56 protein-coding genes (1 of these 56 only partly in view) are annotated in these 55,617 nt (G+C 73.3%); 23 read left to right on the top strand and 33 right to left on the bottom strand.

All coding sequences use genetic code 11. The annotated features are described in order from the left end of the window. The 4 genes from ACIQVT_RS32320 to ACIQVT_RS32305 all read left to right on the top strand — a co-directional run. Positions 1-484, top strand: the 3' portion of a protein-coding gene (locus ACIQVT_RS32320; RefSeq protein WP_403762371.1) for an urease accessory protein UreF. The gene continues 191 nt to the left of window position 1, outside the view; the window shows 484 of its 675 coding nt (coding positions 192-675); its start codon lies off the left edge, out of view; the stop codon is at positions 482-484. Positions 485-573: 89 nt separating this feature from the next. After that, on the top strand, positions 574-1,251 hold the full coding sequence (gene ureG, locus ACIQVT_RS32315) for an urease accessory protein UreG (protein WP_403762368.1): 678 nt from the start codon (positions 574-576) through the stop codon (positions 1,249-1,251). Continuing rightward, positions 1,239-2,009, top strand: coding sequence for an urease accessory protein UreD (locus ACIQVT_RS32310; protein WP_403762365.1), 771 nt, complete (start codon positions 1,239-1,241; stop codon positions 2,007-2,009). The genes ureG and ACIQVT_RS32310 overlap by 13 nt, the downstream gene beginning before the upstream one ends. Before the next feature lie 138 nt (positions 2,010-2,147). Then, positions 2,148-3,743, top strand: a complete 1,596-nt coding sequence (locus tag ACIQVT_RS32305; protein ID WP_403762362.1) for an alpha/beta hydrolase — start codon at positions 2,148-2,150, stop codon at positions 3,741-3,743. Between the two features lie 85 nt (positions 3,744-3,828). Here the strand turns inward: ACIQVT_RS32305 and ACIQVT_RS32300 are convergent, their stop codons facing one another. After that, positions 3,829-4,548: a lysophospholipid acyltransferase family protein gene (locus ACIQVT_RS32300; protein ID WP_403762359.1), complete on the bottom strand. Its 720-nt coding sequence runs from the start codon at positions 4,546-4,548 to the stop codon at positions 3,829-3,831. Between the two features lie 543 nt (positions 4,549-5,091). Here ACIQVT_RS32300 and ACIQVT_RS32295 point away from each other — a divergent pair. The 5 genes from ACIQVT_RS32295 to ACIQVT_RS32275 all read left to right on the top strand — a co-directional run bounded on the left by ACIQVT_RS32295 (position 5,092) and on the right by ACIQVT_RS32275 (position 8,561). Then, entirely contained in the window at positions 5,092-5,229 is a 138-nt protein-coding gene (locus tag ACIQVT_RS32295) for a hypothetical protein (RefSeq protein WP_403762356.1), read from the top strand. Beyond that, positions 5,226-5,384 carry a hypothetical protein gene (locus ACIQVT_RS32290; RefSeq protein WP_403762353.1) on the top strand — a complete coding sequence of 53 codons (159 nt, stop codon included), beginning with the start codon at positions 5,226-5,228 and terminating at the stop codon, positions 5,382-5,384. The genes ACIQVT_RS32295 and ACIQVT_RS32290 overlap by 4 nt, the downstream gene beginning before the upstream one ends. A gap of 73 nt (positions 5,385-5,457) precedes the next feature. Continuing rightward, positions 5,458-6,465: a magnesium and cobalt transport protein CorA gene (locus ACIQVT_RS32285; protein WP_403762350.1), complete on the top strand. Its 1,008-nt coding sequence runs from the start codon at positions 5,458-5,460 to the stop codon at positions 6,463-6,465. 59 nt (positions 6,466-6,524) lie between these two features. Then, positions 6,525-7,175, top strand: coding sequence for a hypothetical protein (locus ACIQVT_RS32280; RefSeq protein ID WP_403762347.1), 651 nt, complete (start codon positions 6,525-6,527; stop codon positions 7,173-7,175). 546 nt (positions 7,176-7,721) lie between these two features. After that, on the top strand, positions 7,722-8,561 hold the full coding sequence (locus ACIQVT_RS32275; RefSeq protein WP_403762344.1) for an SDR family oxidoreductase: 840 nt from the start codon (positions 7,722-7,724) through the stop codon (positions 8,559-8,561). A gap of 47 nt (positions 8,562-8,608) precedes the next feature. Here the strand turns inward: ACIQVT_RS32275 and ACIQVT_RS32270 are convergent, their stop codons facing one another. Continuing rightward, a complete protein-coding gene (locus ACIQVT_RS32270) occupies positions 8,609-9,202 on the bottom strand; it encodes a gluconokinase (protein WP_403762706.1) in 594 nt (197 codons plus the stop codon). Positions 9,203-9,414: 212 nt separating this feature from the next. On the opposite strand from ACIQVT_RS32270, the gene ACIQVT_RS32265 reads away from it, so the two are divergent. After that, entirely contained in the window at positions 9,415-9,750 is a 336-nt protein-coding gene (locus ACIQVT_RS32265) for a hypothetical protein (protein ID WP_403762341.1), read from the top strand. A 16-nt stretch (positions 9,751-9,766) separates the two neighbouring features. Here ACIQVT_RS32265 and ACIQVT_RS32260 read toward each other — a convergent pair whose 3' ends face one another. The 6 genes from ACIQVT_RS32260 to ACIQVT_RS32235 all read right to left on the bottom strand — a co-directional run bounded on the left by ACIQVT_RS32260 (position 9,767) and on the right by ACIQVT_RS32235 (position 14,951). Then, positions 9,767-10,735 (bottom strand): CorA family divalent cation transporter, encoded by a 969-nt coding sequence (locus ACIQVT_RS32260; RefSeq protein ID WP_403762703.1) that lies wholly within the window; start codon positions 10,733-10,735, stop codon positions 9,767-9,769. Between the two features lie 172 nt (positions 10,736-10,907). Then, positions 10,908-11,501, bottom strand: a complete 594-nt coding sequence (locus ACIQVT_RS32255; RefSeq protein ID WP_403762338.1) for a TetR/AcrR family transcriptional regulator — start codon at positions 11,499-11,501, stop codon at positions 10,908-10,910. A 117-nt stretch (positions 11,502-11,618) separates the two neighbouring features. Beyond that, positions 11,619-12,401 (bottom strand): ABC transporter permease, encoded by a 783-nt coding sequence (locus ACIQVT_RS32250; RefSeq protein ID WP_403762335.1) that lies wholly within the window; start codon positions 12,399-12,401, stop codon positions 11,619-11,621. Beyond that, a complete protein-coding gene (locus tag ACIQVT_RS32245) occupies positions 12,398-13,402 on the bottom strand; it encodes an ATP-binding cassette domain-containing protein (RefSeq protein ID WP_403762700.1) in 1,005 nt (334 codons plus the stop codon). The genes ACIQVT_RS32250 and ACIQVT_RS32245 overlap by 4 nt, the downstream gene beginning before the upstream one ends. A gap of 94 nt (positions 13,403-13,496) precedes the next feature. After that, positions 13,497-14,342, bottom strand: coding sequence for a DUF4097 family beta strand repeat-containing protein (locus ACIQVT_RS32240; protein WP_403762332.1), 846 nt, complete (start codon positions 14,340-14,342; stop codon positions 13,497-13,499). 87 nt (positions 14,343-14,429) lie between these two features. Continuing rightward, on the bottom strand, positions 14,430-14,951 hold the full coding sequence (locus ACIQVT_RS32235) for a toxin-antitoxin system HicB family antitoxin (protein WP_403762329.1): 522 nt from the start codon (positions 14,949-14,951) through the stop codon (positions 14,430-14,432). A 616-nt stretch (positions 14,952-15,567) separates the two neighbouring features. Here ACIQVT_RS32235 and ACIQVT_RS32230 point away from each other — a divergent pair. Then, complete coding sequence (locus ACIQVT_RS32230) at positions 15,568-15,912, top strand: MerR family transcriptional regulator (protein ID WP_403762326.1); 345 nt, start codon at positions 15,568-15,570, stop codon at positions 15,910-15,912. A gap of 48 nt (positions 15,913-15,960) precedes the next feature. Here ACIQVT_RS32230 and ACIQVT_RS32225 read toward each other — a convergent pair whose 3' ends face one another. Continuing rightward, entirely contained in the window at positions 15,961-17,667 is a 1,707-nt protein-coding gene (locus ACIQVT_RS32225; protein ID WP_403762323.1) for a SpoIIE family protein phosphatase, read from the bottom strand. A gap of 536 nt (positions 17,668-18,203) precedes the next feature. Here ACIQVT_RS32225 and ACIQVT_RS32220 point away from each other — a divergent pair. Both ACIQVT_RS32220 and ACIQVT_RS32215 read left to right on the top strand, forming a co-directional pair. After that, a complete protein-coding gene (locus ACIQVT_RS32220) occupies positions 18,204-18,614 on the top strand; it encodes a DUF6153 family protein (RefSeq protein WP_403762320.1) in 411 nt (136 codons plus the stop codon). 90 nt (positions 18,615-18,704) lie between these two features. Beyond that, the gene (locus ACIQVT_RS32215) at positions 18,705-19,376 is read left to right on the top strand and encodes a DUF305 domain-containing protein (RefSeq protein ID WP_403762317.1); all 672 of its coding nucleotides are present in this window, start codon (positions 18,705-18,707) and stop codon (positions 19,374-19,376) included. Positions 19,377-19,433: 57 nt separating this feature from the next. On the opposite strand, the gene rocD is transcribed toward ACIQVT_RS32215, so the two are convergent. The 8 genes from rocD to ACIQVT_RS32175 all read right to left on the bottom strand — a co-directional run bounded on the left by rocD (position 19,434) and on the right by ACIQVT_RS32175 (position 26,734). After that, complete coding sequence (gene rocD, locus ACIQVT_RS32210) at positions 19,434-20,651, bottom strand: ornithine--oxo-acid transaminase (protein WP_403762314.1); 1,218 nt, start codon at positions 20,649-20,651, stop codon at positions 19,434-19,436. Further along, positions 20,651-21,460 (bottom strand): dimethylargininase, encoded by an 810-nt coding sequence (ddaH, locus tag ACIQVT_RS32205; RefSeq protein WP_403762311.1) that lies wholly within the window; start codon positions 21,458-21,460, stop codon positions 20,651-20,653. Before ddaH ends, rocD begins: the two co-directional genes overlap by 1 nt. A 152-nt stretch (positions 21,461-21,612) precedes the next feature. Then, the gene (locus ACIQVT_RS32200) at positions 21,613-22,098 is read right to left on the bottom strand and encodes an Lrp/AsnC family transcriptional regulator (RefSeq protein WP_403762308.1); all 486 of its coding nucleotides are present in this window, start codon (positions 22,096-22,098) and stop codon (positions 21,613-21,615) included. 37 nt (positions 22,099-22,135) lie between these two features. Beyond that, on the bottom strand, positions 22,136-22,303 hold the full coding sequence (locus tag ACIQVT_RS32195; RefSeq protein WP_403762305.1) for a hypothetical protein: 168 nt from the start codon (positions 22,301-22,303) through the stop codon (positions 22,136-22,138). A 79-nt stretch (positions 22,304-22,382) separates the two neighbouring features. Further along, the gene (locus ACIQVT_RS32190) at positions 22,383-23,333 is read right to left on the bottom strand and encodes a cytochrome c oxidase assembly protein (protein ID WP_403762302.1); all 951 of its coding nucleotides are present in this window, start codon (positions 23,331-23,333) and stop codon (positions 22,383-22,385) included. A 111-nt stretch (positions 23,334-23,444) separates the two neighbouring features. Beyond that, positions 23,445-24,470, bottom strand: coding sequence for a 6-phosphofructokinase (locus ACIQVT_RS32185; RefSeq protein WP_403762299.1), 1,026 nt, complete (start codon positions 24,468-24,470; stop codon positions 23,445-23,447). Between the two features lie 276 nt (positions 24,471-24,746). Continuing rightward, the gene (locus ACIQVT_RS32180) at positions 24,747-25,475 is read right to left on the bottom strand and encodes a type 1 glutamine amidotransferase (RefSeq protein ID WP_121789991.1); all 729 of its coding nucleotides are present in this window, start codon (positions 25,473-25,475) and stop codon (positions 24,747-24,749) included. Positions 25,476-25,495: 20 nt separating this feature from the next. After that, entirely contained in the window at positions 25,496-26,734 is a 1,239-nt protein-coding gene (locus ACIQVT_RS32175) for a MurT ligase domain-containing protein (protein ID WP_403762295.1), read from the bottom strand. 153 nt (positions 26,735-26,887) lie between these two features. Between ACIQVT_RS32175 and def the strand changes: the two genes are divergently transcribed. Further along, a complete protein-coding gene (def, locus tag ACIQVT_RS32170; protein ID WP_403762292.1) occupies positions 26,888-27,427 on the top strand; it encodes a peptide deformylase in 540 nt (179 codons plus the stop codon). Between the two features lie 25 nt (positions 27,428-27,452). On the opposite strand, the gene ACIQVT_RS32165 is transcribed toward def, so the two are convergent. Then, positions 27,453-28,073 (bottom strand): TetR family transcriptional regulator, encoded by a 621-nt coding sequence (locus ACIQVT_RS32165; RefSeq protein WP_403762289.1) that lies wholly within the window; start codon positions 28,071-28,073, stop codon positions 27,453-27,455. 169 nt (positions 28,074-28,242) lie between these two features. Between ACIQVT_RS32165 and ACIQVT_RS32160 the strand changes: the two genes are divergently transcribed. Further along, entirely contained in the window at positions 28,243-29,472 is a 1,230-nt protein-coding gene (locus tag ACIQVT_RS32160) for an acyl-CoA dehydrogenase family protein (RefSeq protein ID WP_403762286.1), read from the top strand. A 67-nt stretch (positions 29,473-29,539) separates the two neighbouring features. On the opposite strand, the gene ACIQVT_RS32155 is transcribed toward ACIQVT_RS32160, so the two are convergent. The 7 genes from ACIQVT_RS32155 to ACIQVT_RS32125 form a co-directional block, all read right to left on the bottom strand. Continuing rightward, positions 29,540-30,061 carry a cupin domain-containing protein gene (locus ACIQVT_RS32155; RefSeq protein WP_403762283.1) on the bottom strand — a complete coding sequence of 174 codons (522 nt, stop codon included), beginning with the start codon at positions 30,059-30,061 and terminating at the stop codon, positions 29,540-29,542. A gap of 7 nt (positions 30,062-30,068) precedes the next feature. Beyond that, the gene (locus ACIQVT_RS32150; RefSeq protein ID WP_403762280.1) at positions 30,069-31,283 is read right to left on the bottom strand and encodes a cytochrome P450; all 1,215 of its coding nucleotides are present in this window, start codon (positions 31,281-31,283) and stop codon (positions 30,069-30,071) included. Beyond that, on the bottom strand, positions 31,280-32,344 hold the full coding sequence (locus ACIQVT_RS32145; RefSeq protein WP_403762277.1) for a type III polyketide synthase: 1,065 nt from the start codon (positions 32,342-32,344) through the stop codon (positions 31,280-31,282). Before ACIQVT_RS32145 ends, ACIQVT_RS32150 begins: the two co-directional genes overlap by 4 nt. 235 nt (positions 32,345-32,579) lie before the next feature. After that, positions 32,580-32,813 (bottom strand): DUF6213 family protein, encoded by a 234-nt coding sequence (locus ACIQVT_RS32140; protein WP_403762274.1) that lies wholly within the window; start codon positions 32,811-32,813, stop codon positions 32,580-32,582. A 26-nt stretch (positions 32,814-32,839) separates the two neighbouring features. Beyond that, complete coding sequence (locus ACIQVT_RS32135; protein WP_403762271.1) at positions 32,840-34,225, bottom strand: NADP-dependent succinic semialdehyde dehydrogenase; 1,386 nt, start codon at positions 34,223-34,225, stop codon at positions 32,840-32,842. Between the two features lie 75 nt (positions 34,226-34,300). Beyond that, positions 34,301-34,774, bottom strand: a complete 474-nt coding sequence (locus ACIQVT_RS32130) for an NUDIX domain-containing protein (RefSeq protein ID WP_403762268.1) — start codon at positions 34,772-34,774, stop codon at positions 34,301-34,303. Next, positions 34,771-36,309 (bottom strand): ATP-dependent DNA ligase, encoded by a 1,539-nt coding sequence (locus ACIQVT_RS32125; protein ID WP_403762265.1) that lies wholly within the window; start codon positions 36,307-36,309, stop codon positions 34,771-34,773. The genes ACIQVT_RS32130 and ACIQVT_RS32125 overlap by 4 nt, the downstream gene beginning before the upstream one ends. Before the next feature lie 150 nt (positions 36,310-36,459). Here ACIQVT_RS32125 and ACIQVT_RS32120 point away from each other — a divergent pair, with 150 nt between their 5' ends. From ACIQVT_RS32120 to ACIQVT_RS32100, 5 genes are all read left to right on the top strand, one after another. Further along, on the top strand, positions 36,460-37,032 hold the full coding sequence (locus ACIQVT_RS32120; RefSeq protein ID WP_403762262.1) for a helix-turn-helix domain-containing protein: 573 nt from the start codon (positions 36,460-36,462) through the stop codon (positions 37,030-37,032). Positions 37,033-37,118: 86 nt separating this feature from the next. Then, positions 37,119-38,090: an NADPH:quinone oxidoreductase family protein gene (locus ACIQVT_RS32115; RefSeq protein WP_403762259.1), complete on the top strand. Its 972-nt coding sequence runs from the start codon at positions 37,119-37,121 to the stop codon at positions 38,088-38,090. Continuing rightward, positions 38,087-39,268: an acyl-CoA dehydrogenase family protein gene (locus ACIQVT_RS32110; protein WP_403762256.1), complete on the top strand. Its 1,182-nt coding sequence runs from the start codon at positions 38,087-38,089 to the stop codon at positions 39,266-39,268. The genes ACIQVT_RS32115 and ACIQVT_RS32110 overlap by 4 nt, the downstream gene beginning before the upstream one ends. After that, positions 39,265-40,347 (top strand): acyl-CoA dehydrogenase family protein, encoded by a 1,083-nt coding sequence (locus ACIQVT_RS32105; RefSeq protein ID WP_403762253.1) that lies wholly within the window; start codon positions 39,265-39,267, stop codon positions 40,345-40,347. Before ACIQVT_RS32110 ends, ACIQVT_RS32105 begins: the two co-directional genes overlap by 4 nt. Positions 40,348-40,478: 131 nt before the next feature. After that, the gene (locus ACIQVT_RS32100; protein ID WP_121790007.1) at positions 40,479-40,673 is read left to right on the top strand and encodes a hypothetical protein; all 195 of its coding nucleotides are present in this window, start codon (positions 40,479-40,481) and stop codon (positions 40,671-40,673) included. Between the two features lie 2 nt (positions 40,674-40,675). Here ACIQVT_RS32100 and ACIQVT_RS32095 read toward each other — a convergent pair whose 3' ends face one another. The 3 genes from ACIQVT_RS32095 to ACIQVT_RS32085 all read right to left on the bottom strand — a co-directional run bounded on the left by ACIQVT_RS32095 (position 40,676) and on the right by ACIQVT_RS32085 (position 42,802). Next, positions 40,676-41,848, bottom strand: coding sequence for a phosphodiester glycosidase family protein (locus ACIQVT_RS32095; RefSeq protein WP_403762697.1), 1,173 nt, complete (start codon positions 41,846-41,848; stop codon positions 40,676-40,678). Between the two features lie 143 nt (positions 41,849-41,991). Then, positions 41,992-42,354: a DUF779 domain-containing protein gene (locus tag ACIQVT_RS32090; protein ID WP_403762249.1), complete on the bottom strand. Its 363-nt coding sequence runs from the start codon at positions 42,352-42,354 to the stop codon at positions 41,992-41,994. Positions 42,355-42,454: 100 nt separating this feature from the next. Beyond that, positions 42,455-42,802, bottom strand: coding sequence for a VOC family protein (locus tag ACIQVT_RS32085; protein WP_403762246.1), 348 nt, complete (start codon positions 42,800-42,802; stop codon positions 42,455-42,457). A gap of 74 nt (positions 42,803-42,876) precedes the next feature. Between ACIQVT_RS32085 and ACIQVT_RS32080 the strand changes: the two genes are divergently transcribed. Beyond that, entirely contained in the window at positions 42,877-43,383 is a 507-nt protein-coding gene (locus ACIQVT_RS32080) for a hypothetical protein (protein ID WP_403762243.1), read from the top strand. Between the two features lie 18 nt (positions 43,384-43,401). Here ACIQVT_RS32080 and ACIQVT_RS32075 read toward each other — a convergent pair whose 3' ends face one another. Continuing rightward, positions 43,402-44,067, bottom strand: coding sequence for a DedA family protein (locus tag ACIQVT_RS32075; protein ID WP_403762240.1), 666 nt, complete (start codon positions 44,065-44,067; stop codon positions 43,402-43,404). Between the two features lie 395 nt (positions 44,068-44,462). On the opposite strand from ACIQVT_RS32075, the gene ACIQVT_RS32070 reads away from it, so the two are divergent. Then, on the top strand, positions 44,463-44,984 hold the full coding sequence (locus tag ACIQVT_RS32070; protein WP_403762238.1) for a hypothetical protein: 522 nt from the start codon (positions 44,463-44,465) through the stop codon (positions 44,982-44,984). Positions 44,985-45,076: 92 nt separating this feature from the next. Then, positions 45,077-46,972: a long-chain fatty acid--CoA ligase gene (locus ACIQVT_RS32065; protein ID WP_403762234.1), complete on the top strand. Its 1,896-nt coding sequence runs from the start codon at positions 45,077-45,079 to the stop codon at positions 46,970-46,972. Positions 46,973-47,035: 63 nt separating this feature from the next. Here ACIQVT_RS32065 and ACIQVT_RS32060 read toward each other — a convergent pair whose 3' ends face one another. The 4 genes from ACIQVT_RS32060 to ACIQVT_RS32045 form a co-directional block, all read right to left on the bottom strand. After that, a complete protein-coding gene (locus tag ACIQVT_RS32060) occupies positions 47,036-47,470 on the bottom strand; it encodes a hypothetical protein (protein WP_403762231.1) in 435 nt (144 codons plus the stop codon). Then, positions 47,467-48,537, bottom strand: a complete 1,071-nt coding sequence (locus tag ACIQVT_RS32055) for a flavin-containing monooxygenase (protein WP_403762228.1) — start codon at positions 48,535-48,537, stop codon at positions 47,467-47,469. The genes ACIQVT_RS32060 and ACIQVT_RS32055 overlap by 4 nt, the downstream gene beginning before the upstream one ends. Further along, entirely contained in the window at positions 48,534-50,084 is a 1,551-nt protein-coding gene (locus ACIQVT_RS32050) for an MFS transporter (RefSeq protein ID WP_403762225.1), read from the bottom strand. Before ACIQVT_RS32050 ends, ACIQVT_RS32055 begins: the two co-directional genes overlap by 4 nt. A 119-nt stretch (positions 50,085-50,203) precedes the next feature. Further along, the coding region (locus tag ACIQVT_RS32045) for an amino acid adenylation domain-containing protein (protein WP_403762222.1) at positions 50,204-55,617 on the bottom strand (5,414 nt) is incomplete at its 5' end.

The raw sequence follows: 55,617 nt of genomic DNA, 5'->3' as shown, positions 1-55,617 counted from the left end.
CGGCGCGGAGCCCGCCGAGTTGGACGCCGCGGCGGACGCCCGCACCCCGTCGCCCGCGCTGCGGGCAGCCGCCCGCCGGCTCGGGCGCCAGCTGCTGCGGGCCACCCGGGCGAGCTGGCCGTCCGATGAACTCGACGCACTGGCACGGCGGTTCCCGAAGGGAGCGCACCAGCCGGTGGTCCTCGGCGTCGCCGCGCGGGCGGCCGGCCTCGGCCCGGACGACGCGGCGTACTGCGCGGCGTACGAGAGCGTGAGCGGGCCGGCGACCGCCACCGTACGTCTGCTCAGCCTCGACCCGTTCGACGCGACCGGAGTACTGGCCCGGCTGGCGCCGGAGCTGGACGGCGTCGCCGCCCGAGCCGTGGCGGCGGCCCGGCGGGTGGCCGACGACGGCGTCGACGCCCTGCCGGCCGCGTCCGGGCCCCTGCTGGAGGTCGGCGCCGAATGGCACGCGACCTGGCCGGTACGCCTGTTCGCGTCCTGAGGCCTCCCGGCCCGCCCCGCCCTTCTTCGTTCCGCCGCCCCGTACCGGGCGGGCCCGGCGGACGCCCCCACGTCCCACAGGAGCCGCACATGCACCTCGACCACACCCACGACGGCCCGGCCGCCCTCAGCGCCGACGCCCACCGCCCCGACGGGAGCCGTCGCGCCCTGCGCATCGGACTCGGCGGTCCCGTCGGGTCGGGCAAGACCGCCACCGTCGCCGCGCTCTGCCGGGTACTGCGCGACGAACTGTCCCTCGCTGTCGTCACCAACGACATCTACACCCGCGAGGACGCCGAGTTTCTGCTCCGGGAGGCGGTGCTGCCGCCCGAGCGGATCACCGCCGTGGAGACGGGCGCCTGCCCGCACACCGCGATCCGCGACGACATCTCCGCCAACCTGGAGGCCGTGGAGGACCTGGAGGAAGCCGTCGGTCCGCTGGACCTGATCCTCGTCGAGTCCGGCGGCGACAATCTCACCGCGACCTTCTCCAAGGGGCTGGTGGACGCCCAGGTCTTCGTCATCGACGTGGCCGGCGGTGACGACATCCCGCGCAAGGGCGGCCCCGGTGTCACCACCGCCGACCTCCTCGTCGTCAACAAGACCGACCTCGCCCCGTACGTCGGCTCCGACCTCGCGCGGATGGCCGCCGACGCCGAGGCGCAGCGGGCCGGACTGCCGGTCGTGTTCCAGTCGTTGCGCGGCGGGTCCGGTGTCGCCGACGTGGCGGCCTGGGTCCGCGAGCGGCTCGGCGCGTGGACGGCGTGACCCTCGCCGGCGTCCGGGCGAGCGCCCGGGTCGTCGCCCGCGCCGACGGCCGCGGCGGTACCGTCCTGCCCGTCCTGGACGGCGAGGGCCCGCTGGCGCCGCGCCGCACCCGGGCGGCCGGAGCCGGGGCGCGGGTCATGGTCGTCGGCGCGATGAGCGGTCCGCTCGGCGGCGACCGCTTCACGCTGGCCGCGCGGGTGGAGGAGGGCGCCCGGCTGCACGTCGGATCGTCCGCCGCCACCATCGCCCTGCCCGGCCAGACCGGGGCCGAGGCCCGCTACGACGTACGGCTCGACGTGGCCGACGGCGGCGAACTGCACTGGCTGCCCGAGCAGTTGATCTCGGCAGACGGTAGCGACCTGCGCGTGACCACCCGGGCCGAGGTCGGCGCCGGTGCCCGGCTCGTGCTGCGCGAGGAGCAGGTGCTCGGGCGGGCCGGGGAGCGGCCCGGGCGGCTCACGAGCCGGCTGACGGTGCGGGTCGCGGGCCGTACGGTGCTGGACCAGGAGCTGTCCTGCGGTCCCGGGGCGCCGGGCGGCTGGGACGGCCCGGCCGTGCTCGCCGGACACCGGGCGGTGGGGCAACTCGTGCTGGTGCGTCCCGAGTTCGCCGAACAGCCGCCGGCCGCGCGGATGCTGGGGGAGTGCGCCGCGCTGGTGCCGCTCGCCGGGCCCGCGCTGCTCGTCAGCGCGGTCGCCCCGGACGCCCTGCTGCTGCGCCGGCTGCTCGACGCGGAGCTGGACCGGCTCGGCCGGTGAACTGGGCTCCGCTCAGCGAGACTTGATCATCCGGTTATCGGATTGGTAAAGATGGGCGACAAAGCCTGTTCCCAGCGGCCTCACAACCGAGAGGATCCCCGCCTGACCACTCGCAGCGAGGTACGGGGAGGGGCCCCCTTGAGGGAGAACAGACCGAAGAGCCGCCTGTTGGCGTTCGGTTCCGCCGGAGTACTCGTCACCGCCACCCTGATCGCCGGGGCGGTGTCGGCGCCCACCGCCGGCGCCGTCGGCCGGCCCGGCCCGGACCGGGAGGCCAAGGGCGCGGCCACCGCCGCCGCCCGCGCCGCCAGGGCCGGCATCGACTGGCAGGACTGCCCGGCCGACTGGGGGCTGGCCAAGCCCATCCAGTGCGGCTGGGTCAGCGTGCCGCTCGACTACGCCCACCCCTACGGCAAGCAGATCAAGCTCGCCGTGGACCGCATGGGCAACACCGGCACCCCGCAGCAGCGCCAGGGCGCCCTGGTCTACAACCCGGGCGGCCCCGGTGGTTCCGGCCTGCGCTTCCCGACCCGGATCACCAACAAGAATCCCGTCTGGGCGAACGTCGCCAAGGCCTACGACTTCGTCGGCTTCGACCCGCGCGGCGTCGGCCACTCGACGCCCATCTCCTGCGTGGACCCGCAGGAGTTCGTCAAGGCGCCCAAGGCCGACCCGGTGCCGGACAGCGAGGCCGACAAGTCCGCGCAGCGCAAGCTGGCCCGTGAGTACGCGGAGGGCTGCGGCGAGCGCAGCGGCGCGATGCTCCCGCACATGACCACGCCCAACACCGCGCGCGACCTGGACGTCATCCGTGCCGCGCTGGGCGAGAAGAAGATCAACTACCTGGGCGTCTCCTACGGCACGTACCTCGGCGCCGTCTACGGCACCCTCTTCCCGGACCACCTGCGCCGGATGGTCGTGGACAGCGTGGTCGACCCGTCCCGCGAGAACATCTGGTACGAGGCCAACCTGAACCAGGACGTCGCCTTCGAGGGACGCTGGAAGGACTGGGAGGACTGGGTCGCCGCGAACGACGCAGCCTTCCACCTCGGCACCACCCGCGCCGCCGTCCAGGACAAGTGGCTGAAGCTGCGCGCCACCGCGAAGAAGAGCCCCCTCGGCGGACTCGTCGGCCCGGCCGAACTGATCTCCTTCTTCCAGAGCGCGCCGTACTACGACTCCTCCTGGGTGCCGGTCGCCACGGCGTTCAGCAAGTACGTCGCCGGTGACACCCAGGCGCTGGTCGACGCCGCCGCCCCGGACCTGTCGGACACCGCGGGCAACATCGCCTCGGAGAACTCCAACGCCGTCTACACGGCCGTCGAGTGCGCCGACGCCAAGTGGCCCACCAGCTGGCACACCTGGGACCGGGACAACACCCGGCTCAACAAGGACTACCCGTTCATGACCTGGGCGAACGCCTGGATGAACCTGCCGTGCGCCACCTGGCCGGCCAAGCAGCACCACCCGCTGGAGGTGCGCACCCACCGGGGTCTGCCGGGAGTCCTGATCGTGCAGTCGACCCGGGACGCGGCCACCCCCTACCAGGGTGCCGTCGAGCTGCACCACCGCTTCAAGGGCTCCCGCCTGATCACCGAGCGGGACGCGGGCTCCCACGGTGTGACCGGCCTGGTCAACCCGTGCATCAACCAGCGCGTCGACGCCTACCTGATCGACGGCACGCTGGACGCCTCGGACGTGACCTGCGCCCCGCACGCCACGCCCAAGCCGTAACCGCACCGGCACGGTGACGAGGGGCGGCCGGACCTCCGGCCGCCCCTCCGTCGCGTCCGGGGTGCGCCTGGTGCCGGGGACCTGCTCAGCGCCGTCCGCGGGGCCCGCGCTCCCGTCGCCTGCCGGCGGCGGCCTTCCGCTCCTTGACGACGGCCGCGTACTCGTCGACGTACTCCTGCCCGGACAGTTCCAGGACCGCGGACATGATCTCGTCGGTGACCGCCCGCAGCACCGCCTTCTGGTCCTCCATGCCGGCGAACCGGGAGAAGTCCAGGGGCCGGCCGAAGCGGATGGTGACCGGACGGATCCGGGGAACCACCCGGCCGGGCGGCTGCGCCTCGAAGGTGCCGATCATCGCGCAGGGCACGACCGGCACACCGGCCCTGAGCGCCATCACGGCCACGCCCACCTTGCCCTTGTAGAGCCGGCCGTCGTGCGACCGGGTGCCCTCCGGGTAGACACCGAGCAACTCACCCCTGCCGAGCACCCCCAGCCCCTCGCGGATCGCCGCCCGGCCCGCCTCCTTGCCGGAACGGTCCACCGGGATCTGCCCGGCGCCGCGGAAGAAGGAGGCGGTGAGCCGGCCCTTCACGCCGGGCCCCGCGAAGTACTCCGCCTTGGCGAGGAACGTGATGCGGCGCTTCAGGACCGCCGGCATGAGGAAGTGGTCCGCGAAGGACAGGTGGTTGCCGGCGACGATCGCCGCCCCCGACGCGGGCACGTGTTCGAGGCCCTCGATCCGCGGCCGGAAGACCAGTCTGAGCCAGGGCCCCAGCAGCACGTACTTGAGCAGGTTGTAGAACACGGCTCGCTCCTCACTCTGCCGGCTCCCCGTCGAACCGGCGTCTCCCCGGGGCGACCCCGGGGGCCACGGACATGAGCTGATGTGCGTCTGCCGTCATCTGTAGCCAGGTTCGGGCGGTCTCATGCTGGTCGTGCGCCGGGCCGCCGGTGCGGGGCCGGTCCGTACGCCGTATGTCCTCGGCAGTAAGGAAGCGCCAGCGATGCTCGCCCAAGGACGAAGTCCCCAGCCGGCTCCCAAGCGCGCTGACCCGTTGCCGCTGCCCGGGAGACCCTCCTGGCAGCCCTGGAGGCCCTGCCCGACGCCGTGTCCGGTGCCGTGCGCGACGCCGCCTCCGGCCATGTCACCGACATGCGCCTGGAGTACATGAACGAACAGGCGAGGTCGGTCCAGCCGGATCCGGCGCGGCACTCGGCACGCGGTGCAGCCGGCTGTGGCCGCAGATGATCGACAACGGCACCTTCGAGGCCTGCCTGCGGGTACTGGAGGGCGGCGCCGCCGAGCACGGGGTGTTCACCTGGACCGACGTGACCACCTACCGGCCGGGTGTGGGGCGACGCCACCACCGGCTACCTGGCCGCCTGGGCGGCCGTCGCCGCCGTGGTGGCCACCGGACTGCTGCACCTGCTGCTGGTCACCGTCGCGCGTCCCAGCGCCTATTCACCTGGATCGCCTCCCTGGTGACCGTGGCGATGATGCTGCTGCCCTTCACCACCGACCTGGACACGGCCTCCCAACTGGCCAGTGCCGCCGTCTTCCTAGTCATCGGCGCCACCGTCACCGGCCTGCTGTCCGCCACCGCCGCCAGTGTCGCCCCCACCCGGGCCTACGACGGCTGACCGCACGCCCATCACTGCGCCCTCCCGCACTGCCGGGGGCATGGAACGCGCCGGCTGAAGCATCCGGATGGGCATGGAGTGCGTGATCCATCAGCAGCAGACGGGTGAGTGCCGGCAGGCCGACTGCCGACGGGCGGACGCGTGCGAGACCGTCCTGGACCGGCTGGCGGGCCTGGGACCGGACGAGTTCGCGTGGATCCGCGTGGACGAGCCGGGCCCGGACGAGCTGCGACGGCTGGGCGAGCACCTCGGGCTGCATCCGCTGGCCGTGGAGGACGCGGTCCAGGCCCACCAGCGGCCGAAGCAGGAACGTTACGGCGAGGTGCTCGCGGTCGCGGTGAAGACACTGTGGTTCGTCGAGGAGACGGCCGACGTGGAGACCGGAGAAGTGATGATCTTCCTCGGACCGTTCGCGCTGACCGTACGGCACGGCAGCGACGACCCCACGGCCCGCGCCGCGCTGAGGCTCGCGCAGCAGCCGGACATGGCAGGTCTCGGCCCGGTCGCCGTCCTGCACGCGGTGACCGACGTGATCGTCGACGCCTACGCCGAGGCGGCCGCCCAAGTACGCCGGGATCTGACCGAGTTGGAGCGGTGCGTCTTCTCCACCGCACGGGACGACCTCACCGAACGGATCTACTCGCTCAAGCGCGAGGTCGTGGAGTTCCGCGACGCCGTCCAGCCGCTCGTCCCCGTCATGCGGCCCTTCCCGACCCGGGACGACTGGCCGCCGCGGATCCTGCCGTACTTCCGTGACGTCACCGACCACCTCACCCGCACCGACACCGAGGTCCGCGCCCTGGACGACCTGCTCGCCTCCGTCCTCGACGCCCACCTGGCGAAGGTGTCCACCTGGCAGAACGACGACATGCGCCGCATCAGCGCGTGGGCGGCCATCGCCACCGTCCCGACCGTGATCGCCGGCATCTACGGCATGAACTTCTCCCACATGCCCGAACCGGACTGGCGTTGGGGCTACCCGTGCGCGCTCACCGTGATGGCCCTGGGGGCCGGCCTGCTGTACCGGGCCTTCCGCCGCAACGGCTGGCTGCGACGGCGCGCGGCAGCCCCGTCCCCGTGACCGGGCCGGGTGCTCGAAGCCCGTCCCCGGCGCCGGCCGGCCGTTGATACGGTCCCGGCATGGCTGAAGCAGGGCGATCACCGAGCGGACCGGTCACCGCGTCCGACGTCGAGCACGCCGTCCGCCTGGCGCTGACCGCGCTGCGCGGGGTGGACGGAGGGGACTGGGGAGCCAGGGCCGGTTCCCTGGAGTGGGACTGCTGGGAGACCGTCGAGCACCTCGCCGACGACCTGTTCTCCTACGCCGTCCAACTGGGCCCGGCGCAGCCGCCGTCGCAGGGTGAGGTCCCGCTGGAGTGGCGCAGGAAGCGGCCGGGCGGCCCGGCCAACGCCTTCTTCGCGGACCGCGGGGCCGGACCGGCGGGGCTGCTGCTCGTGCTGGAGGCCGCCGGAGCCCTGCTGACCGCGATCGTCCGCACCACACCGCCCACGGTCCGGGCGCACCACGTCTTCGGCGCGGCCGACCCCGAGGGCTTCGCCGCCATGGGGGTCGTCGAGACGCTGGTGCACACCCACGACGTCACCGCGGGCCTGGGCGTCGACTTCACCCCGCCCGCCGACCTGTGCGACCGCGTGCTGGCCCGCCTCTTCCCGGACGCCCCGGCCGACACCGACCGGTGGACCACCCTCCTGTGGGCCACCGGTCGCGCCGAACTCCCCGGCCGGCCACGCCGCACCGAGTGGCGCTGGTACGGAACACCCCGCCGGTAGCGCGGGCCGTGCCGCCGACCGCCCGCGCGTCGCCGCTCGTGTCGCGGAGGCCTTCCGGGGCCGGTCGGGGTCGGGGAGACAGTGGGCAACAGGGCACCGGGTCACGGTGGTGCCGGCCCCGATGGTGGGCGGTAGTCGCCGGAGCCCGCCCCGGACACACCGTGTCCCCGGCCGCCCCCGCGGAGGCACGGGCCCGCCCCGGCAGCCGGAACCGGCGTCCCGGTGATGCTCGGCGGCGAGCTGTACGGCGGTGTCCCGGCGGCCACCGGGACGCCTGAGGAGGCCGGCGAGCTGCCGCTCGACCTGGTGCGCGACGGTACCGTCGGCCACGGTGTCCTCCTGTACGCGCTGCCCGCCCGGGCGGTGACCGGCGTCCCGGTTCCCGTGCGCGTCGGACCCTCTTTCCGGGCGGGCGAAGCTCCTGCGCCGAGCAGCGCAACGCGCTCCGCCCCGGTGTGCGGCCGCCCCGCCCCGGTGCTTGTCTGACGGGGGAATCCCCGGGCCGCGGCCCGGGCGGCCGGGCGAGCAGTGGAGGAGCGGGACATCGTGAGTTCCACCGAGGGAGCAGGGCGGGGCGTGGTCCCCGCGCATCTGCTGAAGGGACAGAAGGCGCTGGTCACCGGCGCGAACTCCGGGATCGGCAGGGCGACGGCCGTCGCCCTGGGCAGGGCCGGGGCCGACGTCGTGGTGAACTACGTGGCCGGCCGCGAGGACGCGGATCAGGTGGTCGAGGAGATCACCGCCCTCGGCGTGCGGGCCATCGCCCATGAGGCGGACGTCTCCGACGAGGACCAGGTCGTCGCCATGATGGACCGCATGGTGCGGGAGTTCGGCACGATCGACATCCTCGTCGCCAACGCCGGGATGCAGCGGGACGCCCCGTTCGTCGAGATGACCCTGGCCCAGTGGCAGAAGGTCCTCGACGTCAACCTCACCGGCCAGTTCCTCTGCGCGCGGGAGGCGACCAAGGAGTTCCTGCGGCGCGGGGTCGTCCCCGAGGTGTCGCGTGCGGCCGGGAAGATCATCTGCATGAGTTCGGTGCACCAGCTCATCCCGTGGAGCGGCCACGTCAACTACGCGTCGTCCAAGGGCGGCATCCAGATGATGATGGCGACCCTGGCCCAGGAACTCGCCCCGAAGAAGATCCGTGTCAACGCGGTCGCCCCGGGCGCCATCAAGACGCCGATCAACCGCGGCGCCTGGGAGACGGCCGAGGCGCGGGAGGAACTCATGCGGCTGATCCCCTACGACCGTATCGGTGAACCCGACGACATCGCCAACGCCGTCGTGGGCCTCGCTTCCGACCTGATGGACTACGTCGTCGGCACCACGCTCTACGTCGACGGCGGCATGACCCTCTTCCCCGGCTTCGCCACCGGCGGCTGATCCGGGCACCGGGTCCGGTGGCCGGGGCGACCGGGCGGTCGCCGGTCTCACCCCGGTCCCTCCCGCGCGCGGAACGGACCGGGGCCGGTGCCGTCGTCGTGGCCGTCGAGCGCGGCCGCACCGTCCTCGCGGTCCGGTCCGGACACGGCCCGCAGCGCGGCGGCCAGAACCTGTTCGGGACCACCGGACGCGTCCACGGTGACGCCCGGTTCGTCGCAGCGCAGCGGCTCCAGCGCCTCGTACTGCGAGTCCAGCAGCCCCGCCGGCATGAAGTGGTCCGTGCGGCGCGTCACGCGCTCCACGGCCACCGCGCGGTCGAGGGCCAGGTACACGAACCACACGTCCGCTCCCGTGCGCCGCAACCGATCGCGGTAGGCGCGTCGGAGCGCGGAACACGAGACGACTCCGCCGCGATCGCGCGCCGCGCCACTGATCCACTCCGCGACCGATGCCAGCCAGGCCGCCCGGTCGGCGTCGTCCAGCGGGAGCCCGGACGCCATCTTGACGCGGTTGGCCGCGGAGTGCAGGTCGTCGCCCTCCAGGAACGGCACCCCCAAGCGGTTCGCGAGCCGGGCGGCGACGGTGGACTTGCCGGATCCGGCCACGCCCATCACGACCACCACGCGCGGGCCACCGACCACTGCGGCCAACGGGCCTCCCCGGGGTACGGACGGAAAGGGCGGCACACGTCCACTATCGCCCCGCACCGCGCGCCGCGCCGCCCGTGCGGACGAGGGCGCGCCCTGGGGCCGCCCGGCCCCGTACGGACGTGCTCGCCGAGCGGTGCCGGAGTCTCGGACGGACACTGTCCGTACGACGTCCCGGCAGCTCCCCGCCCGTCACAGGAGGCCCGATGCCCGCGTCACGGTCCATGGCCGCGCTCGGCGGCATAGCCCTGCTCGGCATCGCGCTCACCGCCTGCCAGGAACAGTCATCCGGTCAGATCGTGATGCGCAACGGCGCACGGCACGTGGAGACCGTCTCGAACGTGTCCGTCCACGGGTGCCACCGGATCCGCGAAGGCGTGACCCACGTCGACAACTACACCCAGGACAGCCTGCTCATGTACGTCACGCCCGACTGCACCGTGCCGCCGGGCGGGCAGAGCATCTACCTGGACGGGGTGTCGTCGGACATCGCCGTCCGGTCCAACGGTCCCTGGCGCAGCTTCTCGTTCGCGTCCGACTGACGCCGGCGGCTGCGGCTCACCGGTTCCCCAGGCCGTCGTCGCCGTGCAGCATCCGCCAGATACGGGTGCGGTGCAGCACGTACAGCGCCGCGAAGAGGACACCGACCTGCAACGCGACGGCGAGCAGCCAGAACACGGCCCGGCTCTCCATCTCGTCCGTCAGGTAGCTGAAGTTCATGCCGAAGTAGCCGGTCAGGAACGTCAGCGGCAGGAAGATCGTCGACACGATGGCCAGTCGGTTGATCACGCCGTTCTGCTCACCCGACACGAGCGAGGAGTAGCTGGCGAAGGCGCGGCGGGTGGCCTCCTGGAGGGACTGGATGTCGGCGAGCACGAGCCGCCCGGAGTGCTGGAACTCCCTGGCGAGCCGCTGTCGTTCCTCCGGGAAGCCCCGGTGCAGCATCCGGCGCGTGAACAGCTCGTCCGTCGCCTGGAGGTAGGGCAGGAGGAAGCGGTGCAGCAGCGCGGCACGCCGCCGTAACCGGGCCAGGCGGTAGATCTGCTCGGACTGCCGTCGCTCGAACATCTCGTCCTCCAGGTCCTCGACCACCAGCAGGTCGGCCACCGCGGCCCGGCGGAACGTGTCCAGTGCCTCCTGGAGCAGCAGGAACAGCGCGGCCACGGTGTCGAAGGGGTTCTCCTGCCCCAGCCGTGCGATGAGGTTGGCCAGCGGCTCGGCCGGCCCCCGGTGGAGCGTGACCAGATGCCGCTCCGTCACCAGCGCGTGCACGTGGACCACCCGGTCGCCCTCGACGACGGGCACGACGAAACCGGCGCGGTCGCTGAGGAAATCGGCCCGCACCGGTTCGCCCACCCTGCCGAACCAGGGCGGAGTCTCGGCCGCCAGGCCCAGGGCGGCGACGACGGGGTGGCCCCCGGCGGCCGGATCGTCGGGCAGCTCGATGTCGACCAGCAGGGAATCGGCCGCGGCGAGTCGCTCACGTGCCTGCGCCAGGCCCGTGCGAGTGACGATCCCTTCGGGCATCGACACCACCGATACGATCATCTGCCCTCGCTGTCGTCACAGGTCCGCGCTTGTCATGGTGCGTGACCTGCGCCGCCACCGCCCGCGGACACACGCGGCGGCACCGCCGGGTGCCTCGAACGGCTGAGCGCCGCCGGGAGCCGGCGAGCGTGCCGTCGCACCGTACTCGTGGTCACCGGTCGTCCCGCTCGCGGTAACCGGTCCCGACGAGCGCGCGCAGCCGGGCCAGCGACTCCTCGTCGGCGGCGCCGGTGCCCCTGACCCAGGCGACCGAGACGGCCGCGAGGAACAGGTCGTACCCCTCGACCGAAGGGCGTACGTGCCCCGCCAGCCGGGCCGCGCGCACGTACGCGTCGGTGGTGGTGACGAGGGTGTCGCAGGGCAGGGTGAGCGGGTTGTCCGGCTGCTGCGCCCTGGCCGCGGCCATGAGGGGCTCGGGCAGTCCGCTGAAGGCGCTGAAGTAGTCCTCCAGTGCCCGCAGCCACTGTTCGAGCGCCTCGGCGGCGTCCTCCAGCCGGGCGATGTCCGCCTGGCGGGCCACCAGTTCCTCGGAGCGGGTCTGGAGCACGGCCGCCAGCAGGGCCTCCCGGTTGGGGAAGTGCCGGTACAGCGTGCCCGGGCCGACGCCCGCCTCCTTGGCCACCGCCTCCAGCGAGGCCCCGACGCCGTGTGCCAGGAAGTGGCGCTGGGCGGCCTCCAGGAGGGCGGCACGGTTGCGCCGGACGTCCGCGCGGGGTTTGCGTCCCTGCTGTCCGTCGGCGCCCATACCTTCTCCCACCTCGTGCGATCCTGGATCGTTCAGTGAACCGGAGGCTGTCTCCGCGACAACCCGAGAGTAAAGCGGGGAGGCGGCCTCCGGTCAACCGGGCGGGACACGGCGCGCTCAGCGCTTGGTGGTGCCGTTGAACAGCGAGCGCGACCAGACGTAGCCGAGCAGGGCGATGCCGGCGCACCAGCCGAGCGAGATCCAGCCGTCGGCACCGATCTGCGAGCCGGAGAGCAGGCCGCGCAGCGTCTCGGTCATCAGGGTGAAGGGCTGGTACGCGGCGAACCAGCGCAGGCCCGGTGACATCGAGTCGGCCGGCACGAACGCGGAGCCGAGGAACGGCAGGAACTGGACGAGCAGGGGCTTGTTGCTCGCCGACTCCACCGTCTTGGAGGCCAGGCCGAACGCCGCCGCGAGCCAGGTCACCGCGAACGCGATGGCCGCGAGGAGGCCGGTGGCGGCGAGCCACTCCAGCGGGCTCGCGTCCGACCGGAATCCGAGGGCGAGTGCCACCGCGACGACCAGGACGATGCTCACCATCGTCTGGATGACACTGCCGATGACGTGCCCCGTCATGAACGACGAACGGCTGATGTTCATGGTGCGGAACCGGTTGATGATGCCCTCGGTCATGTCGGAGCAGACCGCGATCGAGGTGGACATCGCCCCGGCCGCCACCCCCATGATCACGATGCCGGGCGTCAGGTACTCCAGGTAGGCGTCCCGACCGCCCCCCATGCCGGCCCCGATCGAGTCCCCGAAGGCGTACACGAACAGCAGCAGCATGAGGATCGGGAGCATGGACGCCCCGAGCGAGACGGCCGGATAGCGCAGCGCGTGCCTGAGGTTGCGCCGCAGCATCGTCATCGAGTCGTGCACGGCGTAGGTGAGGGCGCTCATCGCAGGGTCTCCTTGGGGTGCGGCGGGGTGGTCGTGGTGGTCGCGGTGGCGCCGTCGCCGGTCAGGGCGAGGAAGACGTCGTCGAGGTCGGGGGTGTGCACGGAGAGGTCGGCGGCCCGGATGCCGGCGGCGTCGAGCCGGTCGAGCAGGGCGCGCAGCGCGTCCAGGCCACCGTCGCCCGCCACGCGCAGGGCGAGGTTGTCGGCGTCGCGGGCCGCCCCGGGGAAGGCGGTGACCGCGCGCTCGTACTCGGCCGGGTCGGTGAACCGCAGCCGTACGTGGCTGCCGGGGATCCGGGCCTTGAGTTCGTCGGCGGTGCCCTCCGCGACGATCCGGCCGCCGTCGAGCACGGCGATCCGGTCGGCCAGCTGGTCGGCCTCCTCCAGGTACTGGGTGGTGAGGAAGACGGTGGTGCCGCCGGCGACCAGGGAACGGACCGTGTCCCACATGGTGCGGCGGCTGCGCGGGTCGAGCCCGGTCGTGGGCTCGTCCAGGAAGATCACCCGGGGGTCGCCGACCAGCGTCATGGCTAGGTCGAGCCGGCGCCGCATACCGCCGGAGAAGGTCGCGGCCCGTTTGCGCGCGACGTCGGCGATGTCGAACCGCCGGAGCAACTCCGCCGCACGGGAGCGTCCTTCACGCTTGCCGAGGCGCAGCAGGTCGGCCATGAGGATCAGGTTCTCCTCGGCGGTGAGCAGGTCGTCGAGAGCGGCGAACTGTCCGGTGACGCCGATCGCGGTCCGCACCCCGTCCGGTGACGCGGTGACGTCATGGCCGGCGACCTGGGCCCGGCCGCCGTCGGCCGCGACGAGCGTGGACAGGATCTGCACGGTGGTGGTCTTGCCGGCGCCGTTCGGCCCGAGCAGGGCGAACACGGACCCGGCCGGGATGTGCAGGTCTATGCCGTCGAGCACGGTCCGATCGCCGTACGACTTGCGCAGACCGACCGCGGAGACGGCCGGGGGCGACTGCAGACCGTCGCCCCGCCTGGGCGTGAGCATGACAGATGAAGGCATGGAGCTCTCCCGTTCGGAGGCTGGGGTGGTGTGGTGGGGGAATGGGCGGGCGTGCGGGGTCCGGGGGCCCGGAAGGGGCTCAGGCGCGGGCGCGGCGCACGTCGATGTTGCCGTAGCGGGTCCGGGCGCGGACCTCGACGGTGTCCTCGGCACCGCCCGGGGCGTCGGAGGCGGTGAGCGTGTTGCGCACCTGCCCGTGACCGGAGCTGACGTCGAGCCAGGCGGCGGTGCCCTCGCGGACCCCGACCTCGATGGCGCCGTAGGACGTCTCCAGCTGGACGGTGCCGCGGGCGACCTCGACGACACGCAGCGTGCCGTGGGCGGTGGTGGCGGTGACCGAGCCCTCGGCGCGCGCGATGTCGATGTCACCGTTGGCGCCGCTCACCCGCAGATCGCCCGTGACGGTGCCGACGGTCGTGGTGCCGTGCGAGTTCTTCAGGACGGCGGGACCGGCGACCGTGCCGACGCGCAGGCTGCCCGAGCTGGTGGCGATCTCCGCCGCCCCGTCGATCCGGTCGACGGTGATCGAGCCGTGGGAGGCGGTCAGGTGGAGCGGCCCGGTCGCGTCCAGGCGGACGTCACCGGACGACGACTTCACGCGGACCTCGCCGAGCCGGCCCTCGCCGAGCACCTGCACCCAGGAGCCGGACATGTCGACGTGCGAGCCCGTGGGCAGGTCGACCGTCACGTCGACGGTGCCGGCGCGCCCGACGAGACTGCGGTGCCTGGGCGTCCTGACCGTCAGGACACCGCTCGCGTAGGTGACCTCGGTCTGCGCCGCCGCCCGCACGTCCTGGTCCCGCTTCGGGTCGCGGGGCAGCACCTCGACGACGGTGTCGGGGCGGTCGCCCGCGGCGAACCTGATGGACCCCGCGTACACGTAGGCGGTGGCGGAAACCGGCTCGGGTGTCTCGAAAGAAGGCATGGCTGTTCCGTCCTCATGGGTCTTGGGATCGTCTTCGCAGGTGGGACGTGGTGTGGGTGAAGTCGTGCGGAGGGGGTGGGGGTGCGGTCAGCGCACCCAGCCCGTGAAGCTCTGTCCGACGGTGTGGGCCCGCTCCGTCGGCCGCGGCCGCGCGCCGCCGTCGACCGCGGCCGACACGGCCCGGACCAGCCACGCGTTGACCGACAGGCCCTCCCGGTTCGCGGCCTCCTCGGCGCGCGCCTTCAGCTGGGCCGGCAGCCGCAGGTTGACGCGTGCGGTGCCGCCCTCGTCGGTCTCGCCGGACGCCTGCGCCCTGGGCGGTTCGACCGGCGCGGCGGCCGCCTCCACGGCGGCGCCGGCGTCGGCGGGCGGCGGCGTCACCACGAAGTCGGGGTCCAGGCCGCGCAGCCGGACGTCGACCGAGCCGGGGGCGAGGTCGCGGGTGACCTCGTCCATCGCGGCGGAGAGCACGTGGAGCATGGTCAGGCGGGTCGCCGACTCCAGGGGGGCGGTGAGCCGCTCGGCCAGTTCGCGGGCTTCCGTACCGCCGGCCTCGGCGGCCACCGCGAGTTCCCGGCGCAGGGCTTCGACATACGGGGTGAGGTCCATAGCGCCATCATGGCACCAGAATGGCACCACCGGCAAGCTCGTTTGGCGTCCCATTCTCAAGCGGGCCCGCAATTGCGGGGGAGAGGGAGTGGTGGCACCGGGTGGTGCCAGGTGATGCCACGTGGTGCCAGTCGAGGATGTGGGTGGCTGTCGGCCGTAGGTGTGACAGACCTGTGAATGTGTGACGTGGAGAAAATCTGTCGCGGCGACAGTAGACATTGCCCTGTGGCTGGGCTACTGTTTTCCACGTAGCCAAGAAGTCCACGTGGGCGCGGCAGAGACGAACTGCCGCGCGTACAGGTCGAGCGGGACGTGGCCCGGGAGGTCGCGAGCACTACCCGCGGGACCGATCAGTACGGAACAGGTGACAGAAGTAAAGGAGCAGACGCCATCAGGATCGCCCGGGCGAGGAAGAGTCCGCCCGGGTACCGCAGGCCCCGGATTGGAAGGTGGTCCCCGGTCACGCATCCGCGATCCCCGCAGTTCCGCCCTCCCAGGCGGAGCCTGTGGACCAAGGAGGCCGGCGAAGTCAGCCGGTAGATGGTGTTGAAAGCTCGGGGCCCGGGTGCCGCAAGGCACCCGGGCCCCCCGATGCGTCTCCGGGAAGAAGAGGTCTATGCCCCCTCGCAGTACCCGCGCCGTCGACAGCCTCGACGACGACGACTACCCCGCCTACACGATGGGCCGGGCCGCCGAGATGCTCGGCACCACGCCCGCCTTCCTCCGCGCACTGGGCGAACACCGCCTGATCACCCCCCTGCGCTCCGAGGGCGGCCACCGCCGCTACTCCCGCTACCAGCTGCGCGTCGCCGCCCGCGCGCGCGAACTCGTCGACCAGGGCACCCCCATCGAGGCCGCCTGCCGCATCGTCATCCTCGAGGACCAGCTCGAAGAGGCCCAGCGCATCAACGAGCAGCTGCGCGCACGGAGCGGCGCCACGCAGTCGAGGGCCTCGGCCTGACCCGACCCCCACGTGATCCCCCGGTGCCGCCGTTCCGCGCGGCACCGGTCACAGGGGTATCCGCACGGCCAGGAGGGCGACGTCGTCCAGGCCGGGCGGATGGACTCGGCGCAGCAACTCGTCGGTGAAGGACTCCAGGGAACGGTGGGCGAGGGCGGCGGCCTGCTGGCGCAGCGTGTCCAGGCCGTCGTCCAGGGTTTGCCCGCGCGCCTCGACCAGACCGTCCGTGTACAGCAGCAGGGTCGACCCGGGCGGCAGCGTGACCGCGGCGTCGGGGCGCGTGGCGCCGACCCCGGTGCCCAGCAGCAGCCCGTGGCCGTCGGTGAGATAGGACGCCAGGCCGTCACGGGTGACGAGCAGGGGTGGCGGATGGCCCGCGTTGGTCCAGGACAGCACCCAGTCGCCGCCTCCGTCCCGCACCACCCGGGCCATCACCAGGGTGGCCATGGTGACGTCGGTGATGGGCATCATCGCCTCGTCCAGCCGTTCCACGATGCGGCTGGGCGGCTCCTCCTGCGACCAGGCGTAGGCACGCAGCATGTTCCGCAGCTGGGCCATGCCGGCCGCGGCCTCCAGGTCGTGGCCCACGACGTCGCCGATGACCAGGCCGGTGGCCCCGTCCGACAGGGTGAAGGCGTCGTACCAGTCGCCGCCGACGTGCGAGCCGTCCGGCGCGGGCAGGTAGCGGACGGTCATCTGGAGCCCGGGCACCTGCGGCATCTGCGGCAGCAGGTGGTTCTGCATGGTCTCGGCGACCTTGCGCTGGCGCTGGTAGAGGCGGGCGTTGTCCAGGGCCAGGCCGGCTCGGCGGGCGATGTCCTCGACCAGCGGAAGGTCGGCGTCCGTGTAGTTCCCGGCCTTCTGGGCCCGGCCCAGGGTGAGCGCGCCCAGGACCTCGCGGGCCGTGCGTATCGGGGCGATGGCCGCGGAGTGGATGCCGGTGACGTCGAACAGCCGACGCTGCTCCACCGCGATGCCGGAGTCCGGGGGCCCGTGGTAGGTCTCCGGCCCGGCCAGGGTGGAGGCGACACCGCGCAGCGCGCGGGACAGGGGCATCGGGGACTGCTCCGGCACGGGCGGCATCGGCCCCTGGAGGTCCTCGTGGTGCGTCAGGACGTCGCCGTCGGCCTGCACCACGGCCGTGCGCCACACCTCGTCGCGTTCGGTGATCAGGTCGATGACGACCCAGTCCGCCAGCCGGGGCACGACCAGGGTCACCAGCCTGCGCAGCGTCTCGTCGACCTCCAGGGTGGACGTCAGCTGGGTGGTCGTCTCGGCCAGCAGAGCCAGCCGTTCCAGTTCGGTCAGCAGCTCGGCGGAGTGCTGCGGGCGCGCACCGATGTCCGGCTCCGGCGTGTGGAACACGACGAGCGTGCCGCCTTCGCCCCGGTCGAGCGTGTACGGGCTGATCAGCCAGGAGACGGCCAGCACCGAGCCGTCGGCGTGGAGGAACCAGTCCTCGTCGGCCTGCGCCGCGCGTCCGGCGTGGAAGGCGCGCCGCATGCTGCACCGGGTGGCGGGCAGGCGCTGCCCCTGCGGCCCCCGGTGCAGCAGATCATGGGCGTCCTGGCCGAGGAGCTCCCCGGCGGGACGGCCCAGCAGGCGTTCGGCGGCGCTGTTGACGAGGAGGATGCGGCCCTGCTCGTCCACGACGTACGCGGCCGCTCCGATGGCCTCCAGCGCGCAGCCGGACGCGGCGGGAGGCACCGTCCTCGTCTCCCGCCGTCCGGTCCGCGTCTTCCCCGGTTCCGTCATCTCCTCGCCTCCTGGACCCTCGCGGTGTCACCGCGCTCGTCGCCCGGCACGTGCGGCGCACCCGGATCCGTCGCACGCCTGGTTGCCGTATGCCCCGTAGCGACGATGATCTCGCACGTCACCCCATGCTCGCCGGTGTCGGCATCGCCACAGCGTGGACCGGCGTACGCTCCCTCGCGTCCGCACGCCCAGCAGTACCGAGTCTCACACCCCCGGGCCGGACCCGCTCGCGTGAACGGCCCGGTCCGGACCGGGTGACCGCCCGCGGCGGCCCGGCCACCGGCCCGGCCGCTCCCGGCAGAGGAGCAGTGAACCACCGTGGCCGCCGTCCGCACAGGGGGCGTACGGCGGCGCGTACCCGGCGCACGCGGCCCCGGCGCGTCCGGCGCCCGCTCGGTGGGCGGGAACCCGCGGCGCCCACGGCCGGTGTGCCTCCCCGCCCGCCGGAACGGTCCCCACGGCACCGGACCGGTCGCGCCGCCCCCGCCGGTGTGCCCCTGCTCGGCGGCAGCCCCCGGCCCCGTACGATGTGGCCGATGTCCCCGACGACCGGTGCCCGACCGCACGCCTCGCCTCCGCCCAGGCCGTGGTGGCGCGCGGTGTCCGTGCTGGCGGTGCTGGTCGGGCTGCTCGGCATGCACGCCCTGGCACCCGGCGGGGACATGGGACACGCGGGCCACGTCCGGGCCGCGCACGCCACGGTCGCCGTCACGGCGCCGGACGACTGCCCGGACGACGACGGCCAGCGCGGCGGCCACCGGGCGCACCACGCCGACCCCACCTGCGCCTCGGGCGCGGTGGACGACGGTCCGCGGCCGGCCCCGCCGGCCCCCGGCCCGGCCCACGCCGCGCCGCCGGCGGCTCGCCCGCGTCCCGGTCCGGCCACCGCGCCGGAGGGTGCCCGTGCACCGCCCGACCTGGCGGAACTCCAACTCCTGCGCATCTAGAGGCCGCCCCGGCCGCACACCCGCCTGGCGCGGGTGCCGCGGTCGTGCCCACGCGTGCCCCCATCCCCTCGGAACAGCAGGAGTTCCCGCATGACCCCCCGTGACCAGAACCCCCGTACCCACGACCCCCGTGCCCTGACGCGCCGTGCCGCCGCCACCGTGGCCGCCGCCGCGGCCGCCGCCCTCCTCCTCACCGCCTGCGGCGGGAGCGGCGGCACCGAGGGCGCCGGCGGCAGCGCCGCCTCGATCACCGCGAGCCCCTCGGCCACCGCGCACAACGCCCAGGACGTCGCCTTCGCGCAGGGGATGATCCCGCACCACCGGCAGGCCCTGGAGATGGCGGAACTCGCCGCCGGCCGGGCCTCCTCGGCGCGGGTGAAGGACCTCGCCGCCCGGATCGAGAAGGCGCAGGCACCCGAGATCCGCACCATGACCGGCTGGCTGACCTCCTGGGGAGAGCAGGTTCCCGGAGCCGGCACAGGTCACTCCGGTCACTCGGGCATGAAGGGCATGGAAGGCATGTCCCGGATGCCCGGAACGATGGGCGACGACGACATGACGGCGCTGAGGAAGGCCACCGGCAAGGACTTCGACACCCGGTTCCTGTCGCTGATGGTCACCCACCACCAGGGTGCCGTCGAGATGGCCTGGGCCGAGCGGGACAAGGGCAGGTACGGCCCCGCCCGCACCCTCGCGCGCGCCGTCGTCACCGCGCAGACCGCCGAGATCAGGGAGATGAAGCAGCTCCTCGGCACCAGCTGACCGCCAGGGGCGGGCGGGGGCCGGTGCCGCACCGGGCCCCGCCCGCCACCCCTGACCTCAGGCCAGCACCTTCGCCAGGGCGTCCAGTCCGGAACGCAGCTCCTCCGCCGTGATCGTCAGCGGCGGCGCCAGCCGGATCGTGGAACCGTGCGTGTCCTTGACCAGGACCCCCTCGCGCATGAGGCGCTCACTGATCTCGCGGCCGGTGCCGAGCGCCGGGTCGACGTCCACGCCCGCCCACAGTCCGCGCGCCCGGAAACCGACCACCCCGTTGCCGACCAGCCCGGCCAGCCCGTCCCGCAGGACGACACCCAGCTCGGCCGCCCGGCGCTGGAACTCACCCGTCTCCAGCAGCTCGACCACGGCCGTGCCGACCGCCGCCGCGAGCGGGTTGCCGCCGAACGTCGAGCCGTGCTCGCCCGGGTGCAGCACGCCCAGCACCTCGCGCCGGGCGACGACCGCCGACACCGGTACGATGCCGCCGCCCAGCGCCTTACCGAGCAGCAGCACGTCCGGGACGACGCCCTCGTGGTCGACGGCGAGGGTACGGCCGGTGCGGCCGAGGCCGGACTGGATCTCGTCGGCGACGAACAGGCAGCCCGCGCGGCGGGTCAGCTCCCGCACCCCGGCGAGGTAGCCGTCGTCCGGGACGACCACCCCCGCCTCGCCCTGGACCGGCTCGATCAGTACCGCCGCCGTGGTCTCGTCCACGGCGGCCTCCAGCGCGGCCAGGTCGTTGTACGGCACCACCCGGAAGCCGGGTGTGAAGGGACCGAAGCCGGCACGGGCCGTCTCGTCGGTGGAGAAGCTGACGATGGTCGTCGTCCGGCCGTGGAAGTTGTCGGCGGCGACCACGATCGTCGCCCGCCCGTCCGGGACGCCCTTCACGTCGTACGCCCACTTGCGCGCCACCTTGACGGCGCTCTCCACCGCCTCCGCGCCGGTGTTCATCGGCAGCACCATGTCCAGGCCGGTCAGCGCGGCGAGCCGCTCGGCGAACCCGGCCAGCCGGTCGTTGTGGAAGGCGCGGGAGGTGAGGGTGAGCCGGTCCAGCTGGCGGTGGGCGGCCTCGATCAGCGCCGGGTGGCGGTGGCCGAAGTTGAGGGCCGAGTAGCCGGCCAGCATGTCGAGGTAGCGATTGCCCTCCACGTCCTCCACCCAGCTGCCCTCGGCCCGGGCCACCACCACCGGCAACGGGTGGTAGTTGTGCGCGAGGACCGGCTCCTCGGCGCGGATCAGGTCGTCGGACGTACGGGTGCGCGCGGGTGCGGTCATCAGCGGATCTCCTGGGTGCAGCACTTGATGCCCCCGCCGGCCTTGTGGAACTCCGACAGGTCGACGGGGACGGGGACGTAACCGTGGCCGGACAGGCGCTCGGCCAGCGCCTCGGCCCGGGGTGCGATGAAGACGTGGCGGCCGTCGGAGACGGAGTTCAGCCCGAACGCCATCGCGTCCTCGCGGGTGGCGAGCACCGCGTCCGGGTACAGGCGCCGCAGCACCTCCCGGCTGCCCGCCGAGAACGCCTCCGGGAAGTAGCAGATGTTGTCGTCGTCCAGCACGAACAGCGCCGTGTCCAGGTGGTAGAAGTACGGGTCCACCAGGGTCAGGCCGATCACCGGGTGGCCGAGGAACTCCTGCACCTCCCGGTGCGCCTCCCGCGTGGTGCGGAACCCGGTGCCGGCGAGCACGTACCGGCCGGTCCACACCAGGTCGCCCTCGCCCTCGGCCACCGATGTGGGGCGGTGCACGTCGTAGCCCGCCGCCTTGAACCAGGTGTCGTAGTGCAGCGACTCCGGGCGCCGCTGCGGGGCGTGGAACAGGGAGCCGAAGACGCGGCCGCCGACGACGAACGCCGCGTTCGCGGCGAACACCATGTCGGGCAGGCCCGGGACCGGCGGGACGGCGTCGACGCAGTGGCCGTGGGTGCGGTAGGCGTCGATCAGCGCCTGCCACTGGTCCCGGGCGAGGTCCACGTCGACAGGCCGGTCGGGAGACATCCAGGGGTTGATCGCGTACTGCACGGCGAAGTGCCTGGGTTCGCAGACCAGGAACCGCCGGGAGCGCTGCACACGCACGTCCGACACAGAGGGTTTCCTCCGCTCTTCTGTGTGTCACGGGGGGTGACACCACGGTAGGAAGGGAGGGGGACGGCCGACAAGCGACACGGGCTGCGCATCCACGCAGGAACGCTGCGTTGTCCGCTACCGAGACGCAGGAAAGCTGCGCATCATGGCGGTCATTCCGGTGCCGCGTACATGGCTCCCGCGTCCGGGCTCTCCGGGAGCAGGTGGGACAGCACCATCACGCTGATCGTCTTGCGGATGAACGGCTCGGCGCGGATCCGCTCCAGCACCTCCTCGAAGTGGTCCACGTCCCGGGCCCGCACGTGCAGCAGCGCGTCGGCGCCCCCGGTGACGGTCATGGCCGCCGCGATCTCCGGGTAGTCGCGGACCACCTCCGCCAGCCGCCGGGGCGGGGCGGCGCCCTCGCAGTACACCTCGACGTACGCCTCCGTGCGCCAGCCCAGCGCCGACGGTTTCACCGTCGCCGTGAACCCGGTGATCACCCCGGTCTCGCGCAGCCGGTCCACCCGCCGCTTCACCGCCGTGGCGGAGAGCCCGATCACCGCGCCGATCTCGGCGAAACTGGTCCGGGCGTTGCCCATGAGGGCGGTGATGATGCGGCGGTCCAGCTCGTCGAAGGAGGGCGTCCTGCTGTTCATGCCGGCACTGTAGTGAACGGGCGCGCCCCGGGCGGACTCACGGCCGGGTGACGACCATGGCGACGGTCAGCAGCCCCAGCACCACCCAGCCGAACCACAGCCAGCCGTTGCTGCCGAGCGCCACCGTGTAGGCGGTCACGACGACGAGCCCGCCGACCGTGAGCGCCCCCATCGTCCTGGTGGAACCGTTCGTGGATCCGCGCATCGCGACACCCTCCTCATGGTCCGTCCCCGACCATGGTGCCCCGGTTCCCGCCCGAAGGGCACACCACACCACCGCGGGGTCAGCCCTCGCGGGCGCTCAGGGAGGCCAGGTAGGCGTTGTACGCCGCCAGCTCCTTGTCGCCGTCCCGGTCGGCGGCCCGGTCCGTGCGCCTGGCCTGCCGCTGTTCGGAGCGGTACCACTGGAACAGCAGCGCTATCAGCACCAGCACCGACGGGATCTCGCTGAACGCCCAGGCGATGCCGCCGGCCGCGCCCTGGTCGGACAGCGCGTCCAGGCCGAGCGAGGCCGGCGGGTCGCGGAAGGTGTCCACCATCGGGGTCGACCCCATCATCAGCGCGATGCCGAAGAACGCGTGGAACGGCATCCCCGCGAACAGCTCCAGCATCCGCATCAGGTGACCGGGCCGGTGCGGGCCCGGGTCGACCCCGATGATCGGCCAGAAGAACACCACCCCCACCGCGAGGAAGTGCACCATCATCGCGATGTGCCCGGCCCGGGAGCCCATCAGGAAGTCGAACAGCGGGGAGAAGTACAGGGCGTACAGACTCGCGATGAACAGCGGGATCGTGAACGCCGGATGCGTGATGATCCGCATGTACCGGCTGTGCAGCAGCATCAGCAGCAGCTCGCGCGGGCCCGTGCGGCCCCGCCCGGCGGCCGGCAGCGCGCGCAGCGCCAGCGTCACCGGCGCGCCCAGCAGGATGAGGATCGGCGACAGCATGCTGATCACCATGTGCTGCACCATGTGCACGCTGAACATGACCATGCCGTAGTCGTTCAGCCTGGTGCACATCACCAGCACGACGGTGAGCACACCGACGGCGTACGACACGGTCCGCGAGACCGGCCACGCGTCCCCGCGCCGCCGCAGCCGCACCACACCCCAGCCGTACAGGGCGAGGCCGGCCAGACAGGCGACGAGGAAGAAGGGGTCGGCCGACCATCCGAGCCCTCGCCCCAGCGTGAACGGCGGCAGATCCATGGTCATGCCGTGCCCGCTGTGATCCATCCGCCGGCTCCTGATTCGTGGGGGTTGTGCGAGTTGTCCGCCCCCAGAGTAGAACCGCCCCCGGTCACGACCGTGACCGGGGGCGGCCTGTCAGCGACCGGGGTCGCCGGACTACAGGACGCACTCCGCCTCGACGTACCGCGCCGGCGGCACCGTCTTCAGCGTCTCCACGGCCTCCGCCAGCGACACCATCACGATGTCGGTGCCGCGCAGCGCCGTCATCCGGCCGAACTCGCCCCGGTGCACGGCCTCCACCGCGTGCCACCCGAACCGCGTCGCCAGTACCCGGTCGTACGCCGTCGGCGTGCCGCCGCGCTGCACGTGCCCGAGGATGACCGGCCGCGCCTCCTTGCCGAGCCGCTCCTCCAGCTCGACCGACAGCTGCCTGGCGATCCCCGCGAAGCGCTCGTGGCCGTAGACGTCCTTGCCGCCTTCGTCGAACTCCATGGAGCCCGGGCGCGGCTTGGCGCCCTCGGCGGCGACGACGATCGCGAACCGCTTGCCCGCATCGAACCGCTCGCCGACCTTCCGCGTCAGCTCGTCCATGTCGAACGGCCGCTCGGGTACGACGATCGCGTGGGCGCCGGCCGCCATGCCCGAGTGCAGCGCTATCCAGCCGGTGTGCCGGCCCATGACCTCCACGATCAGCACGCGCTGGTGGGACTCGGCGGTGGTCTTCAGCCGGTCCAGGGCCTCGGTGGCGACACCCACCGCCGTGTCGAACCCGAAGGTGACGTCCGTGACGGCGATGTCGTTGTCGATGGTCTTGGGCACGCCCACGATGGGCAGCCCATTGTCCGACAGCAGCCGGGCCGCCTTGAGCGTGCCCTCACCGCCGATCGGGATGATCGCGTCCAGGCCCAGCTCCGCGACGTGGCCCCGGGCCCGCTCCACGCCGTCCCGCAGGTGCTCCGGGCGGACTCGGGAGGAGCCGAGGATGGTGCCGCCGCGCGCCAGGATGCCGCCCACGGCGTCCAGGTCGAGCTTCATGTAGTCGCATTCCAGGAGGCCCTTCCAGCCGTCCCGGAAACCGATGACCTCGTCGCCGTGGTCGGCGACGGCGCGGTGCACGACGGACCGGATGACGGCGTTCAGGCCGGGGCAGTCGCCGCCGGACGTGAGGACACCAATGCGCATAGCCCGAAATACCTTCTCAACGTGGGCCGGGAAACCGGACCACGTTGTCCGGCGGATTCCCGGTCACCCTACCGGCGGGAGGGGGTGGCTCCGTAGCGGGCGTCCGCCTGCTGGACTCGCCCGCACATGTGAGCGGACAGGCCGTCAGGCGGGCCCACCACGAGCCTGCCCCACCCCGCTGACATCCCGCTGAACACCCGGTTACGCGGGCCGTCACGCGGTACCTACTCGGGCTGCCGCGCGGCGGTACCTACGCGGGTCGCTGGGCAGCTGTACCTACGCAGGCTGCTGCGCAGCCGCGATGCGCTCGTCGCGGAGTGCCTCGTACCAGTGGTCGTCGATCGGCGGCAGCGCGTTCACGTCCAGCGCCAGCTTCAGCAGCAGGTCGGCGATCTGCGGGTTGCGGGCGAGCACCGGCCCGTGCATGTACGTGCCGAAGACCGTGCCGTTGTACGCGCCCTCAGTGCCGTCCCCCGTGCCGTTGCCCTTGCCGATCCGGGTCCGGGCGAAGGCGCGGGCGGTGGGGCCGAGGTGGGTGACGCCCTGGTGGTTCTCGAAGCCCGTCAGCGGGGGCAGGCCCAGCTGCGGGTCGATGTCGCCCAGCACGTCGCCGACGCACCGCTCGCCCTCGCCGCGCACGGACACCACGTCGAGCAGGCCGAGACCCGGCTCGCGCTGGCCCAGGTCGTTGATGAACTCGTGGCCGAGGATCTGGTAGCCCGCGCAGACGGAGAACACGATCGCGCCGTTCTCCACCGCCCGGTGCAGGTGACCGTCCCGGCGCAGCCGCTCGGCGGCGAGCCGCTGCGGGCGGTCCTCACCGCCGCCGATCAGGTAGATGTCGCCGGAGGTCGGGATCGGCTGGTCGCTGCGCACGTCGAGGCGCGCCACGTCCAGGCCGCGCTGGCGGGCCCGGCGCTCCACGACGAGCGCGTTGCCCTGGTCGCCGTAGGTGCTCAGCAGGTCCGGGTAGATCCACACCAGCCGCAGTTGGTTGTCGCTCATGAGGTGATCCCCTTCGAAGATCAGTTGCCGACGCGGCGGCGCAGGTCCTGGAACGCGGTGTAGTTCGCGATGACCTCGATACGGCCCGGCGGGCACATCTGCACGGCCTGGTCGAGGTTCTCGCAGACCTGGAAGTGCTGGTTGGCGACCTCCAGGCGGACCGCGAGGTCCAGCTTCCGGTCGCCGATCACGAAGATCGGGTGGCCGGTCAGCCGCGTGTAGTCGACGTCCCACAGCCAGGAGGTGTCGGTGCCGTCGGCCCCGCGCGCGTTCACGGACAGGATCACCGGGGCGGGCGGCGGGTCGATCAGGGAGAACGTCTCCAGCCAGCCGGCCGGGTTCTTGGCCAGCAGCAGCCGCAGGTCGCGGTCCTGGAACTGGACGACGTCGTACCGGCCGGCCACCGCCTGCACCTGGTACATCCGCTCCAGGGCGACCTGCGGCGGCACGCCGAACACGGCGGCGACGGCCGCGGAGCTGGCCGCGTTGGCCTTGTTGGCGCGGCCGGGCAGCTGGAGGTGGATCGGCCAGGCGGAACCGTGCGGGTCCAGGACGTGGTCGCCGGAGAGCGCCCAGGACGCGGTGGGCCGGCGGAAGCCGCACTCGCCGCAGAACCAGTCGTCGCCGGGACGCTGCATGACGCCGCCGCACGAGGGGCACGACCAGGCGTCGTCCTTCCACATCTGCCCGGCCGCGACCCAGATCACGTTCGGCGAGGAGGACGCGGCCCAGACCACCAGCGGGTCGTCGCAGTTGGCGACGACGACCGCCTTGGAACCGGCCAGCCCCTCACGCCAGTTCTCGGCGAGCATCCGGGTCTCGGCGGCACGGTCCAGCTGGTCGCGGGAGAGGTTCAGCAGCGCGATGCACTTGGGGCCGGTGTCCCGGGCCACGCCGGCCAGGTACTTCTCGTCGACCTCGATGACGCCGAACTTCGCCTCCGAGCCGCCCGCCAGGGCCGACGTGATGCCGGCCGGCATGTTGGCGCCCAGCGCGTTGGAGACGACGGGACCCGCGGCGCCCAGCGCCTCGGCGATGAGCCGGGTGGTCGTCGTCTTGCCGTTGGTGGCGGAGACCAGGACGACGTCCAGGTTCTGGGCGAGCCGCCCGAGCAGGTCGGGGTCGAGTTTCAGCGCGACCCGGCCGCCGATCACCGACCCGCTGCCGCGTCCCGCTGCGCGCGATGCCGCAGCGACCGCCTTGCCCGCGGTCACGGCCAGCTTGGCCCGCGGCGAGAGCGGGTCCGAGTTGCCTGCCATCAGTTCTCGATCCTCCTAGCGTACGCGCCGCGCCTGGGGCCATCCGGCAACGTGGTGTGAACGTCAGCCTATCGAGATCCGTTCGCACACCCGAATCCCGGTCCACGCATTCCGCGGCGGGGCATGGGCTGAACGAACCGTACCCTTGCCGCCATGCGACACGGTTCCATTCCGGGCGCCCGCGGGCGCGTCCGGCCCCTCACCCTGCTCGGCGACGCGGCACTGCGCGAGCCCTGCCGGGACGTCACCGACTTCGGCCCCGGCCTGGCCGCCCTCGTGGAGGACCTGTTCGCCACGATGTACGCGGCCCGCGGGGTGGGCCTGGCCGCGAACCAAGTGGGGGTCGGTCTGCGGGTGTTCGTGTACGACTGTCCCGACGACGAGGACGTCCGCCACCTCGGTCACCTGGTCAATCCGCGTCTGGTGCGGGCGGACGGCGTCGTGCTCCGGGGTCCGGAGGGCTGTCTGTCCCTGCCGGGGCTGGAGGCGGGCACGGAGCGGTTCGACCACGCGGTGGTCGAGGGGTTCACCGCGGCCGGGGAGCCGGTCACGGTCCACGGCACGGGGTTCTTCGCCCGGTGCCTCCAGCACGAGTACGACCACCTGGACGGGCGCGTGTACGCGGACCACCTCACGGGACTGCGCAGGCGCAGGCTGCTGCGGCAGATCTCCCGCGCCCCGTGGCACCGGTGAGCGGGGTCGGGCGGGTCGGGAGCGGTCAGAAGCCGGGGCCGCCCAGTCGGTCCCCGGCGGCCGCCAACCGCCCCCACAGCAGGTCGGCCAGGGAGCGCACCAAGTCGGCCCGGGAGCAGGGCCGTTCGCCCAGCCACCAGTCGCCGGCCGCGTGCATCATCCCGACGATGCCGTGCCCCCACACCCGGGCCAGCAACTGGCTCTCCGGCCCGACGTCCACCCGTTCCTCGATGACCCGGGCCAGTTCCTCGCCCATCCGCCGCAGCAGCGGGGCGGAGTGCTTGCCGACGTCGCCCTCCGCGGGGTGCATCAGGAAGCGGTACACCTGGGGCCGGGCCTCGATCGCGGCGAGGTAGGTGTCCAGCGTGGACTCCACCCGCTCCCGACGGTCCGCCGGGGCGTCGAGCGCGGCCCGCAGCGAGTCGAGGAGCGCGTCGGTGTGCCGCTTGGCCAGGGCGGCGTAGAGTCCGCCCTTGTCGCCGAAGTGCCGGTAGAGGATGGGTTTGGTGATGCCGGCCTCCGCCGCGATGGCGTTCATCGACGCCTGCGGGCCGTCGCGCAGCACCACCCGGTCGGCGGCCTCCAGCAGCTCGCGCCGTCGGCGGTCGGCGGACCGCTGCTGCTCGGTCCGCTGCGTGGTGTCCATGTGCTCTCCCCACCCGTGCTGATTCGGTGACGCCAGCGCAAACTAACACTGACCGGGCCCCTGACATCGAACGGGATGGCGAGGGACCCTGCCGGTTGACTTTTCCTACCGGTCGGTAACAGACTCGCGTTACCGCTAGTAACATCGCACCGCCGCCGCTGGAGGGCACATGGCCGAGTTCACCATGGAGCTGAACGACGAACAGAGGGAAGTCCGGGACTGGCTCCATGGCTTCGCCGCGGACGTGATCCGCCCCGCCGCCGCCGAGTGGGACGAGCGCGAGGAGACCCCCTGGCCGGTGATCCAGGAGGCGGCGAAGGTCGGCATCTACTCCCTCGACTTCTACGCCCAGCAGTACTTCGACCCCACCGGCCTGGGCATCCCGATGGCGATGGAGGAGCTGTTCTGGGGCGACGCGGGCATCGCCCTGTCCATCGTCGGTACCGGCCTGGCCGCCGTGGGCGTCCTCGCCAACGGTACCGAGGAGCAGATCGGCACCTGGATCCCGCAGATGTACGGCGACGCCAGTGACGTCAAGGTCGCCGCGTTCTGCTCCTCCGAGCCCGACGCCGGCTCCGACGTCGCCTCGATGCGCACGCGGGCCGTGTACGACGAGGCCAAGGACGAGTGGGTGATCAACGGCACGAAGACCTGGGCGACCAACGGCGGCATCGCCAACGTCCACGTCGTCGTCGCCGTCGTCGACCCGGAGCTGGGCTCCAAGGGCCACGCGTCCTTCATCGTCCCGCCGGGCACGCCGGGCCTCACGCAGGGCCAGAAGTTCAAGAAGCACGGCATCCGCGCCTCGCACACCGCCGAGGTCGTCCTCGACAACGTCCGGGTGCCCGGCTCCTGCCTGCTCGGCGGCAAGCAGAAACTGGACGAGCGGCTCGCCCGTGCCCGGGAGCGGGCGAAGGCCTCCGACGGGGAGAGGGTGAAGAACGCGGCGATGGCCACGTTCGAGGCCTCGCGGCCGGCCGTCGGCGCGATGGCGGTCGGCACCGCCCGGGCCGCGTACGAGGTCGCCCTCGACTACGCGAAGACGCGCGAGCAGTTCGGCCGGCCCATCATCGACAACCAGGGTGTGGCCTTCCAGCTCGCGGACATGCGCACCCAGATCGACGCGGCGCGGCTGCTGGTGTGGCGGGCCTCGTGGATGGCGGTCAACGGCAGGCCGTTCACGGCGGCCGAGGGGTCGATGTCCAAGCTGTTCGCCAGCGAGACCGCGAAGAAGGTCACCGGGCAGGCGATCCAGATCCTCGGCGGCAACGGCTACACCCGGGAGTACCCGGTGGAGCGGATGCACCGCGACGCGGCCATCTACACGATCTTCGAGGGGACGAGCGAGATCCAGCGCCTCGTCATCGCGCGGACGCTGGCCGGGATGCCGATCAGGTAGCGCCGCCGGGGGGCCGGTGCGCCGTGGTCCACCGCGCGGTCGCCCGTGCCCCCTCGGGCGGGGCCGGTCACCGGTGTCTCAGTGGGGTGAGCTGCTCGATGTCGTACTTGGCCCGCAGTGCCTCGATGGCCTCCTGGTCCGGCGGGCCGCCGTCGGAGAGGATCTCCAGCAGCTCCTCGAAGTAGCGTTCGTGATCCGGTGGCGGGCTCGCCTGGAAGAACATCCTCGCGGGCGCGTCCGTCGGGTTCGCGAACGCGTGCGGGCACCCGGGCGGTACGACGACGACCGTGCCCGGCGTCGCCCGCACCACCCTGCTGCCCGAACACGACTCCCACTTCCGCCAGTTGTCGGGTGTGCGGACGCGAGGCTCGAAGGCGAGGACGTCCAGCTCACCCTCGAGGACGTAGAACAGCTCCTCGCTGCGGGTGTGCACGTGGGCGCCGACGTCGAAGCCCGGCGGGACCTCCACCTCGAAGGTGGAGGCCATCCGCGAGTGGGTTCCGGTGACCTTGAACGTCACCCGCTGGGCCGGCGTCTCCACGACGCGTCCGTGGCCCGGCGGCACGTACAGTCCCTCCGTCTCCGTCATGGGCCGGTCACCAGGTCACCGGCAGGGACTCGGGGCCCCGGATCAGCGCGCCCTTGCGGAACGGCACCTGGTCCGGCGCCACCGCCAGGCTCAGGCCCGGCACCCGGTCCAGCAGGGCGTCCATCAGCAGTTCCTCCTCCAGCCGGGCCAGCATGCCGCCGGGGCAGTAGTGCGGGCCGAAACCGAACGACACGTGCGGATTGGGGCTGCGGGTCAGGTCGACGGTGTCCGGCTCGGGGAAGACGTCCGGGTCGCGGTTGGCGGCCAGGTAGGAGACGTAGACCGCGTCGCCGGCGCGGATGCGCGTGCCGTGGATCTCCACGTCCTCCAGCGCGATCCGGGACAGGCCCACCGCGTTGCGGTGCGGGATGTAGCGCAGCAGTTCGTCGATCGCCCGCGGGCGGATCTCCGGCTCCGCGCGCAGCCGCGCCACCAGGTCGGGGCGGGTGAGCAGCAGGTAGAACAGCTGCCCGCTGTTGTTGGTGACCGCCTCACCGCCGATCTGGAGCAGGACGGCGAGTCCGACGGCCTCCTGCGCCGTCACCTCGCCCCGGCCCACCGCCGCACCGAGCAGCGAGGTCACGTCCTCGCCGGTGCTGTTCCCGCGCGCGCCGATCAGCTCCGCGAAGTAGGCGCTCATCTCGCGCTTGGCCCGCTCGCTGACCTCCTTGCCGTGCGCGGAGGACAGGATCAGCTGCGTCCACTCGTGCATGTCGTCCCGGTCGCCGGCCGGGACGCCCATCAGCTCGCAGATCACCGCGATGGGGAACGGGCCGAGCACCGCGCTGGTGAGATCGGCGGGCGGCCCGCCGTCGAGCAGCCGGTCCACCAGCGCGTCGAGCATGTCGCGGGCCCGGCCGCGCAGCCGCTCCACACCCTTGGCGGTGAAGGCGGCGGCGACCGAGCGGCGCAGCCGGGTGTGGTCGGGCGGGTCGAGGAAGCCGACCGCGCCCCGGTCGGGGATGAAGTGCGGGGCGAGCCGGGTGACCGGCTTGTCCAGCACCGCCTCCCGGCCGAAGCGGGGGTCGTTGGCCACCGCGCGCACGTCGTCGTACCGGGTGACCAGCCACGCCCAGCCCTCGCCGTTGGGCAGCCGGACGCGGGTGACGGGGCCCTCCCGCATCAGTTCGGCCAGCACCGGGTCGAAGTCCGTCCCGGTCAGGTCGAGCGCCGGCCAGTCCCGGACCGGGGGTACGACCCCGGTGAGGGTCTCCTCCGTCATCGTCCGTCCCCGTTCGGGGAGACCCAGCGGCCCACGGTCATCTCGGCGGTGATACCGGGGCCGAATCCGGCCAGCAGTCCACGGGCCCGGTCCTCGGCGCCGCCCTCGTCGAACAGCCGGCGTAGCGCGTCCAGGACGACGGCGCTCGCGATGTTGCCGTACTCGGTGAGCGTGGCCCGACTGAACCGGAACGCGTGCGGCTCGACCTTGAGGAACTTGCTGAGGTCGTCGAGTATTCGGGGACCGCCCGCGTGGATGATGTAGAAGTCCAGGTCGGACGCGTCCCAGCCGTGCAGTCCCGCCAGGTCCTTGAGCGCCGGGGCGAGCGGCTCCATGGTGGTGGGGACCCGCTTGTCCAGCAGGAAGTGGAATCCGGTGGCCCGGACGTCGTACGCGATCCAGTCCTCCGTCTTGGGGATCAGGTAGGAGCCGTTGCGCTCCAGCCGGACACCCGTGCCGCCCTGCCCGCGCACCACGGCGGCGGCGATGCCGTCACCGAACAGGCCGTTGGAGAGCAGCGAACCGATGCCGATGTCGGTGGGCTGGTAGCACAGCGAGCAGAACTCGCAGGCCACGATCAGCGCGTTGGCGTTCGGGTAGGCCGAGCAGAAGTCGTGGGCCCGGTTGATGGCCGCACCGCCGGCCGCGCAGCCCAGCTGGGCGATGGGGAGCTGACGGGTGGTGCTGTCGAAGTCCATCTCGTTGATCAGCCACGCCGTGAGCGAGGGCATCATGAAGCCCGTGCACGAGACGTAGATGATCACGTCGATGTCGCTGGTGAGCAGCTCGGCGTCGTCGAGCGCGCGCTGGATGACCGCGGGGACCCGGGCCTTCGCCTCGGCCTCGTAGAGCTTGTTGCGGTCCTCGAAGCCCGGGTGCTTGAGGGTCTCCTCGATGGGCTGCACGATGTGCCGGGTCTTCACGCCGGTGTTCTCGATCAGTCGCAGCGCGAGAGGCAGTTGGGGGTGGTCCTCGTGGCGGGAGCGCGCCAGCTCCAGCGTCTCCTCCATCGTGATCACGTGCTCCGGGACCGATACCGAGGGTCTGCACAAAGTCGCCATGAACCGTCCCTGCTTTCCGCGTGCCGACGGGCTCTCGCCCGCCGGTCCGTAGATGGTTCACCTCTGTGGGTGCTCCACCCACCGTCACCCGGGAGGCCCACGATCTCTCGTTGGACTACTCCGAATCGGGGACCCCGGGCACCGCGAGCAGGGCGACTTCCGCCGCCGGACGAGGGAAAACACCCCGCCGGCCGTTAGGACGGCCGGCGGGGCGACGCACGGGCGTGGGAGGGGCCTACGGCGCCCCGCTGCTGTGCGCGATGCAGGCCACGTCGATCCGGTCCGCCAGCTTCGCCAGCTCGATGGTGAGAGCGGCGACCGTGTCCTCGTCCAGCCGCTCCTCCCCGGCGTCGACGAGGTGCAGCCACCGCGCGCCCACGGTGCGCAGCAACTTACTCACGTCGGCCGCGGCCACCTGCAAGGTACCGCGGTCGTCGACGATCAGAGGCAGGGTCACTTCGCGGTTCACAGAACGGGATGTTAGCCGCGTGGTGCTCACGCACCCTGCCAAACCGTGGTGATGTTGCAGAACTCCCGGATTCCGTGCCCGGACAGCTCACGCCCGTACCCCGACCGCTTCACCCCGCCGAACGGGAACGCCGGATGGGAGGCGGTCATCCCGTTGACGTAGACGGCACCGGCCTCCAGGTCGCGGGCGAACCGGTCGACCTCGCTCTCGTCCCGCGTCCACACGTTCGAACTCAGGCCGAACAGCGAGTCGTTGGCGATGAGGACCGCCTCGTCCACGTCGCCGGCCCGGTAGAGCGTGGCCACCGGTCCGAAGGTCTCCTCGCGGTGGACGCGCATCTCGCGGGTGACACCGGCGAGCACCGTCGGCGGGTAGTACCAGCCGGGCCCGTCGGGCCGCTGCCCGCCGCACAGCACCTCGGCACCGCCCCGCCGCGCGTCGTCGACCAGCTCCTCCAGGTCGGTCCGCCCGCGTTCACTGGCGAGCGGTCCGATCTCGGTGTCCTCCTCCAGCGGGTCGCCGACCCGCAGGGCCCGCATCCCGGCGACGAACCTCTCGGCGAACGCGTCGTAGACGTCGGTGTGCACGATGAACCGCTTCGCGGCGATGCAGGACTGCCCGTTGTTCTGCACCCGCGCGGTCACCGCGACCTCGGCCGCGCGGTCCAGGTCGGCGGAGGGCATGACGACGAAGGGGTCGCTGCCGCCCAGCTCCAGCACCGTCTTCTTGATCATCTCCCCGGCCGTGGAGGCGACCGCCCGGCCCGCCGGCTCGCTGCCGGTCAGGGTGGCGGCCTTCACGCGCTCGTCGCGCAGGATGTCGTCCACCGCGCCCGAGCCGATCAGCAGCGTCTGGAAGCAGCCCTCGGGGAAGCCCGCGCGGTGGAAGAGGTCCTCCAGGTACAGGGCCGTCTGCGGCACGTTGGAGGCGTGCTTGAGCAGGCCGACGTTGCCGGCCATCAGGGCGGGCGCGGCGAACCGGATCACCTGCCAGAGCGGGAAGTTCCACGGCATCACGGCGAGGACGGGGCCGAGCGGGCGGTAGCGCACCCGTACCCGGGAGGCGCCGGAGTCCCGCACGTCCTGCTCGGGCGGCTCCTCGTCGGCCAGCAGTTCCTCGGCGCGCTCGGCGTACCAGCGCATGGCCTTGGCGCACTTCGCGGCCTCCGCCCGCGCCTGGGTGACCGGCTTGCCCATCTCGGTGGTCATGATCCGGCCGATCTCCCGCCGGTCCTCGTCCAGCAGGTCGGCAGCCCTGGTCAGCAGCCGGGCCCGGTCGGCGAACGTCGTCGTCCGGTAGGTGCGGAACGTGGCCTCGGCGAGCTGGAGCCGGCGTTCCAGCTCCTCCTCGCCCATGGGTTCGTACGTCTTGAGCGTCTCGCCGTTCGCCGGGTTCACCGTCGCGATGGGCATGGCCGACCTCCCTGGGAGCGGGCTTGTTCCGACCTTCGCGCGCGGCAGGGCCGACCGCAACGCGTGGTCGCCTGTTCAGCCCGAGTGCTCCGCCAGCCGGTCGAGAAACGCCGCCTGCGCCGTGACGATCACCGCACGGGCCCGGTCGGGGGTGAACCACGCCACCCGGTCCAGTTCCGGGAACTCCTGTCTGCGGCCGGAGCGCGGCGGCCACTCCATGGTGAAGGTGCCGGGGACGATCGCCGCCGGGTCGAGGTCCCCCTCCACCGCCCACGCGGTGACGATCTTCCCGTTGCGCTGCACCACCTCACCGAGCGGTACGGCCTCCCCGTCGGGCGGCGCGAGCCCCAGCTCCTCCCGGAACTCCCGCCGGGCCGCCTCCCAGGCAGGTTCGTCCGGCTCGTACTCACCCTTGGGTACGGTCCAGGCACCCGCGTCCTTCTTCGACCAGAGCGGGCCGCCCATGTGGCCGAGCAGCACCTCAGGTCCGTTCGCGGTGTGCCGGAACACCAGCAGTCCCGCGCTGCGCCTCGTCGCACGCACCGTCACGGTGTGACCTCCGGGTGGGCCGCCAGCAGGGCCTCCACCGTATCGGCCTCCTCGGGCCGCTTGTCCTCCCGGTAGCGGATCACGCGGGCGAAGCGGAGGGTCACGCCGGCCGGGTAGCGGGAGGAGCGCTGGAGACCGTCGTAGGCGATCTCCACGACGAGTTCGGGGCGCACCCGGATCATCCACCCGTCGTCCTGGACGGCGAGTTCCCGCAGCCGCTCGGTCTGCCAGGCGAGCATCGCGTCGGTCATGCCCTTGAAGGTCTTGCCGAGCATCGTGAAGGTGCCGTCCGGGGCGCGGGCGCCCAGGTGCAGGTTGGAGAGCCGGCCGGTGCGGCGGCCGTGGCCCCACTCGGCGGCCAGGACCACCAGGTCCGCGGTGTGGACGGGTTTGACCTTGAGCCAGGAGGCGCCGCGCCGGCCCGCGCTGTACGGCGCGTCCAGGGCCTTCACCACCACGCCCTCGTGGCCGCGGGCCAGGGTGTCGGCGAGGAACCGTTCCGCCGCCGGGATGTCGAGCGGGCCGTGGACCACCGTCCGGCGCACCCGCATGGGCTCGGGCACCAGCCGGGCCAGCTCCGCGTGCCGTTCGGCGAAGGGCAGGTCGAGCAGATCACGGCCGTCGACGAGGAGGGCGTCGAAGAACACGGGGGAGACCGGCGTCTCCTCGGCGGCCCTCGCCACGTCCGCGCGCGAACCGACCCGGCCCGCGGTCTCCTGGAAGGAACGGGGCCGCCCGCCGGCGCCGAAGGAGATCACCTCGCCGTCCAGGACGAAGCGCTCGCCGGGCAACTCCAGTGCGGCGGCCACCACTTCGGGCAGCCGGCCGGTGATGTCGTCCAGGGTGCGGGTGTGGACCCGTACCGTGTCGCCGTCCCGGTGGACCTGGACCCGGATGCCGTCCAGCTTCTCCTCCACCGCGCACCCGCCCAGCTTCTCCACGGCATCGGCGACCGAGGAGGCGCTGTGCGCCAGCATGGGCAGCACCGGGCGGCCGACGGTGAGCCGGAACTTTGCCAGCGCCCGGGGGCCCTCGGCGAGCAGCGCCCGGGCTACGCTCTGGAGCGAACCCGCGAGCATCACCGCCCGCCGTACGTCCGCGGGGTCCGCGCCGGTCGCCCGGGCCAGCCCCTCCGCCGCGAGAGCGTCCAGCGCGCCCTGGCGTACCTCACCGGTGAGCAGGCCGAGCAGGAAGCGCTGTTCCGGCTCCGTGGCCGCGCCCAGCAGCTCGCCGACGATCCGGGCCCGCTCCGCCTGGGAGCCGGGCCCGGAGACCTTGCCCAGCTCGGTGAGCCGGGCGTCGACCTCCCGGACGGTGAGCGTGGGCTCGGCGGCCGGCGGGACCGGGCGGCCGAGCACCTTCCAGCCGACCCCGAGCCGGCCCTGCGGCAGCCGTCCGGCCAGGTAGGGGATGACGATCGGTACGTCGTCCGCCTCCGCGTCCCGGAACAGCTCCGCGAGCAGGGCGGTCTTGCGGGACCGTGCCGCCGTCGCGGCCACGTCCCGGGACACCTCGGCCAACCGGGTCAGCAGCATGCAGTCATGGTGCACCGCGGGTGCCCGGCCCACACCCGGGCGGGCGCACCGGCGCATCCGCACGGCGCCGACCACCGCGAGTCCTCCGGCCGGCCGTCGCCCGGTCCGTGCGGGATTGACAAAGCCGCTTGCCGAACCTGCAATACGGGCATGAGCACCGAAGAAGTCCTCGCCGGCGTCGGCCCGCGGCTGCGGCGCGTCCGCAAGGAGCGCGAGGTGACCCTGGCGGCGCTGTCCGAGGCCACCGGGATCTCCGTCAGCACCCTGTCCCGGCTGGAGTCCGGCCTGCGCAGGCCCAGCCTGGAACTGCTGCTGCCGATCGCCGAGGCCCACCAGGTCCCGCTGGACGAACTGGTCGGTGCCCCGCCGGCCGGCGATCCCCGGGTGCGGGCGAAACCCGTCGAGCGCAACGGCCGCACGTTCTGGCCGCTGACCCGCCAGCCCGGCGGTCTCCAGGCCTACAAGGTGCGCGAACCCGAGCGCAGACAGGCCCCGGAGCCGCGCACCCACGAGGGCTACGAGTGGCTGTACGTGCTGTCCGGGCGGCTGCGACTGGTGCTCGGCGAGCACGACGTGGTGCTGGCGGCGGGCGAGGCGGCGGAGTTCGACACGCGGGTTCCGCACTGGTTCGGGTCGGCGGGGGAGGGGCCCGTGGAGTTCCTCAGCCTCTTCGGGCCGCAGGGCGAGCGGATGCACGTACGGGCGCGGCCGGCCCGGAAGTGACGCGTCCCGCTGTTCCCTGATCGGCAAGCGACCGCTTAGTATGCGATCGGACCCGGTCAGACGCAGCAGTCCCCTGGAGGCCCCGCATGCAGGCATGGCAAGTGCACGAGAACGGCGAGCCCGGCGAGGTGATGCGCCTCGCCGAGGTGGAGCCGCCCGTACCGGGCGACGGCCAGGTGCTGCTGCGGGTGCGCGCCGCCAACATCAACTTCCCCGACGCGCTGCTGTGCCGGGGCCAGTACCAGGTGCGCCCGCCGCTGCCCTTCACCCCGGGCGTGGAGATCTGCGGCGAGACCGAGGACGGCCGGCGGGTGCTCGCCACCGCCGCGCTGCCCCACGGCGGTTTCGCCGAGTACGCCCTCGCCGACGCCCGCGCCCTGCTCCCCGCACCCGGTTCGCTGGACGACGCCGAGGCCGCCGCGCTGCACATCGGCTACCAGACGGGCTGGTTCGGGCTGCACCGCCGCGCCCGCCTGGCGGCGGGGGAGACCCTGCTGGTGCACGCCGCCGCCGGTGGGGTGGGCAGCGCCGCCGTACAGCTCGGCAAGGCCGCCGGCGCCACCGTGATCGGTGTCGTGGGCGGCGCGGACAAGGCCGCCGTCGCCCGCGACCTCGGCTGTGACGTGGTGGTCGACCGGCACGCCGAGGACGTCGTCGCCGCCGTCAAGGAGGCGACCGGCGGCCGGGGCGCCGACGTGATCTACGACCCGGTCGGCGGCGCCGCCTACGCGCAGTCCGCGAAGCTGGTCGCCTTCGAGGGCCGGATCGTCGTCGTCGGCTTCGCCAGCGGCACCATCCCGAGCCCGGCCCTCAACCACGCCCTGGTGAAGAACTACGCCATCCTCGGCCTGCACTGGGGCCTGTACAACACCAGGAACCCCGAACTGATCCTGCGGTGCCACGAGGAACTGACCGAACTGGCCGCCCACGGCACGATCAAGCCGCTGGTGAGTGAACGCGTGCCGCTCTCCGCGGCGGCGCACGCCGTGCAGCGGGTCGCCGACGGAATCACCACCGGCCGGGTGGCCGTCGTCCTGGAGAAGGGAGCCGTAGCATGACCGATGCCGAGGAACTGCGCCGCCGCACACAGCAGTTGCTGGCGCAGCATCCGCCCGCGAGCACCGACCGCCTGGACTTCCTCCGGGCCCGTTTCGACGCCGGCCTGGCCTGGGTGCACTACCCGGAGGGCCTCGGCGGGCTCGGCGCCCCACGGTCCCTCCAGGGCGTCGTCGACGCCGAGCTCGCGGCCGCCGGCGCCCCCGGCAACGACCCCCGGCGCATCGGCATCGGCCTGGGCATGGCCGCGCCGACGATCCTCGCCTACGGCACCGAGGAGCAGAAGCGGCGCTGGCTGCGGCCCCTGTGGACCGGCGAGGAGGTCTGGTGCCAGCTGTTCAGCGAGCCCGGCGCCGGGTCCGACCTGGCCGCGCTCGGCACCCGGGCGGTGCGCGACGGTGACGCGTGGACCGTCAACGGGCAGAAGGTGTGGACGTCGAGCGCGCACGTGGCCCGCTGGGCCATCCTCATCGCCCGCACCGACCCGGACGTGCCCAAGCACCAGGGCATCACCTACTTCGTCTGCGACATGACCGACCCGGGCGTCGAGGTCCGGCCGCTGCGCCAGATCACCGGCGAGGCCGAGTTCAACGAGGTCTTCCTCACCGACGTCCGCATCCCCGACTCCCGCCGCCTCGGCGCGATCGGTGACGGCTGGCGGGTCGCGCAGACCACCCTGATGAACGAGCGCGTCTCCATCGGCGGCATGGCCCTGCCCCGCGAGGGCGGCATGATCGGCCCGGCCGCCCGGACCTGGCGCGAACGCCCCGCGCTGCGCACCCACGACCTGCACCAGCGCCTGTTGCGGCTGTGGGTCGAGGCCGAGGTCACCCGATTCACCGGCGAACGCCTGCGCCAGCAGCTCGTCGCCGGCCAGCCCGGCTACGAGGGCTCCGGCATGAAGCTCGCCTTCGCCCGCCTGAACCAGGAGATCAGCGGCCTGGAAGTCGAACTCCGCGGCGAGGAGGGCCTGTTGTACGACGACTGGACCATGCGCCGCCCCGAACTCGTCGACTTCACCGGCCGGGACGCCGGTTACCGTTACCTGCGCTCCAAGGGCAACAGCATCGAGGGCGGGACCAGTGAGGTCCTGCTGAACATCGTCGCCGAGCGCGTCCTGGGCCTGCCGGCCGAGCCGCGCACCGACAAGGACGTCGCCTGGAAGGACCTGGCCCGATGAGTACACAGCCGGATCTCCTCTACTCCGAGGAGGAAGAGGCGCTGCGTGCCGCCGTCCGCGACCTGCTCACGGACCACTGCCACCCGGCCGACGTGATCACCCGCACCGAGTCGGACGCCCCGCACGACGTTGCCCTGTGGAAGCTGCTCGCCGACGGCATGGGCCTGGCCGGTCTCCTGGTGCCCGAGGCCCGGGGCGGCCAGGGCGCCACCGCCCGCGAAGCCGCGGTGGTGCTGGAGGAGCTGGGACGGGCGGTCGCCCCCGTGCCCTACCTCACGAGCGCCGTCGTGGCCACCGAGGCCCTGCTCGCCTGCGACGACGAGGAGTTGCTCGGCCGGCTGGCCTCCGGGCGGACCATCGGCGCCCTCGCCGTCGGCCTGCACCACGGCCCGGACGCCGCCTTCACGACCGTACGCGCCGAGGGAGGCGTCCTGCACGGCGAGTTGACCGGCATCGCGGACGCGGCCGCCGCCGACGTGCTGCTCGTCCCGGCCGACGACGGCGGTCTGTACGCCGTGACCGCCGACGCCGTGACGGTCACCCCGCAGGTGTCCCTGGACCTCACCCGGCCGCTCGCCACCGTCACCCTCGCCGGCGCGTCCGGCCGCCGCGTCGGCGACGCCGGACCCGCCGTACGCCGGGCCCTGCGGGCCGCCGCCGGACTGCTCGCCTCGGAGCAGCTCGGCGTGGCCGACCAGGCCCTGACCGAAACGGTCCGGTACCTGAAGGAACGCAAGCAGTTCAACCGCCCGGTCGGCGGGTTCCAGGCGCTCAAGCACCGGCTCGCCCAGCTGTGGCTGGAGGTGGTCCACCTCCGGGCCGCCGCCCGTGCCGCCGCCGACGCCCTCGCCACCGGCACGGACACCGACGTCTGCGTGGCCGTCGCCCAGGCCTACGCCTCCCCGGTCGCCGTCCGCGCCACCGAGGAGGCGGTGCAGCTCCACGGCGGCCTCGGCATGACCTGGGAACACCCGGCCCACCTGCACCTGAAGCGGGCCAAGGCCGACTCGATCGCCTATGGCACCGCGGGCGCGCACCGCTCGGCGCTCGCGGAACTGGTAGACCTCCAGGCGCCCTGACCGCCGGAGCCCGAAGGGCCGGCCGTGTGACACCACACGAACGGCGGACACGTCAGCGACCCGGACAGACCCTCCGCTACGCCACACTTGCGGCCGAACGCCGCACTTGGGGCGTGGCGGAGGAGGTTCCGATGGCCATTTCCATCTCTGTGGTGCTGCTGCTCCTGATCCTGGCCGTGATCTTCATGCGCAACGGCGCGCTGAAGGTGTCCCACGCCCTGGTCTGCATGATGCTCGGCTTCTACCTGGCCAGTACGAGCATGGCGCCCACCATCCACAGCGGGCTCACCGCGACCGCCGACCTGGTGAGCAGCCTGCGGCCCTGAGGTCACCCGGCGGAGAAGACGCCGATGCCGTTCGGCACCGGACGCTCGGCGCCGCCGCTCGGATGGTTGCGCACCGACACGGCACCGGCGCCGGCGGCCCGGGTGACCAGCTCCGTCGAGCCGCCGCCGTCCAGGTTGAACGCGTCGGAGGCGCCGAGCGACCGCATGGTGGCCGCCTCCTCCGCGACGGTCAGGCCGCCGCGGTAGGCCGCGGAGCCGTCCATCGCCAGGAGCATCAGCTGCCGCCCGCCGCCCTTGTACCCCACGACGGTGCGCACCGCCGAGGTGACGTCGTCCAGTCCGGACAGCGGCGCGCCGCCGCGCAGCACCGGGAAGCCGCCGACCGCGAACGTGTACGGCACCCCGGACGAGGCCGCCACCAGGCTGTGCGTGACGTCCACCGGGTCCCCCACCGACAGGGTGCGCAGCTCCCGCGCGCCTTCCTCCCGGCCCACCAGGACCGTGGTGTCCGCGGGGATCGCGCCGCTGCCCGGGGTCCTGGAGACGGCGGAGACCCGGCCGGCGCGCACCTTCACCTCGTAGGTGTCGGTGGTGCACGGCGCCGACCGCTGCGTGTCCGTGCCGCAGGCGGCCCGTTCCCGGGAGGCGCTGCCCCACTTGGCGGTGAAGGCGCCGACGGAGTTCTCCGGGATCGCGTACTGGTTGAGGCCCTTCAGGGCCAGCCGGCCGTCCGGCGTGCCGACCGAGCCGGACAGGGAGAGCCGGTCCAGCCGGGCCCGCCGGTCGGTGCCCACCCCGAAGACATCCTGCGTGGTCGTCCCGGAGGGCAGCGCGGGACCGAACCGCTGGCCCCTGGGCACCGCCGCCTTGAGCGCCTTCCCCGCCGCGACGGCGGGTCCGACGCTCGCACCGGTGGCCGGCACGCCCGGATGCTGCGTCTCGGTGATGTGGAAGAAGTCGCCGTTGACGCCGGCCACCGCCCCCACCGAGTCCGCCAGCCGGGAGACGGTCGCCCGGGCCGCCACCGTCCCCGGATACAGCAGGTCGACCCGGACGCGCGGGTCGGCCAGGTCGACCGTGAGGAGGTGGGCGCGGGCCTTGCCCGCACGGGCGTCGAGGTCGAACTGCCGGTAGGTCACGCCCGGCGCGATCCGCCGGCCCGCCGGGGCCGCGGCCGCCGGAGCCGCCACCGCCGGCGCCGTCCCGGCCAGCACCCCGAACGCCGTGGCCGCCGTGAGAAACGCTCTGCCCGCTGCCGAACGCCTGCGACGTCGTCCCGTCACCGTGCCCCCTGATGTCTCGTCAACCGTCATTCGGGCAAGGGCAGTGGACCAGAATCGGGCGGCCGCCGGGCCGACTAGGCGGTTACTACGCGAGAACGGGTGAGAAAACGCACCCCCTCGGGTGCCTCCAGGGAGAAGCCGCCGCCCCGCCCCGGCACGACGTCGACGATCAGCCGGGTGTGGCTCCACGCCTCGTACTGGGCGCGCGCCATCCAGAAGGGGACCGGCTCCTCCACGCCCTCCACGGACAGCTCCGCCAGCAGCACGTCCGAGCCGCCGGTGCGGAACTCGCCGGCCGGGTAGCACATGGGCGCGCTGCCGTCGCAGCAGCCGCCGGACTGGTGGAACATCAGCGGACCGTGCTCGGCGCGCAGTCGGCGCACCAGTTCCGCGGCTCGCGGGGTCAGTGCGACGCGGGGGGCGTCATCGTCTTCCATGTCACCGTCCTCGTCCTGGACAGCGGGGGCGTCCTGCCGGTTCCAGTCTCACGGTCCGTCAGCGCGCCGTCCAGGGTGCGCCGTCGTCCGCCCGGACGGGTCAGCGGTGGCCCAGCACGTTGACGACCGTGCCGTTCGGGTCCCGGACGAAGAACCGCCGTACGCCCCATTCCTCGTCGGTCGGCGGATGCGCGATCTCCGCCCCGCGCTCCCGCATCGCCGCGTACGCCGCGTCGACGTCCCCGACCTCGATGCTCAGGTCCGGGGTGACGGGCGCGGTAGGGTCCCCGGTCACGAGAGTGAGCTGCACGGCCGGGTTCTCCGTGGAGGCGAGCGTCACGATCCAGCCGTGGTCCATGACCTCCTCGAACCCCAGGACGCCGTAGAACTCCGCGCTCCGCGGCAGTGCGGACGACCGGACGTTCGGGACGGCACGGCGTACCTGCATGACACGGCTACCGGGGTGGCCTGCGGCGACGGGCGGACGGCGTAGTCCCGGCGGCCGGCTGGGAGGATGGCGGCATGCGCACTCCGTTCCACCACCCGCTCGAGCCGCGGTTCGTCGCGCCGGGCGAACACCCGCTCCGCGACGAGGCGCTGGCCGCCGTCAACCGGGACCTCGCCGCGACCCTGCCCGACCAGCCGCCGCTGTGTCTCGTCGCCTGCCCGGGCGAGCCGGAGGACGAGGAACCGGAACGCGTGCACGTGGCCCTGGCGGACGGCAGCACGCACGGCAACTTCCTTCAACCGGCGTCCTCGGCCGCCGACGCCCTCCACATCGTCGCCGAGGCCGCGCAGGAGACCGTCATGGAGTGCCTGTGGCTGGCGTGGCCGGTGTGCGCCCTCCACGGGCTGGGGACGCACCTGACCCTGGACGCCGGACGGTCGTCCTGGTGGTGCGGCGGTACCGACGGACCGGACGGGCCGGGCCACCTCCACGCGGCGGTGGGTGAGACGGACAGGGTCCGCCCTCCGCGCCGCCCGAACCGCGAGCCCCGCGCGGACGGTACGGCGCACGGACGCCGCTGATCCCTGCCGGGAGCGGGGTCAGGCGGTGGAGCCTGGGCCGTCGCGGCCTTCGGGGCCCCCGCGCCGCCGGCGCCGGCTCCGGCCGGCCCCCACCAGCGGGGGCAGCAGCGACACCACGACCACCAGGGCGACCAGGGGCAGCAGGTAGTCGTCGACGTGCGGCACGGACGTGCCCAGGACGTAGCCGGCGAGCACCAGGGTCTGCGACCACAGCACGCCGCCGACGGTCTGCCACAGCGTGAAGGCCCGGACGGGCACGCCCAGGGCGCCCGCGACCGGGTGCACCACCGTGCGCAGCACCGGCACGAACCGGCCGATCACCAGCGCCTTGCCGTGGCCGTAGCGCGCCAGCAGCGCCTCCGCCCGCGCCGCCGCGCCCTTCACCCGCCGGCTGGAGGTGCGGGCCAGCAGCGCGCGCCCGCCGTGCCGCCCGATCAGGTACCCCACCTGCCCGCCCACCACCGACCCGACGGCGGCGCACACCAGCACCTGCCACAGCTCCAGGCGCGGCGGCTGCTGGGCGCTGCCCGCGCACAGCACGCCGGCCGGGAACAGCAGAGTGTCACCGGGCAGGAAGAAGCCGAAGACCAGCAGACCGGACTCGGCGAAGATCACCACCAGGACGCCCAGCGCGCCGAAGGCGGCCAGTACCGAGGCGCTGTTCGTCGGGTTGACGGCGATCACCGGCCGAGCCTCCTGGCCTCGCACGGACCTGTCTGCTGTGTACCAGCATCGCGTGCCCAGGTCGGCCGTGCGCGCCGACCGGGCGACACGCCGGGCCGCCGGGTGTCCGCCGAGCCGGTCGCACAGAACGCAGATTCGAAAGCAGGACAATGTGTCAAACGCCTCGACGGAAGGGACATCGGCCGGGAAACTGTCACCAACGGACTTTCCGCCGCGCCGCGTTGTCCGGGTGACACGGGTGCGGAGGACGGCCGTGTCGCGCGCCCCGGGGAGGGGGAGACCCCGACAGGGCGGCTGACGAGCGAGATCGCAGCGGGCCATGACCGGCCGACACCGATCGGTCCGGCGTGCCCTGCCGCACCCGACCTGACTGTTCATGACAGACGGAGGACGTCTTGAGAATAGCTGTCCGTCAATGGCCGGCGCGTACCCTCGGTGCCACGGCCGCGGCGCTGCTGCTGGCCGGGTACCCGGTCGGAGCCGCGCACGCCACCGCCCAGCACGGTCGCGACATGAACATCACCGCGCACTTCGCGGCGATCGTGTCCGCGGACCCGGACACCGTCACCTGCGGTGGGTTCGACGTGACCGCGCAGGGGAGTGCCGCCGGCGCCCCCATCGGCGGCAACGGCACCTGGCAGGACCAGGAGAAGGCCTGCACCCTCAGCCTTCCCGGCCAGTACGACATCAACGGGACGGCGGTCATCGGCGCCGGCGCCGGGAACACGATCACGCTGACCTACCACCTCACCGCGCCGCTCACGGAGACCCCGGTCGTCCACCCGTCCGGCACCTACCTGGTCACCGGCGGCACCGGCGCCTACGCGTACGCCACCGGTGGCGGACGGATGAACGCCGTGGTCGACCTCAAGGACACCTCGCACGTCTCCGCGAGCCTGCACGGCACCCTGTACTAGCACCGGACGACGGCGGCGGGCGGTGGGCCGGCCCACCCCCGCCGTCGGGGCTCCCGGCGCACCCTCCGACCGCGCACCGTCAAGGGGCCGCCATGAAGAGCACGATGCAGGACCGTCCACTGCTCGTCCGCGACATCCTCGGCCACGGACAGCGCGTCCACGCGGACAGCCGGGTCGTGCGCTGCGCCGACGGACCGGCCGCGCGCTCCGCGCAGTCCTTCGCCGGCATCGCCGGCCAGGCCGAGCGGCTCGCCGCCGCGCTGCACCGGCTCGGCGTGCGGCCCGGTGAGCGCGTGGCCACGCTCGCCTGGAACACCCCCGAGCACCTGGTGGCGTACTTCGCCGTACCGAGCATGGGCGCGGTGCTCCACACCCTCAACCTCCGTCTGCACCCGGATCAGTTGGGCTACATCGTCGAGCACGCCGAGGACGCGGTCCTCCTGGTCGACGCCACCCTGCTGGAGACGCTCGTCCCGCTGCGGGACCGGCTGGGTCGCGTGCGTGACGTGGTCGTCATCGGCGACGCCCCGGCGCCGGACCTGCCCGGGCACGTCGCCGTACACCGCTGGGAGGACCTGCTGGCGGCCGAACGGACCGGCTACGTCTGGCCCGACCTGGACGAACGGGAGGCGGCGGCGCTCTGCTACACCACCGGCACCACCGGTGCTCCCAAGGGCGTGGCCTACAGCCACCGGTCGATCTTCCTGCACACGCTGGGGGTGTCGTCCGGTGCCGGTTTCGCGATGCACGACGGCGACCGGATCCTGCCCATCGTCCCCATGTTCCACGCCAACGCCTGGGGCTGGCCGTACGCGGCCTGGCTCGCGGGTGCCGACCTGATCATGAACGGGCGGCTGCTGCACCCACCGGAGCTGGCCCGCGTCATCAACGAGGAGCGGCCCACCGGGGTGGCGGCGATCTGCACCATCTGGAACAGCCTGGTGCGCCACGGTGAGCAGCACCCGCTGGACCTGAGCGCTGTGCGGCTCGCCGGCTGCGGGGGCGCCACCCCGCCGCGCGCCCTCCTCCAGCGCCTCAAGGACCGTTACGGCGTACGGCTGAAGCAGGGCTGGGGCCTGACCGAGACCAGCCCGCTGGCCACCTTCGCGGTCCCCCCGCACGGCACCCCCGACGAGGAGGAGGTCGACTGGCTCGCCAAGAGCGGCCGGCTGATGCCCTGCGTCGAGGTGCGGCTGATCGCCGAGGACGGCACCGAACAGCCGTGGGACGGCACCTCGGTCGGCGAACTGGAGTTGCGCGGCCCCTGGGTGACCGGCTCCTACTACAACTCCCCGGACTCCGGGGAGAAGTTCCACGACGGCTGGCTGCGCACCGGCGACCTCGGGGTGATCGAGCCGGGCGGCTGGGTGGTGGTCAGCGACCGGCTCAAGGACGGCGTCAAGAGCGGCGGCGAGTGGATCTCCACCATCGAGCTGGAGAACGCGATCGTCGAGCATCCCGCGGTACTGGAGGCCGTCGTGGTCGGGGTCCCCGACCCGCGCTGGGAGGAACGCCCGTTGGCGTGCGTGTCGTTGGTGCCGGGCGCCGACGCCGGCGCCGACGAGCTGCGGGAGTTCCTCGCCGGGCGGGTGGCCCGCTGGTGGGTGCCGGAGCGGTGGGCGTTCGTGGCCGCGGTGCCGAAGACCAGCGTCGGCAAGTACGACAAGCGGTCGGTACGGGCGATGTACGCGGACGGTGCCCTGGACGTCACCACAGTCCCGCGAGTCACCGCCGGGAACCCGGACACGGCACCCGGGGACGACAGCGGGGAGGGGGGCGGGGTGACGGCGTCCGGGTCCCGGCCCGGGGACACGGCGCCGGGGGACGGAGGCCCGGCCGCCCCGGCTCCGGCGTCGCCCGCCCCGGCTCCGGCTCCGCCCGCCCCGGTTCCGGCGTCGCCCGCCCCGTCTCCGGCTCCGCCCGCCCCGGCTCCGGCGTCGCCCGTCCCGCCGTCCTCCGGGCCGGCCGGGCCGCATTCCGCGCGGTGAGCGGTGCCCCGGCCGTCGGGGCACCGCCGCGCACCTCGATTCGGGCTCCGGCCCGGGCGCGTCTCAGTCGGCCACCCGCCGGGCCGCCTCGGCGAGCAGCTCCCGCTGCCCGCCGACGTCGAGACCCAGCTCCCGCACCAGCCGGAAGGTCAGCACCAGCCGGGCCTGGAGCACCGTCTCGGGATCCACGCGCCCCCCGCCGGACGCGTCGCCGCCGTACAGCCCCTCGGCGACCAGCCCTTCGAGGAACGCCGGGGGGAAGTCCTCCGCGCCGGCCTCCAGCGAGCCGAGGATCCCGGAGACATAGCCGCTGACCTCCTCGGGTGCCGCGCCGCGTGGGAACCGGCGGCGCACCGCCAGTGCGAAGGCGGCGCCGACCGCGCGGCCGTAGTGCGGATCACCGGGGTCCAGGGCGCCGGCCTTCTGCGCGAACCCGATGAAGTCGAACCTCAGCAGCGATGCCAGGACGTCGAGTTCGGTGACGGTGACCGTGGTCATGCCGGTTCTCCCTTCGCCGCGGAGGACGTGCTCGCGGCGCCGACGACGGCGGCCGCCACGCGTTCGGCGTCCCGGCCGACGAAGCCGAGCAGCGCCGAGCCGCGGGTACGCATCCGGTACAGGCCCAGGTAGTGGCTGCCGGGCAGCACTCCCACGCCCTCGGTGTGCCGGGGCCGCCCGGCCTCGTCGAGCATGGCCGGGTCGAGCCAGCTCCAGTCGCTGCGGTAGCCCGTCGCCCAGATCACCGCGGACGGCCTGACCCGCTCACCGCCGGCGACCAGCAGCTCGGCTCCCCGGGCCGCGGTGATCCGGCCGACCGTGCGGATCCGGCCCTCCGCGACCAGCGCGGGCACCCGGTCGCCGACGACCGGGTCCGGTGCCTCCATGCTCACCGGCATGCTCATCACGCCGAGGACGCTCATCCACCAGAACATGTCCCGCCCGACGACGGTCTGCGGCAGCCGCGGTGAGACGGTGTCCCCGCAGCTGAGCACCACCCGGTGGGTGCCGGCCAGCTCAACGGCTATCTGCCGCCCGGAGTTGCCGTCCCCGACGACCACGACCGTGCCCGGCGGGATCTGCGCGGGACCGCGGTAGTCGCCGGTGTGCAGGGTCCGCACGTCCGGGCCGAGCGCGGCGGCGAACTCCGGGACCCGCGGGGTGCCGAACGCCCCGGTGGCGATGACGACCTGACCGGCCCGGCACTCGCCCCGCGTGGTGGTCAGCAGATAGCCGCCGTCGTCCGCGCGCAGCTCCAGCACCCGGTGACCGGGCAGCACGGGGAGGTCGAACCGCCGCGCGTACTCCCGCAGGTAGGCCACCACCTCGTCCTTGCCGGGGTAGCGGGCGCCGGGCCCGGGGAAGGGCAGCCCCGGCAGCGCGGAGAACCGCGCGGACGTGAACAGGGTCAGCGAGTCCCAGCGCCGCCGCCAGCTCTCGCCGACGCCGCTCCCGGCGTCGAGCAGCACACACGGCACCCCGGCCCGCCGCAGGTAGTACCCGACGGCGAGCCCGGACTGGCCCGCGCCGACGACGGCGACCGGCACGGTGGCCGGCAGCGCGCTCACCGGGTCTCCCCGGCGACCGCGCGCGGCCGGGAGCCGGCGGCCGGGCGGGCCGGTGCGGGCCCGCCGCGCAGGCCGGCCAGGACGAGCGCGGAGGCGGCGGCGCACACCGCGGCCGCGACCCACATGGCGGCGTGCAGCCCGGTCAGGAACGCGCCGTCGGCCTCGGCGGTCACGGCCCCGCGCAGACCCGGCGGAGCGTGCACGACCGCCCGCAGGGTGCCGCCCAGGGACGTCCGCGCCCCGGCGGGCAGCGCCCCCGCCGCGCCGCCCAGCGAGTGTCGGTACACCGACCCCAGGACGGAGCCGAGCACCGCGACACCGAAGGCCGTGCCCAGGTGCCGCACCGTGTTGGCGACGGCCGACCCGGCGCCCGCCTTCGCCGGGGGCACCGCGGCCATCGTCGCCGCCATCCCCACCGCGAACGTCGCCCCGAAGCCCAGCCCGAACAGCGCGTGCACGGCCTCGAAGAGCCAGATCGGGGTGGTGGCGTCCAGCACCGCGTAGCAGACGCAGCCGGCGGCCATCAGCAGCCCGCTGCCACCGAGCGCCACCGCGGGCCCCCAGCGGGTGATCAGTCGGGTGGCGGCGGCGCCGGACACCGTGGAGCCGACGGCGAGCGGCAGCGTCAGCAGACCGGCCCGCACCGGAGTGAAGTCCCGCAACTGCTGGAGGTAGAAGGAGAGGATGTACGTCGCCCCGGTCGCCACGAAGAACGACGCGGCCAGCGCCGTGGCGCCGATCGCGAACCGCCGGTCGGTGAAGAGCGACGGGTCGAACGCGGGCTGGTCCCTGCGGCGGGCGGCCGTCACCATCACGGCGAGCAGCGCCAGCCCCAGCACGATGGGGCCGAGCACGGACACCTCCAGCCAGCCGCGCTCCTCACCGCCCTTGATCACTCCGTACACCAGGGCGCCGACACCGGCGACCGACAGCACCACCCCGGTGACGTCCACCCGGCCGGCGCCGGCACCCCGGTTCGCCGGCACGAGTACGCCGACCATCACCAGCGCGACGACCGCGAAGGGCACGTTGACCAGCAGCAGCGACCCCCACCAGAAGCGGGACAGCAGCGCGCCGCCGACGACCGGCCCGGCCGCGATGCCGATACCGGCCGACATCGACCAGTAACCGATGGCCCTGGCCCGTTCCCCGGCCGGGAACACGCTCGCGATGACCGCCATCGTGCAGCCCGGCACGACGGACGCGCCGACCCCCATCACGGCCCGCCAGCCGATCAGTTCGGCCGGGCCGGAGGACCACGCGCCGGCGACGGACGCGCCCAGGAAGACCACGAGGCCGGCCAGCAGCACGCGCCGCCGGCCGAACCGGTCACCGAGGATGCCCGCGGTGAACAGCAGCGCCGCGAAGGTGAGCGTGTAGGCGTCCATCGACCACTGCAACTGGGCGTTGGACTCTCCCAGTCCGCTCTGGATCGACGCGAGGCCCACGGTCATCACCGTGTTGTCGATGGTCGCGATGAACATCATCAACGCCATCGCGCCCAGTATCAGCCACCGCTTCGGATCGGCGGCCCGGTCAGTTCGCATTCCGATCGTCCTCATTCCTTGAAACTGGACCCGCCGGAGCGCCGGACCCGCGGGATCCGCCCAGGACGGGCGGGCGGGCGGACCGGCCGGACCGCCGGGGAGACGGCCCGGCCGGCCGGTCAGCCGGCGTCGAGTGCCCGGCGCAGCTCGCCGGCCAGAGCGCGCAGCCCCTCGCCGCGCATCACCGTGTAGTGGTCGCCCGGAACGTCGACCAGGTCGGCGTCACCGGTGAAATACGCCATCCAGCGCGCCGCGGTCTCGGCCGTCGCACCGCCGTCCGCGGCCCGCAGCGACAGCACGCGGCCGGCGTAAGGGCGGGGCGAATGACGCAGCAGAGCACGGTAGTTGTCGCGGAACCGGGTGAGGATGCGACTCAGTGTGCCGGGGTCGACGTCGTCCGACAACGCCCCGGCCGCGCACGCCTCCTCGTGCAGCACCCGCACCGGCGGGCGCCCGTCGAACGCCTCCGGCGGCAGCTGCCAGTCCACCCCGGCCAGCCCCGCCAGGTCCCGGGCGAACCAGGACAGCAGCACCTCGTCGGTGACGGCGTCCGTGGCCGGCCCGGGCGGCTCCAGCAGGTCCACCACGGCCACCAGGTCCACCTGGGCGCCCGCCGCGCCGAGCCGGGCGGCGGTCTCAAGGGCGATCACCCCGCCCATCGACCAGCCGCCCAGCCGGTACGGCCCCTCGGGCAGCGCCTCGCGGACCGCCGCCGCGTAGTGCGCCGCCATGTCCTCGACGTCGGCCAGTTCGGCGTCCGGTGACTGGAGCGCGTAGAACGGCTGGTCCTCGCCGAGCAGTTCGGCGAGTTCCGCGTAGCAGAGCACGTCACCGCCGACCGGGTGCACGAAGATCAGCGGGAGCCGCGAACCGGTGGTGCGTACCGGCACCAGCGCCGCGCGGCCGTCCTCACCGGCGCCGGTCTCCCGCACCGCCCGGGCCAGCAGTTCGATGGTCGGCCGGGCGAACAGGGTGGCCAGCGGCAGGCTGCGGCCCAGACCGCGGGCGATCCTGGCCATCAGCCGCACCGCGAGCAGCGAGTCACCGCCGAGTTCGAAGAAACCGGCGGTCACCCCGACCTCGGCCAAGCCGAAGAACTCCGCCCAGATCTCCGCCAGCCGGCGCTCCACGTCGTCGCGGGGCGCGACGAAACCGGTGCTCTCGGCGGCCACCTCGTCCGGCGCGGGCAGCGCCGCCCGCAGGACCTTCCCGTTGTCGCTCAGCGGCAGTTCGTCCAGGACGAGGATCCGCTGCGGCACCAGGTAACGCGGCACCGTACGGCGCAGCGCCTCACCGATCGCGGCCTCGGTGGCCCGACAGCCGTCGTCGAGGACGACATAGGCGATCAGCCGCTTGGGGCCGTGCCGTTCGCCCGCCGCGACGACCGCGGCGGCCCGCACCCCCGCGCACTGGGTGAGGGCGGTCTCCACCTCGCCCAGCTCGATCCGGTACCCCTGGATCTTGACCTGGCAGTCCTGCCGGCCGAGGAACTCGATGGTGCCGTCCGGCAGGAACCGCCCCAGGTCGCCGGTGCGGTACAGCCGCTCACCGGTGACCGGGTGGCGCACGAAGGCGGCCCGGGTCTTCTCCTCGTCGTTCAGGTAGCCGCGGGCCAGACCGATCCCCGCGATGTACAGGTCACCCGGAACCCACACCGGGCAGGGCCGCATCGTCCCGTCGAGGACGTGGAAGCGCTGGTTACGCATCGCCCTGCCGTAGGGGATGCTCACCCAGTCGTCCTCGACCCGCCCGATCGGCTGGCAGATCGACCAGATCGACGCCTCGGTGGCGCCGCCCAGGCTCCACTGCTCGGCGTCCGGCAGCAGCAGCCGGATCCGGCCCGGCAGCGTCACCGGGATCCAGTCCCCGCTCATCATCACCAGCCGCACCGGCAGCCCGGTCAGCCCACCCGCCAGCGCGTGCTCGGTGAACATCTCCATCAGCGCCGGCACACTGTTCCAGATCGTCACCCGGTGCTCGGTGACGAGCTCCGCCCAGCGGGCCGGCTCGCGGTGTGCGGACGGCTCGGGCAGCACGAGCGCGCCACCCGCCGACAGCAGCCCGAAGACGTCGTGGACGGACAGGTCGAAGTTGAGCGCGGACAGCCCCAGCACCCGGTCCGCCGCGGTGATCCCGTAGCGCTCGTTGACGTCGACCACCGTGTTCAGGGCCGCCCCGTGCTCGATCATCACGCCCTTCGGCAGCCCCGTCGAACCCGATGTGAAGATCACGTACGCCAGATCGGCGGGCCCGGCACCGCACGGTCCGAGCGGCCGGCCGTCACCCTCGTCGTCGGCGCGCACCACGGTCCGGGCCACGCCCCGCGGCCACTCGGCGGTCTCCGCCACCCACGGCTGTGTGACGACGTGGCCGATCCCGGCGCTGTCCAGCAGCACCCGCAGCCGCTCGGCGGGCACGGCCGCGTCGATCGGGACGTACGCCGCCCCGGCCCGCAGGATGCCGAGCGCCGCGACGATCTGCTCCCAGCCCTTGTCCATCACGATGGCCACCAGATCGCCGGGACCGGCCCCCTGGGCGCGCAGCCGGTGACCGACCTGGTTGGACCGCCGGTCGAGACCGGCGTACGTCAGGGTCAGCGACGGTGTGATCACCGCCGGCTCGTCGGGCCGCGCCGCCGCCTGGGCGAGGACCCGCTCGTGCAGCAGCCCGTCCGGCACGGGCCCGTCGGTGGCGTTGGCCGCGGCCCGCACCGCCAGGTCGGCCGCCGGGACGAGCACCGGCACGGGCCGCTGCCAGGCCGCCGGATCGTCCGACAGGTCGTGCAGCAACCGCAGGTACGCGGCGAACATCGCGTCGACACAGCCAGCCGGGAACAGCTCCTCGATCACGTCCCAGTTCAGGACCAGCTCGCCGGCCTCCTCGACCGCCTGGTGGTCCAGCCACACCTGCGGGGTGCGGACCGAGCTGCTCACCTGCCGGCCGTTTTCACCGATCCCCGCCAGGTGCCGCACCACTCCCCGCTGTTCGGTCTCCTGCCGGCCGGGGAGGTTCACCAGGCTGGTGAAGACGACCGGTGCGGCGGCCCGCACCGAGCCGCCCCGCGCCCGGTTCAACTCCCTGAGCACCTGCACCCCGCTGACCTGGCTGTGCTCCATGTCGTTCCACAGTTGCCGTTGCACCTCCTCGGCGCGGCGGGCGAACGCCTCACCGGCCGAGTCGTGGATCTCCAGCAGCAGCGTGGTGGAGAAGTTGCCGATGATGTCGCCGACCTGCGGATGCAGCGGGAGACGGTTGAAGAACAGCAGGTTCAGCGAGAAGTCGGGGGTGGCGCTCCACGCCGCGATCACCTGCGCGTACGCGGTGCACAGGGCCGCGGACGGGCTGATCCCGGCCGCCGCCGCATGCCGCTTGAACCGGGACCAGTCCCGGCTCGACAGCGTCGCGCCCCGGTGGTCGAACACCGGCCGGTCCAGGCTCGACGGGTCCACCGCGAGGGGCAGTTGCGGGGCCGGCGGCAGCGTGTCCAGCCGGTCCCGCCAGTAGGCCAGCGCGCGGTCGTACTCGGGACCGCACTCCAGGGCACGCGCCTGCCGGACGTAGTCCCGGTAGCGCAGCCGGAGTTCGGGCAGCGTCTCACCACGGTAGTGCGCCGCCCACTCCTTGAAGAGGACGGACGTGCTGAAACCGTCGATGATCAACGCGTCGAAGCCGGCGTGCAGCCGGATCACCCGGTCGTCGACCCGGGTCACCCGCACGTCGAACAGCGGCCAGCGGGCCGTGTCGAACACCTGCCGCCGCATCTCCTCGTGGACGGCCGTCAACGCGGCCTCCCGTCCCCGCGGGTCCAGCGCCCGGACGTCGGCCTCACGGATCACATAGGCCGGGACGTCCCGCAGCACACGCTGCTCGCCCTCGGCGGTGAAGACCGCCCGCAGCATGTCGTGCCGCTCGATCATCGCCCGGAAGGACGCGGCGAGGCGGTCGGTGTCCACGTTCTCCAGGTCGATCTCGATCTGGAAGTAGGTGGAGGTACCCCCGAGTTCGAAGACCTCACCACGGCCGACGAGGTACGCCTGCTGGAGGTCGGTGAGAGCGAACGGCTCGTAGCGCTCGGCGTCCCCGGTCCGCCGGGTTCCCCCCGCTGTTCCCTCGACGGCGTGCTCGACGGCGTCCTCGGAACCGGCGCCGTCGGCCTCGTGCTCGTCTCGTGCGGGTTGTTCCCCGGCCACCGCCCCCAGGGCGTGGAGGACGTCGTCGGTGATGTCGTCGCCGCTGCGACCGTTGAGGAACGCGGTCATGGGCAGCAGGACGTCGAACCGGCGGCTCAGGGTCAGCCGGATCTTCATCGCGATCAGCGAGTCGAGGCCGAGCGCCTGAAGCGGCTGGCGTCCGTCGAACCGGGCCGCCTCCGTCCCCAGCGCCCCGGCCACGGTCCGTGCCACGAACGCCCGCACCGCCTCCGGTGTCACGCCGGGGCCTTCCCCGCCCGTGTCCGCCGGTGCCGGGACGGCCGGGGTGACGACACCCGCCGGCGGTCCGCTCCGCTCGGGCGCACCGGACACCACGGCAGGCGCGGGGGCGGCCGACGCGTCCGCCCCGGGCCGGGTCGCGACCGGCGCGAACCGCACGCCGTCGGCCTCGGCCACGAGCCGTCCGTCTCCGGCGACGAGCCGGATCCGCGCCCGTGCGCCACCGTCGAACAGTTCCGCGTGACATCGCAGCCCGTCCCCCGGGCCACCGCGCCGGTAGTGCACGAACCGGTCCAGGCCGACCGGCACGAGGGCCGGTCCGCCCGCGGGGAAGCAGGCCAGCGCGGTGTGGAACATCGCGTCGACCAGCCCCGGGTGCAGCAGGTACGGCTCCGCCTCACCCGACACCGCCGCCCGGATCACGGCCGTCGCCTCCTCCCGGCCGAGCCGGATGCGCTCCACCCAGCGGACCGACGACCCCAGGTACAGCGCACGCTGCCACAGCAGCCGGTACAGCTCGTCCCCCGTCAGCTCCCGGCCCGACTCGACCACCGCCAGCGCCAGCGCCGGCGCGGCGGGCGCACCCGAACGGGCCCGGCCCTGCGCGTGCAACTGCCAGGCACCGGCCGCGTCCTGCGCGTAGTACCGGAACCGTCCGTCGTCCACGACCAGTTGGACGGCCCGCTCGGTGATCGCGGACGCGGCCGCACCGGCTGGCGCGAGCACCAGATCGAGCGGCAGCTCCAGGTCCTCGACGGACACCGGGCCCGGCCCGGCCAGCTCGGTGACGGCCTCGATCGCCGACGCCAGGAACACGCCGGCACCGACCACCGGCCGGCCGCCGACCACGATGTCACCGAGGCAGGGATGTGCCGCCGGGTCGAGCCGCGCGGCGAACTGCGCCTGCGCGAGCGGCGACGGCAACCGCACGCCCAACAGCCGTGCCGGCTCGACGGGGCGCACCTCCGCACGCGGGCCGCCATCCCGGGCCGCTGCGGGCTCGGGGAGCAGCCAGTAGTGGTGGTGTTGGAAGGGGTAGGTGGGGAGGGGGGTGGGGTGGGTGTGGTAGGGGGTGAGGTGGGTGGGCCAGTCGATGGTGATGC

Source organism: Streptomyces sp. NPDC100445 (assembly GCF_044759735.1).
Lineage (GTDB): Bacteria > Actinomycetota > Actinomycetes > Streptomycetales > Streptomycetaceae > Streptomyces.
This window is presented reverse-complemented; position numbering and strand designations above follow the sequence as displayed.

Excerpts from the sequence above, each read along its gene's own strand:
- ACIQVT_RS32145 (WP_403762277.1), bottom strand. The coding sequence starts at position 32,344 with ATGGCGACTTTGTGCAGACCCTCGGTATCGGTCCCGGAGCACGTGATC.
- ACIQVT_RS32065 (WP_403762234.1), top strand. The coding sequence starts at position 45,077 with ATGAAGAGCACGATGCAGGACCGTCCACTGCTCGTCCGCGACATCCTC.
- ACIQVT_RS32255 (WP_403762338.1), bottom strand. The coding sequence starts at position 11,501 with ATGGGCGCCGACGGACAGCAGGGACGCAAACCCCGCGCGGACGTCCGG.
- ACIQVT_RS32280 (WP_403762347.1), top strand. The coding sequence starts at position 6,525 with ATGGCTGAAGCAGGGCGATCACCGAGCGGACCGGTCACCGCGTCCGAC.
- ACIQVT_RS32115 (WP_403762259.1), top strand. The coding sequence starts at position 37,119 with ATGCAGGCATGGCAAGTGCACGAGAACGGCGAGCCCGGCGAGGTGATG.
- ACIQVT_RS32175 (WP_403762295.1), bottom strand. The coding sequence starts at position 26,734 with ATGGCAGGCAACTCGGACCCGCTCTCGCCGCGGGCCAAGCTGGCCGTG.
- ACIQVT_RS32215 (WP_403762317.1), top strand. The coding sequence starts at position 18,705 with ATGACCCCCCGTGACCAGAACCCCCGTACCCACGACCCCCGTGCCCTG.
- ureG (WP_403762368.1), top strand. The coding sequence starts at position 574 with ATGCACCTCGACCACACCCACGACGGCCCGGCCGCCCTCAGCGCCGAC.
- ACIQVT_RS32125 (WP_403762265.1), bottom strand. The coding sequence starts at position 36,309 with ATGCTGCTGACCCGGTTGGCCGAGGTGTCCCGGGACGTGGCCGCGACG.
- ACIQVT_RS32060 (WP_403762231.1), bottom strand. The coding sequence starts at position 47,470 with ATGACCACGGTCACCGTCACCGAACTCGACGTCCTGGCATCGCTGCTG.
- ACIQVT_RS32180 (WP_121789991.1), bottom strand. The coding sequence starts at position 25,475 with ATGAGCGACAACCAACTGCGGCTGGTGTGGATCTACCCGGACCTGCTG.
- ACIQVT_RS32120 (WP_403762262.1), top strand. The coding sequence starts at position 36,460 with ATGAGCACCGAAGAAGTCCTCGCCGGCGTCGGCCCGCGGCTGCGGCGC.
- ACIQVT_RS32240 (WP_403762332.1), bottom strand. The coding sequence starts at position 14,342 with ATGCCTTCTTTCGAGACACCCGAGCCGGTTTCCGCCACCGCCTACGTG.
- ACIQVT_RS32150 (WP_403762280.1), bottom strand. The coding sequence starts at position 31,283 with ATGACGGAGGAGACCCTCACCGGGGTCGTACCCCCGGTCCGGGACTGG.
- ACIQVT_RS32260 (WP_403762703.1), bottom strand. The coding sequence starts at position 10,735 with ATGCCCGAAGGGATCGTCACTCGCACGGGCCTGGCGCAGGCACGTGAG.
- ACIQVT_RS32085 (WP_403762246.1), bottom strand. The coding sequence starts at position 42,802 with ATGCAGGTACGCCGTGCCGTCCCGAACGTCCGGTCGTCCGCACTGCCG.
- ACIQVT_RS32220 (WP_403762320.1), top strand. The coding sequence starts at position 18,204 with ATGTCCCCGACGACCGGTGCCCGACCGCACGCCTCGCCTCCGCCCAGG.
- ACIQVT_RS32185 (WP_403762299.1), bottom strand. The coding sequence starts at position 24,470 with ATGCGCATTGGTGTCCTCACGTCCGGCGGCGACTGCCCCGGCCTGAAC.
- ACIQVT_RS32110 (WP_403762256.1), top strand. The coding sequence starts at position 38,087 with ATGACCGATGCCGAGGAACTGCGCCGCCGCACACAGCAGTTGCTGGCG.
- def (WP_403762292.1), top strand. The coding sequence starts at position 26,888 with ATGCGACACGGTTCCATTCCGGGCGCCCGCGGGCGCGTCCGGCCCCTC.
- ACIQVT_RS32250 (WP_403762335.1), bottom strand. The coding sequence starts at position 12,401 with ATGAGCGCCCTCACCTACGCCGTGCACGACTCGATGACGATGCTGCGG.
- ACIQVT_RS32195 (WP_403762305.1), bottom strand. The coding sequence starts at position 22,303 with ATGCGCGGATCCACGAACGGTTCCACCAGGACGATGGGGGCGCTCACG.
- ACIQVT_RS32100 (WP_121790007.1), top strand. The coding sequence starts at position 40,479 with ATGGCCATTTCCATCTCTGTGGTGCTGCTGCTCCTGATCCTGGCCGTG.
- ACIQVT_RS32200 (WP_403762308.1), bottom strand. The coding sequence starts at position 22,098 with ATGAACAGCAGGACGCCCTCCTTCGACGAGCTGGACCGCCGCATCATC.
- ACIQVT_RS32245 (WP_403762700.1), bottom strand. The coding sequence starts at position 13,402 with ATGCTCACGCCCAGGCGGGGCGACGGTCTGCAGTCGCCCCCGGCCGTC.
- ACIQVT_RS32080 (WP_403762243.1), top strand. The coding sequence starts at position 42,877 with ATGCGCACTCCGTTCCACCACCCGCTCGAGCCGCGGTTCGTCGCGCCG.
- ACIQVT_RS32160 (WP_403762286.1), top strand. The coding sequence starts at position 28,243 with ATGGCCGAGTTCACCATGGAGCTGAACGACGAACAGAGGGAAGTCCGG.
- ACIQVT_RS32050 (WP_403762225.1), bottom strand. The coding sequence starts at position 50,084 with ATGCGAACTGACCGGGCCGCCGATCCGAAGCGGTGGCTGATACTGGGC.
- ACIQVT_RS32155 (WP_403762283.1), bottom strand. The coding sequence starts at position 30,061 with ATGACGGAGACGGAGGGACTGTACGTGCCGCCGGGCCACGGACGCGTC.
- ACIQVT_RS32190 (WP_403762302.1), bottom strand. The coding sequence starts at position 23,333 with ATGGATCACAGCGGGCACGGCATGACCATGGATCTGCCGCCGTTCACG.
- ACIQVT_RS32090 (WP_403762249.1), bottom strand. The coding sequence starts at position 42,354 with ATGGAAGACGATGACGCCCCCCGCGTCGCACTGACCCCGCGAGCCGCG.
- ACIQVT_RS32230 (WP_403762326.1), top strand. The coding sequence starts at position 15,568 with ATGCCCCCTCGCAGTACCCGCGCCGTCGACAGCCTCGACGACGACGAC.
- ACIQVT_RS32235 (WP_403762329.1), bottom strand. The coding sequence starts at position 14,951 with ATGGACCTCACCCCGTATGTCGAAGCCCTGCGCCGGGAACTCGCGGTG.
- ACIQVT_RS32265 (WP_403762341.1), top strand. The coding sequence starts at position 9,415 with ATGCCCGCGTCACGGTCCATGGCCGCGCTCGGCGGCATAGCCCTGCTC.
- ACIQVT_RS32225 (WP_403762323.1), bottom strand. The coding sequence starts at position 17,667 with ATGACGGAACCGGGGAAGACGCGGACCGGACGGCGGGAGACGAGGACG.
- ACIQVT_RS32105 (WP_403762253.1), top strand. The coding sequence starts at position 39,265 with ATGAGTACACAGCCGGATCTCCTCTACTCCGAGGAGGAAGAGGCGCTG.
- rocD (WP_403762314.1), bottom strand. The coding sequence starts at position 20,651 with ATGACCGCACCCGCGCGCACCCGTACGTCCGACGACCTGATCCGCGCC.
- ACIQVT_RS32135 (WP_403762271.1), bottom strand. The coding sequence starts at position 34,225 with ATGCCCATCGCGACGGTGAACCCGGCGAACGGCGAGACGCTCAAGACG.
- ACIQVT_RS32165 (WP_403762289.1), bottom strand. The coding sequence starts at position 28,073 with ATGGACACCACGCAGCGGACCGAGCAGCAGCGGTCCGCCGACCGCCGA.
- ACIQVT_RS32285 (WP_403762350.1), top strand. The coding sequence starts at position 5,458 with ATGGAGTGCGTGATCCATCAGCAGCAGACGGGTGAGTGCCGGCAGGCC.